Genomic DNA, 57,671 nt, shown 5'->3' with positions numbered 1-57,671 from the left:
GAAACAGCAATTACTCATCAACCAATTACAATAAAAGGAAAAAGAAATAATGCTGTTTTAGTTTCTGAAGAAGACTGGAATGCTATTTCTGAAACGCTATACCTATCATCAGTACCTAATATGAGAGAGTCTATACAAAATGGGCTTAAAGAAAGTATTGAGTCATGTTCTAAGGAACTTGACTGGTGAGTTGGGAGCTAAGATATACAAAACAAGCACAAAAAGATGCTAAAAAACTTTCATCTTCTGGCTTAAAAGCTAAAGCTGAGTTAATTTTGTATATAGTTAAAGAAAATCCATATCAAAATCCACCACCTTATGAAAAATTAGTTGGTGATTTAAATGGAGCTTATTCAAGAAGAATTAATATTCAACATAGGCTTGTTTATCAAGTCTATAAAAATGAGCATATTATTAAAGTACTTAGTCTTTGGACTCACTATGAATAAAAACATACACCAGGTAATATCTAATTTTTCTCCCGCCTTTACCCACATGCAGATCCACACAGAGCGCTTCTCTCGCGCAATAAAATCAATTGCGCCATCCGCGCATTGGCTACGACATCGTACCACCCCCTATGTCTAAGCTCGAACCCTGATTGATAGCCACCAGATCGTCTTGACACATAAGCAGTTGCCCAACTAATATATTCAAACAATAAGTCCACCGCATGTTAAGCAGAAACCCTCCAGATAAGAGCGCAAACTGTCACCACACTGCCTTGCCAGAGTTCATCGGACACCAGGCGTTATCAGTCAATATAACAAGGCTTAGACATCAAAACTCAATAACACCCGAAAGCACTGGCAGTGCTATATTTGCTAAATTTTCAGGCTTTATAAAATATGCATTCCCTAACATAAAGCACCTTATGAATACTCCCCTATAGTTATTTATCAAAACACTAATTTGATAAATACGTGTAAACTATTGCCAATAGACAGCATTAATCGCCCCTACAAGCAAATGAAAGAACATACTATAGATACCCGAATTTCTCCCGCAGGTCATTTAGCCGTTTTGTCTCGTTCTGAAGTCAATAAATTATTAGATACCAGCCAAGGCGGTTTATACGGACTACTACATAATTGCGCTCTTGCCGTTTTAAATTGCGGCAGTGATTCAGATGATGGCAAAGAACTACTGGAGCGTTACAGCGACTTTGCTATTAAGGTTATTCAAGAAGAACGTGGCATTAAACTAGAGCTCACTTCAGCTCCAGCCATTGCTTTTGTCGATGGCGAAATGATTAAGGGTATTCGAGAGCACTTGTTTGCTGTATTACGTGATATTGTCTACGTTAGTGATGAGATAAATGACAACCCAAAATTTAATCTGCAAAGTTCAGAAGGCATCACCAATGCGGTATTTCATATTTTACGCAATGCCAATATTATTCAACAAAGCACCGACCCTAAGCTCGTCGTTTGCTGGGGTGGGCACTCAATCTCTCGCGAAGAGTATGTCTATACCAAAAAAGTAGGCTATGAACTCGGTTTACGCGCTATGAATATTTGTACAGGATGCGGACCTGGAGCAATGAAAGGCCCGATGAAAGGTGCGACAATTGGTCATGCAAAACAACGCATTAGTGATGGATGTTATATAGGTATTACTGAGCCGGGCATTATCGCCGCCGAATCCCCCAATCCTATCGTTAATGACTTAGTTATTTTACCGGATATTGAAAAACGCCTCGAAGCCTTTGTACGCACTGGGCACGGCATTATCGTCTTTCCTGGTGGCGCGGGTACGGCTGAAGAAATCCTCTATCTATTGGGAATTTTATTGCATCCTGAAAATGCAGAAATGCCCTTTCCACTTATTTTCACTGGCCCTAGTAAAGCAGCTGATTATTTCAATCAGATCAATGAGTTTATCGGCAATACTTTAGGCTTCGAGGCTCAACAGCGTTATAAAATTATTATCAACGACCCTGCTAGAGTAGCCAGAGAAATGAAACTGGGAATTCGTCAAGTGCGTGAATTTCGTCGCAGTAAAACAGATGCTTATTATTTTAATTGGGGCTTAAAAATCGACGCTGAATTTCAACAACCCTTTCTACCTACTCATGAAAATATGGCAGGGCTCGCATTACATAAAAATCAAGAGAAACACCTATTAGCCGCCAATCTGCGCCGCGTATTTTCTGGCATCGTCGCCGGTAATGTTAAAGATGAAGGCATACGCGCTATTGAACAACACGGGCATTTTGAAATTAGTGGCGATAAAGAAGTGATCGCGCCGATTGATGACTTATTGACCGCTTTTGTCAGTCAACACCGGATGAAATTACCAGGTAAAACTTACGTACCTTGTTATAAAATTGTGTCATAAGTAGCGGCCAGTGAAATTATCCTTACCAACAAAACGATTAGCGCTTAGTTATTTTTTGTTAATGTTCTTCACGCCTATTTTAAGCGCCGCCGAAATCCCCGTGATTGCCGCAGCTAGTAATCTTAAATTTGCACTAGAAGAGATTACAATCGCTTTTCACCAAGAAACAGGAAAATCATTACGTATTAGCTATAGTTCATCAGGTAATCTTACGCGCCAAATTCAACAAGGAGGGCCATTTGAATTATTTTTATCTGCGAATGCTCACTATGTCGAACAGCTTTATCAACAACATAAAACGTTAGATCGGGGACAAGTTTTTGCACTAGGGCGTTTAGCTTTACTTACCTATATTGCTTCAAGCTTAAAACTTGATGTGCAGTTAAACGGACTTAAACAAGCACTACAGTCAAGGCAATTGCAGCGTATAGCCATCGCTAATCCTAAGCATGCTCCCTTTGGCATTGCTGCTCGTGAAGCATTGCAAAAACAACAACTTTGGCACTCTATTCTGCCCCATTTAATCTTAGGTGAAAATGTAGCGCAAGCGACTCAATTTGCCAGTTCTGGTGCTGCCCAAGTTGGCCTAGTCTCTTATTCTTTAGCGCTCGCACCTGCTTTGAAAAATCGCGTACGCTACCTATTAATACCTAGCTCACTACATCAACCACTACAACAAACCGCTGTACTATTAAATAATGCTGGCGATACAGCCAATTTATTTTTCCATTATCTACAACAAGAAAAAGCCCGTGGTATTTTAGCTCGCCATGGCTACACCCTACCCTGAACATTCCTATGGACTGGCAAGCATTAGCTTTATCGGTAAAATTGAGTTTTGTAACCTTACTATTTTTGCTGCCTATCGGCATTCTATTAGGCCGCTGGCTGGCATATCGGCAGTTTTGGGGGAAATCCTTATTGCAAACTTTATTGGCTTTACCCTTAGTACTCCCCCCTACCGTACTCGGCTATTACCTCTTAGTTGCTTTCAGCCCAAATCAAGGACTAGGACTTTGGCTGGTTAATACTTTTGGCACGACGCTGATTTTTAATTTCCAAGGCCTCGTATTTGCCTCTATTATTTTTAACCTACCTTTTGCCATTCATCCCATGCAGCGGGCTTTTGCAGCCATCCCGCGTGAAATCCGTGAAGCTGCTGCCTGCTGTGGTATGAGACCTAGCTTGGTGTTATGGAAAATTGAACTGCCTTTGGCTTGGCCAGGTATCGTTTCTGCCATGGTCATGTGTTTTGCACATACGCTAGGTGAATTCGGTATCGCCTTAATGGTCGGCGGCAACATACCTTTTGAAACACAAACCATCGCCATTGCTATTTATGACCGTGTACAATCTTTCGATGATCATGCTGCTGCCGTTATGTCCTTTAGCTTATTACTCTTCTCAATGCTGACTATTTCTTTCACTTATTGGCTATCGGCACGTAGCGAACGCACACATGACTGATTCAGCGATACAGATCACGCTACAACAAACAGCTCCCATTCCACTATCAGTACAATTAAATTGTAAATCGGGAGAATTGCTCGCCTTAGTCGGCCCTTCTGGTAGTGGTAAAACTACAGTTTTACGTGCTATTGCAGGTTTATATCAAGCACAGAATGCACAAATTATTTGTCAGGGTGAAACTTGGCAAAACAGTGCCCAGAATCTTTTTTTAGCCCCGCACCAACGCCATGTTGGATTGGTATTTCAAAATTACGCCTTGTTTCCACATATGACGGTATTGAAAAATATCCAACAAGCCATTACACATTTACCTAAACAACAGCGCCAAGCTCAAGCACTTGAACTACTTAAAAAAGTACACTTAGAGGGCCTGGAGCAACGTTATCCAAAAAACCTATCTGGCGGCCAGCAACAGCGTGTCGCAGTTGCTCGCGCCTTAGCTAGACAACCTAAAGTTTTATTACTAGATGAGCCATTCTCTGCTGTAGATCAAGTCACGCGCCGCAAACTATACCGCGAACTGCTAGCGCTAAGGGAATCACTGGCTATGCCAATGATTTTAGTCACCCATGACCTGGAAGAGTCAACCTTACTAGCCGACCGTATCGCACTACTACATAAAGGAGAAATCCTCCAAACCGGAGCCCCTGAGTGGGTCGCTGCTCACCCTAAAAGCGCAACCATCGCGCGTCTAATGGATCAGCAAAATTTATTCACCGCCCAAGTCGTCGCCCATGATCAAGAAAATCAAAAAACACACTTACGCTGGCGCGGTATGCTAATCGAAGCGGCTTATCAAGCACAATTCCCACTCAACAAACCAGTCTGCTGGATGATTCAATCGGCCAATATTTTATTGCATAGACGTAACCGTCCCTCTAATGGTAATAAGGAAAATCCCCTACAAGGACAAATCACTGAGTATATGGAAAGCAGCGGCTTAGCTCACTTACGAGTACAGATCGACAAGCAACTAGACACGACCATTAGTATTAATGTACCGCTACATGTCGCCAAGCGCAATGCACTGGGATTACATGAAAAAATTGGTATTTCCTTACTTAGTGAAGGAATACATTTAATGCCTTATCAGGCTTTACGCAGTGAAAGTTGATTTCTAACTTGGTAATATAACCTACATTCCGCACCCCAATCACCCATTGCCTAAATATAAATTTTCATAAGGAATGCACATTAAATAAAACCCGAAACTTTAGCTTATGAAGCACTGCCAGTCCTTCGAGGACTGGCAGTGCTTTCGGGTGTTATTGAATGTTGATTCCTAAGTACCTATATAAAATTAAACTAACACTTTAATAATACGCATTAGCTGAATGGTATACCCGTAGGTACAAATAAATTCGAACCTACAAAAAACGTTTTGTAATTATGCATAGGTACTTAGTTTTAAAATAAATCACTATGCGTTCCAAGTCTAGCTAGTTGAAGCTCAGAAGTACTTCTCTTATAGAATGGTAACTTTCTTGCTTTTTTAAAGTCTCTCTTAAACTGGCTTGAATATATGATTTCAAGCATTTTATAACTTCACTTCAAGCTCGTTAAATAGCTCTGAAGCACCTGTTGACCTATGCCCTTGACCTTCTTCTAATTCTTGCATGGCCTGTATGGTATTTTTATTTGGCTGCTTAGTCTTCAGCTCAAATGGGATGCCACCATAATTGATAACAGCTTTTGCAAATAATTTAATCGCTTGCGAAGGGCTTAAACCGATTTCCTCACATACATGAGTAAATTCAATTTTCATCCCAGGTTCAATTCGTGTGCTAATTATCTCTGTCTTCATAATAATGCTCTTTTGTACTACATAACGAATTAAATTGTAATACAATAAAATACATTTGTAACTAGATAGCTTCAAAACACACAAGTAACCTTAAGCTTATTCAATGCCCTCACTCAACAATAAATACCCTCGATTTTCTACTGTATCAAAAGTGCGCATTGCGCGAATCAATAGCTCAGATTTCACCCAAACCCAATCAGCTTTATTCGGCGTAACATCCATGATTAAAAATGAATCCGATACCTTATGATATGCACCTAAAGGAGAAAGGTGACCACCGCCAGGTTGATTTAACACTTTGCGCTTATAATTGATAATGACATAATCATCTGCCGTTGTTAAATTTTCTATTAACTCTGCTTTAATCTCTTGATCGCTCATACCTTGCTGAACAACGACTACTTTTGTACTTAATCCATGCGCAGTAAATAATTCCCCGAGTTGCCGTAACTGAAAGCCTCTATCTTTTTTCTCCTGACCATTACTTCCAATAAGCACAGCACCTTCTGTATCCTGTAATACTCTACCTAAAACGAAAGCTCTTGATTTAGGACTCTTTATAAAAATATTATTTTGCGTGTAACGCTGAAAAAGTGGGTTCCATTTATGACTAGCCGCAATAATTTTCTGATCTAACTCACTTAACAGGCTTTTATCTTCTGGCAAAATCATAGCACTATTACGCACACGCAAGGCATTAAGCACAATAGCCGCTGATGCTGGTCCGCAAAAGAGTTTATTATTTTGGCTTTCAAAGTGATTAGCCAACTTAAAAAAGTCAACTTTGTATTGAGATTCTTCCAAGCGCTTAATTCCTTCATCTGTTCCCCAACTGACAATAGCTGGGTCAGATATTTTCTGTGCAGTGCCAGTTGTAGCGCATGCGTTAAGCGTTACAGCTATTACGATATAAATAGTAACACTGATGTATTTTCTGAGAGAAATAGACATAATAAGTCATTAATAATGAAGTGGGATCAATATACTTTATTTAAAGCACACTGTAGTTGCCTACCAAAAAGTCCCTGCTAAACTCACTTTCTAAAAGACAAAAAAAAACCTATTACATGACTGTAACAGGTTTTTAAATATGGAGCTGGTGATGGGAATCGAACCCGCGACCTACTGATTACAAATCAGTTGCTCTACCGATTGAGCTACACCAGCTAAAGAGCGAGTATTATAAGATGTTATTTATATATTGCAAAGTATTTTTATCTTTTTTTATGTTTTTTATTAGGTACACGACGCTGATTATTTTCTGTACGTTGCGTTCTAAAATTTTTACCCTTATGTATAATCTTATCCCCCTTCCCCCCTTCTTTTGGCTGCCAGTTCGGAACAAGGTGTTGTTTTCCATTACCAATCAAATTTGCACGTCCCATATTCTTTAAGGCCTCACGTAATAAGGGCCAATTTTTTGGATCGTGATAACGAAGAAATGCTTTATGCAAACGGCGCTGCTTAATTGATTTCGGAATCGGCATATCGGATGCACTACGACTCACTTTGCTTAAAGTATCTTTACCTGAATGATACATGGCCGTGGCTATAGACATAGGCGATGGTAAAAATGCTTGTACTTGATCGGCCCTAAAGCCATTTCGCTTTAACCATAAAGCCAGGTTAAGCATATCGGTATCTTCTGTTCCCGGATGAGCGGCAATAAAGTAAGGAATTAAATATTGCTCTTTTCCTGCTTCTTTGGAATATTTTTCAAACATTTCCTTAAAACGATCATAGGTCCCCATACCTGGCTTCATCATCTTGGATAACGGAGCTTCTTCGGTATGTTCTGGAGCAATTTTCAAATAGCCACCAACGTGATGGGTCACTAGTTCTTTGACATATTCGGGGGATTCAACCGCAAGATCATAACGCAGGCCTGAAGCAATCAGAATCTTTTTAATGCCAGGTAAAGCACGCGCACGTCGATACAATTTAATCAGTGGCGCGTGGTCAGTGTTTAAATTTTCACAAATACCAGGAAATACACACGAAGGTCGGCGACAAGCCATTTCAATTTTTTCATCTTTACAAGCCAAGCGATACATATTGGCTGTTGGTCCACCTAAATCAGAAATATTACCAGTAAAATTAGGTGAGGTATCACGGATCGCTTCAATTTCTTTAATAATAGAATCTTCTGAACGACTTTGAATAATCCTTCCTTCATGCTCAGTAATCGAGCAAAATGAGCAACCGCCAAAACAGCCACGCATAATATTGACAGAATGCTGAATCATTTCAAAAGCTGGGATATTCGCCTTACCATATTCAGTATGCGGTACGCGCGAATAAGGCAAACCAAAAACACCGTCCATTTCACTCATAGTCAAAGGTACTGGCGGTGGATTAACCCATAAATAGCGTTGCATATGCTTTTGCAATAAAGGCCGCGCATTACCTGGGTTAGTCTCACCGTGCATAACGCGCGAAGCATGCGCATACTGGATAGGGTCATCTTTAACAGTCTCGAAGTCAGGTAATCGAATCACTGTTTTATTACGCTGATCATTACTAATGCGAGCATGCTTAGACTCAATTACTGAGCTATCAGGTTCATCTTTGGTTTTCTCAGCACAAACCGTCTCATCTTCCATTAGATAAGGGTTTTTCGGTTTAATGACCAAACCAGGCTGATCAATATCGGATGAGTCTTTTACTGTCCAGCCCGCTGGCACTTGCTTTACAAAATGCACCGTACCTCGAATACCTTTTAAATCAACAATAGACTCACCTGCTGCTAACCGTTGAGCAATCTCCGTAATCTGTCGCTCAGCATTACCGTAAACCAGTAAATCCGCTTTAGCATCTAATAATACTGATTTTTTAACTTTATCGGACCAATAATCATAATGCGCAATACGTCGCAAACTGGCTTCAATCCCGCCAATAATAATCGGTATATCTTTATACGCCTCACGACAACGATGTGAATAAACATTCACCGCTCTATCGGGGCGCTTGCCTCCTTCACCATTAGCCGTATAAGCATCATTAGAGCGGATTTTTTTATCCGACGTGTAACGATTAACCATAGAATCCATATTGCCTCCAGTTACGCCAAAAAACAAATTCGGTCGCCCTAAACGCTTAAAATCCTCTGCACTATGCCAGTCTGGCTGAGAGATAATACCCACACGAAAACCTTGCTCTTCTAACAATCGTCCGATCAACGCCATACCAAAGCTAGGATGGTCAATATAAGCATCCCCTGTCACTAAAATGACATCACAGCTATCCCAGCCCAGCTGATCCATTTCATCTCGACTCATCGGCAGCTCAGGAGCAACACCAAAACGGTGCGCCCAAAATTTTCGATACGAGAATATATTTTTGGCGTCTAAAATATTCATGCTGTTATTACCTTTTTTAACACACTGGCATTATTGCGCTTTAAATCTTTAATAAAATCTAAAAACTCAATTTGATATTGCTCTTCTAAATCTTTGGCTCGTTGGCGTAATTCTTTCATGGAAAACTTACTATGGCCTTCTGCAAATGCTAAGCCAATAACATTGCCACGGCCACGGACGGGTAGAAATAATATTTTCCAATTAAACGTTGTACCCATTTCCCAAGCAATTTGTTTAAATAATTCTTTTTCTGTCCCCCATAAGTTAATGACCAATAGTCCTTCATCAGTCAGCAACTCCTTACAGGCTGCAAACAAACTAACTCCCTGCATGGTATCCGCCATACCCACATGATCAAAAGCATCGATCATAATAAGGTCATGTTTTTCCGGTGTTTGTAAGCTTTGCTGTTTAATATGTAAAGCGCCATCAGCTATTTTTATTTTTAAGCGTGATTCTAGCGGCAAAGTAAAAAAACGACGGGCAATTTTTACCATTGCTTTACGGAATTCTATGGTATGAATTTGGCAATCAGGAAAATGATACAGTAGATATTTGGTTAATAAACCACCACCCAAGCCAACCATCAAAACATCATTGGGTTGCTCTTTAAATAGCAACCAAACCATCATAGATCGAGCATAAGCAGAATGTAATTCATTCGGCGCACTTATCATCATACTGCTTTGCCTAGGGCTAGTACCAAAATGTAAAGCACGCACACCCGCCGTCTCGACGATTTCAATGACACCTTGTTCATCATATTCTTGATGAACAAGTAAACCTTCATATTTGTACATAAGAAAATAAAAATAAAAAAAGAGAGGCTAGATCCTCCCCCTGAAATAAGCGATAAAATAATAAATTTATTAAGCGATTAAAAACACACTTATGATATTTTTTTAGTAACCTCTCATTTTAACGGGTATAAAGAGTGTCGTAGGATGTGCTAAGGAACGAAGCGCATCGTTTATGTGATGCGCTTCCTATCGTCAGCACATCCTACATGACCTTAATATCTCAAATACCTGTAGATAATAAGAAATTACATTTTTTATAGCACCAATTTAAGGGAGACGGTACATATCAAGCAGTAGAGTCATGACTAGTGACGCAATCGTATTTAGATTATAAAGCTTGATATTAGAAAAAAACAACAGGTCACTTAGCCTATTTTAATCCACGCTTGCCAAGTGATGTTTTTATAGAGGTTTCAAAGCCTAGAAATAAGCAATAATACTCATTTCTAGGCGACTGATAAAGAGAAGAAGGGTTGAACTTTGTTACGCAAAAGGATTGGTTAATACGATAGTTTCATTACGCTCTGGGCCGGTAGACAAAATAGCTATTTTCACCCCAACCAACTCTTCTAAGCGATTAATATAAGCGATTGCATTAGCTGGCAACTTATCCAGTTCAGTAATTCCTTTCGTTATTTCTGACCAACCAGGCATATACTCAATGACTGGCACACAAGCTTGATAATTTTCAGCGCCTAATGGTGCAACACTGACCTCTGTACCCGCTATATTATACGCTATGCAAATGCCAATCTTATCCAAACCATCTAAGACATCAAGCTTAGTCAAGCACATACCACTTAATGAATTTAATTTTGCTGACTTACGCATAGAAACTGCATCAAACCACCCTGTACGACGTTTTCTACCTGTTGTTGCACCAAATTCATGGCCTTTTATGCCTAAATGCTCACCATAAGCATCATCCAACTCTGTAGGGAATGGTCCATTACCCACACGCGTCGAATAAGCTTTAGTAATACCTAAAACATAATCAATATCTAAAGGGCCAACACCAGTGCCTGTTGCTGCACCACCTGCCGTTGTATTCGATGAAGTCACAAAGGGGTAAGTGCCATGATCAATATCTAATAATGCCCCTTGAGCCCCTTCAAACAACAAATTATCTCCATTATCTTGATAGGTATATAACTTTTCAGCCACATCAATCAACATAGGCCTAATTTGTTCAGCTAATTCTAAAGATTCAGCTAGCATAGTATCCAAATCAATGGCTGGAACTTTATAATATTCAGTTAGCATAAAGTTATGGTAAGCCGTTAATTCTTTAAGCTTTTCAGTAAACAGTTCAATATTTAAAAAATCCCCCGCACGGATTCCGCGACGCGCGACTTTATCTTCATAGGCTGGCCCGATTCCACGCCCTGTCGTACCAATGGCTTTCGCTCCTTTGGCTTTTTCTCGTGCTTGGTCAATCGCGACATGTACTGGCAAAATTAACGCACAAGCCTCACTAATTAATAGACGAGAACGTACAGGAATACCTGCTTTTTCTAAAATTTTAATTTCTTTTAATAAGGCTTCCGGCGACAACACTACGCCATTACCAATTAAACATTGTACATCTTCACGCAGTACGCCCGAGGGGACTAAATGTAAAACTGTCGTTTTGCCATCAATAACCAGTGTATGCCCTGCATTATGCCCGCCTTGAAAGCGCACCACCGCCGCTACTTGGTCCGTTAACAAATCAACTAATTTACCTTTTCCTTCATCGCCCCATTGTGTACCGATGACTACAACATTTTTACCCATAATAGTTCCAGATTAATTTAACGTGACAAGAACCCAGTTCCCATCATTTTTTTCTAATATTTGCTTACAGCCCAATTCCTGTGCACTGACCTGCTGACCCGATAAAGCCTTGATAACAATGCGACCCTTAGCACGAAGGTCTCGTACTTTTTCATCTAAAGCTAAATCACCTTGTGCCATAGGCGCAAGAATTTTAACAATATCTTCAGTAGATTTATCCACTTTAGTTAACGCAGCCAGTATTTTTAAATCCGCACTAAAGCCAGTTGCTGGTCTTGCACGTCCAAAAATTTGGCCAATATTATCATAACGACCACCGCGCGCAATTTCCTTACCCATTTCGGGCACAAAAGCAGAAAAAACGACCCCAGTATGATAATAATAACCGCGTAATTCAGCTAAATCGAAACTGATCGTTAACTCAGGATAATAAGCATGCATTAAGTCAGCTAATTTAATTAATTCGGCCAAAGCAGCTTTTACCGTTACATCTGCAGATGTAAAAACTGTTTGTGCAGTTGCTAAAATAGATTGATCGCCATTTAATTTAGGTAAGCTTAAAAAGATAGCCTGTAATTCTTCAGGTATGGCATAACGATCTAACCAACTACTGAGTTCACTATTTGATTTACGCTGTAAAATATCAAATAACTCCAATTCTTGCTCTTCAGTTAACTTAGCTTGCGCGACTAACCCACGATAAATAGCAACATGGCCCAAGTCCAAATGCACATTTTTCACTCCCGCCACTGCCAATACTTCAAGCATTAATTGCACGATTTCAGCATCACTATCAATACCCGCATGACCAAACAATTCCGCACCAATTTGCATAGGAATACGCGTTTTATCTAAGGCACCACCTCGCGTATGTAAAGTCGTTCCTACATAACACAGTCGTGATGGCTGTTGATGGCTTAAACTATGCGCATCAATTCTTGCCACTTGTGGCGTCATATCAGCACGAATACCAAGAACTTCACCACTTAATTGGTCCGTTAATTTAAATGTTTGCAGGTTCAGATCGTGTGCCGACCCCGTTAACAACGAATCCAGGTAATCAATAAAAGGTGGAATCACCTTTTCATAGCCCCAACACTCAAAAACATCCAGCAATTGACGACGTAAAACCTCTAAATGTCGAGCATCTTCAGGTAATACCTCTTCAACACCTTCTGGCAATAACCAAGGGTCTCTCTGCAACATAATAATTTTCCAATTTACACAAAAACGCCCTGCATAAGCAGAGCGTTTAATTGTTCAATTCAAATAAATACTTAAATTATTTCATTTTCTTGAAATATTTAAAGAAATCAGAGTCTGGCTCCATCACCATAATATTTGCTGAATTTTTAGTGAAGGTTTTTTTATAAGCAGCCATACTACGATAAAAGGCATAAAACTCAGTATCTTGGCCATAAGCTTTTGCATAAATATCAGAAGCAGTAGCATCCCCTTGTCCTTTAATGACTTCAGCATCACGAAAAGCATTCGCTAAAATAATCTCTTTTTGCTTATCTGCATTCGCACGTACACGCTCTGCCGCTTCCGATCCTTGCGACCTAAACTCACGCGCTACCCGCGCACGCTCTGCCTCCATACGGCGATAAACTGACTGGCTGACTTCACTGGGAAGGTCAATACGTTTTACTTGTACATCAATAATTTCAATCCCTAAAGTAGCAGCAATTTTTGTCGTATTAGCAATCAAAGCTTCACGTACTGCACTACGGTCAGTAGACACAAGCTGCTTAATATCACGCTTACTAAATTCACTACGGAATGCATCCTTAATAATTTGATCTAAACGTACATTAGCTTGATAAATATCACCTGCAACTGAGGTGTAAAATGTATTGACATCACCAATGCGCCATTTAACAAACGAGTCAACAATAACGTTTTTCTTTTCCGCTGTTAAAAATCGCTCAGGTGAAGAATCCAAGGTTAAAAGCCGTGCATCAAACTTCTTAACATTATTAATAAAAGGCATCTTGAAATGCAAGCCAGGCTTATAATCTGACTCAACAATTTCTCCAAATTTGAATTTAATAGCTTTTTCTGTTTCTGATACAGTAAAAACACTCATCATACCTAGTGATAATACAGCGGCAAGACCCACTAAAATTTTATTTGATAACATTTTAGCGACCTCTCACTGTACGACCGCGACTTGAAGTCCGGGTATGATTAATAGAACGTGACGGCGTTACAGTAGAATTAGGCGCATTAAAATGGCTGGTATTATTACCCACTGCCGCAGCAGATTTGGCAGCTAATTTATCTAACGGCAAATACATTAAATTATTACCACCCTTAACATCTACCATAACAGTATTTGTAGCACTCATAACACTTTCCATCGTTTCTAAGTAAATACGTTTACGTGTAATTTCAGGTGCTTTTTTATATTCCTTTAAAATTTGCGTAAAACGACTCACTTCCCCTTCCGCTGCTGAAATAATACGTGATTTATACCCTTCTGATTCTTGAGTAAGTCGTGCTGCTCCACCTCGCGCTTTAGGGACAACATCATTTGCATACGCTTCTGCTTCATTAATAAGTCGCTGTTTATCTTCACGCGCTTTAATAGCATCCTCAAAAGCACTCTGCACTTGCTCAGGTGGCTGTGCATCTTGTAAATTTACACTGGTTATTATAATACCTGAATCATAAGCATCCATAACTTGCTGGATGTCTTTTTTAATATCAATAACGACTTGACTACGCCCTTCAGTTAATACAAAGTCCATTGTATTACCACCAATAACACCCCGCTCTGCACTTTCTGTGACCTGTTTTAATGTTGCTGTCTGGTTTAATATATTAAATAAATACTTCTTAGCATCATTAACTTGATATTGAACAGCTAAACGCACATCAACAATATTTTCATCTTTAGTTAACATCAAGGCTTCTTTTGCAACCGAACCTTGACCAGAAGTACCACGTGCACCGCCTGAACGATATCCAACTTCTAAAAACCGTTGCTGAGAAATATTAACAAGTTCCACCGTTTCAATCGGAGCAGGTAAATGCCAATTTAAACCTGGTTGTGTTGTTGTAATGTACTTACCAAAACGTAACTCAACACCTCGGTTTCCTTCATCAACAACATAAAACCCACTTGCCCCCCAAAGAGCAACAGCACCGAGCGCTAAAAAGCCAAGCCCCTTTAAAGAAGGTGGAGATGCTTCATCATTACCATTACCACCACCGCTATTGCCACCAAATAAGCCACCTAATTTATCTTGCAGCGAACGAATCGCCTCATCTAAATCGGGAGGACCATTTTCCTCGTTACGCCCACTCCAAGGGTCTTTCTTCTTATCACCGCCTGGTTCATTCCAAGACATTCGCTAACTCCACCTTTTGTACAGCAAAAAAATTAATGAGAATTTATAAAAATATGTAATTCTTATGATTTTACTCGGTAATTATCCTAAAAAATACATAATTACACAATTTCTTCTATTTCAACTTCTCGTAAAATACCTAAATACTGCTGATCAATTTCCACCAATAAATCCCAACCACCTTCATCAGTGCAATCTTCTTGCAAAATATTAGCGACTGAGAACAATTGTGAACGCACACCACCTTGACTAGATAATAAATGGCATAATCTTCTTACTCTTGTTGCGGAAAAAATCTCCTCCAACGCCTGCAAAAGTAAATCCATTCCAGCCCCTGTTTGTGCAGACAACCATACCCGTACAGGCCTTCCTTGATCATTTCTATCTATTCGCGGTGCAAAATCATCTAATAAATCAATTTTATTGAAGACTTCTAACTGAGGACTTTTATCCGCACCGATGTCTTTCAAAACACGGTTTACCTCATAAATCGTTTCCTTACGATACTCATCACTGGCATCAATTACATGCAACAATAAGTCAGCATCTGTTGCTTCTTGTAATGTCGACTTAAATGCTGCAACTAATTCATGTGGCAAATGACGAATAAAACCTACAGTATCAGCTAAAACTACTTCTGAATTGTTTGCCAGACGACAACGACGCATAGTTGGATCTAGTGTAGCAAACAATTGATTTGCCACATAAATATCCGAACCAGTTAAGCGATTAAATAAAGTTGACTTACCCGCATTAGTATACCCAACCAATGACACTCCAGGCGTATCGGAACGCTTACGTCTAACCCGTCCTTGATGGCGCTGTTTTACCACCTTCTCTAAACGGCTTTCGACTAACTTAATTCGCTGACTTACCAGGCGCCGATCAGACTCTAATTGAGTCTCCCCTGTGCCACGCATACCAATCCCGCCCTTCTGGCGATCTAAATGCGACCAACCTCCCGTTAAACGCGAAGAAAGATGATTTAGCTGCGCTAATTCTACTTGCAATTTACCATCATAAGTCTTTGCTCTTAAAGCAAAAATATCCAAAATAAGACCATTACGATCAACTACCCTAAACTCTAATTCGGCTTCTAGGTTACGTTCTTGGCTAGGCGTTAAAACATGATTAAATAGTACAAGGTCTGCTTCTGTTTCTTCTATTATCGCTTTTAATTCTTCTAGTTTTCCAGAACCTATAAAATACCTTGGATCTGGGTGGCGTCTAGAACCAGTAAGAACATGAACAACCTCAGCACCCGCTGAGCTTGCCAATTCTTTTAATTCATTTAAATCTTCTTGTCCGTCATGCAAAGTAATATGCACTAGAACAGCTCTTTCTCCGGACTCAGGACGATCAAACAATAGCAATCTCCCTAGTCGATATTTTTAACTCACTCAATGTTACTCTCTTTATTAATCATAGTGACTGGTTTTCCAGGCACAATAGTAGAAATTGCATGTTTATACACCATCTGTGACATAGTATTTTTTAGCATAATGACATATTGGTCAAATGAATCAACACGACCTTGCAGCTTAATGCCATTGACTAAAAAAATGGATACTGGTGTGTGCTCTTTTCTTAGCGCATTCAAAAAAGTATCCTGCAGGTTTTGGCTTTTTGACATACATCTCTCCCTATTATTTTTATTTTTCTGCAATCAGCTCAAAGCATACCTGAATACCTTACCGATAATTAAACTGATTTACAAGATATAGGTGCGCAAAGGTCCAAAATCAAGTCCTATTCAGGTTTTAATAATCTAATTTGATGACTTACTATTGCTAGTGCACCCAAGACTCCAAGCATTGACGCACCGACAATTAAGCTCATTGATTCCGTAAAATTCATAAAATGCAGTTGAAATTGGCTCTGGTACAGCATAGATAAATGAGTAATGGGAGAACTGAGCATAAATAGCATTAAGCTAATAATGCACCAAGCACAACAACCCGCTATAAAACCAAACCAAAAACCACTATAAAGAAAAGGTAAACATATAAATATATTAGTTGCCCCTACTAGTTTTTCTACTACGACCTCATCTCTGCGTGTTTGTAACTCTAAGCGTATGGTATTTCCAGTGATAAAGACCACGGCAACGGCTAATAATCCAGATATCAACATAACTAATTGGTTAGCTATTTGCATCATTGTCTGCAAACGTACCACCCAATCCATATCAATTTGGGCAAAATCAACTTCTTGTTCATTTTTTGCTTGCTCTAATAATTTCGTTAGTTGATACGCTTCACTTATCTCTTGTGTAGGAAAAACCTGAATGACCGCTGGCAAAGGATTGCTTTCTAGAGCATTCAGTGCAGCACCAAAGCCACTATATTGCTGAAATTCTGCTAAGGCTTGCTGCTTAGAAATCAGTACAACATTAGCCACCCCTTCATAATCCTGTAATCGCTGTGCTAATTTTGCAGCTTGCTTATCAGAAATATATTCATGTAAAAACAAGGAAAACTGCTTGCCTGTCTGTAAATTATCTACTAATTGCTGAGCATTATTCACTAAAACATAAAAACTACCCGCCAAAGACAAGGCAATAGCCATAACAATAATAGCCATAGCTGAAGTAAAGGGAGTTAACAATAGTCGACGAAAACTAGTACCTAATGCCTCTCTATGCAACAGCAAATTAATACTTAACCAGCCTGTGGACTTACGCTTATGCTGCCCAACTTGCCGTGGGGTCTCTATAGGGCTTTTTCTAACTGACTTCATAAAGGATGTTTAATAAGTGTGCCATGATCTAACTGCAAAACTCTATGATCTAACTTTGTCACTAATTCAATATCATGCGTGGCAACTAATACCGTAACACCCACTTGTTTAAACTGCTCAAACAAACGCATAATTTCTGCTGATAGTTGCGGATCTAAATTACCTGTCGGCTCGTCAGCCAAGATTAACGCTGGCTTATTGACAACCGCACGCGCAATACCGATACGCTGTTGCTCACCGCCCGATAAAGCCAAAGGATACTTGTTTTCTTTGCCCAACAAACCTACCTTATCAAGTGCGGCACGAACCCGCCTAGCCACTTCATGCCGCCCAACACCCGCGACGATTAAAGGTAAAGCTATATTATCAAAAACAGTGCGATCAAAAAGCAACTTATAGTCTTGAAAAATCAAGCCTAACTTACGTCGTAGAAAAGGAACTTGCCTATCATGCATGCGACAAATATTTTGCCCATCGACCAATATCTGCCCGCGAGTGCAGCGTTCAATAATCGCCACCAATTTAAGCAAAGTACTTTTCCCAGCGCCCGAGTGCCCCGTTAAAAAAGCCATTTCACCTTTATCAAGATGAAAACTAAGATCACTTAAAGTATCCCCTGCGTCAGCGTAACGCTTAAAAACATGATCAAAGCTTAACATGGCAGATTAATCTTTATCTTGCTTAAATAAAGCATCAATAAAATCTCGAGCATTAAAATCCTGTAAATCATTAATTCCTTCACCTACTCCCAGAAAACGGATAGGCACACCCGCTTTTTTTGCCAAAGCGAAAATAATGCCTCCTTTCGCAGTACCATCTAGTTTAGTGAGGGCAATCCCTGTTAACTCAACCGCTTTATTAAAATGTTCAGCCTGCGACAGTGCATTTTGCCCTGTCCCCGCATCCAAAACTAATAAGACTTCATGAGGCGCAGTATCATCTAGTTTACTCATAATACGTTTGATTTTTTTCAACTCATCCATTAAATTTGACTTCGTATGCAAACGGCCCGCTGTATCAGCGATCAACACATCAATCCCTTTTGCTTGTGCCGACTGCACTGCATCAAAAATAACCGACGCTGAATCCGCTCCTGTATGCTGTGCCACAACATGAATTTCGTTGCGCTCTCCCCAAACTTGTAACTGTTCAACGGCTGCTGCTCTAAAAGTATCTCCAGCGGCCAACATCACACTATACCCTTGTTGCTGTAATCTTTGCGCTAGCTTGCCAATAGTTGTTGTTTTACCAGCACCATTAACACCCACAACTAAAATCACATAAGGACCTTGTTTCTCAGGTATGACCAAAGGCTGGCTTACAGGCTCCAATAGTTCCAATAACTGCTGTTTTAAAAGTTCAGATAAAGCATTAACATCTTCTAATTGGTGTTTTTCAACACTTTCTTCTAGCTTAGCAATAATGTCCGTGGTTACATCCATACCCACATCAGCCATTAATAAACTGGTCTCTATCTCTTCCAACAAATCTTGATCAATCTTACGATTCGCAAAGCTTACTACCGATAGTACAGCACCTAGACCTGTGCGCGTTTTTCCAAGCTGTGACTTTAAACGCAAATATAAAGACTCTGGCTCAACTAGCTCAGATGTTGGTATTTGTACTTTATCGTCAACAACATGAGTATCTCTTTCCTTTAAGCTAGCAGAATTTTCCCTTGGTAAAGTAACTTGGATATCACCTGGCAACTTATATTTTGCATGAAACCTAATAAGTAACAAAGGTAACATCAAAATCATAGCTGTAAGACTATGTACTACGCCTATCCACACAGGCATAGATAACTTAACTAACGCGATTCCCGCAGCAAACTGAATCAACAATAATAAACTTATTGTGACACCAGCCCAACGTACTGATTTAATACGACTACTAGTAGCTGATAGCATCACCCACGTTAGGCTAATAAAAACAATAATTGAAAAAATACGGTGCAGCCAATGCACAGCAATTTTCGCATCAAAGGATAATGGCGCTAAAAAGTTAAACGCATTGATATAATCGGCTTGTGGCCACCATGAATTTAAACACTGCGGAAACCCACCACACACTAAACCCGCATGGTTTGCTGTGAGCCAAGCACCCAATAACAACTGCAAACCTAGAACAACAATAGCACTAGAAACAAGCCACGATTTAGTGCCATCATTACGCTTAACGTAGCCTGTTTTACTGTGCAAATAAATATGCACAAGCACATACAAGGTAAACGCATTCAACAGATAGTGAGCCAGCTGATTAAGTGCCTGAGTACCCAACCAATGCGCATGCATCCCTAAAGGGATTTGCACACCTACTAAACCAGCTAAAATTAGCGTATAAACAAACAGTTTTAAGCGTGCATTTTTTAGCCAAAGGCTACTCAAGGTCAGCATGGCTAACAGCACAACAATAGCAAAAGCACTGACTGAGTGGATCAAAGCAATGAGTTCATGATTTGCTATATTTTCTTGACCAAATATTTTCACTACCTGTGTATAACAAGTTAAAAACTCATTACATGTCAGAACTTCAACAGGAACTAAATGCTGATATGCACCCGTACCTGCAAGCAACAAAATAAAAAAACCGACTAAAATAGTTAAAACTCTAAACATACCTACTTACCCAATTTGAGAGATTCTAAGTAATTTTTTCAAATCACTTTTAACAGCATAAGGATCAAAGCCTGCTTTATATTGCATCATCAAATTACCTAATGGGTCCATTAATATTAACATTCCACTAGTAAGCTCTGGCGTTACCTTTTGCTTAATTTCTTTCAGCAATGCAGGGCTAGGTTTAACCTTTAATAAGCGATCATCGGCATCCCACCATGGCTGAAAGCTTTTTTCTTGAATGCCCTGTACCAGAATGACAGCACGCCTAACACGCGGCAAGTCTTTATTAAGCATTAAGCGTAACTGCTTAGTTGCATGAATTGCATCAATACAAACCTGATTACATTCCTTATCTGGAATAATATTTAAAATAACCCAATGCCCTGCAAGCTCTTTAATATTTTCCACAGAAAAATCATCCACTCCGAGTAAGTCACTCCTTTCTGTCGTAACCACAGGAACAATTAGCTCGCCTTTATTTGTGGACATAGGCTGAAAATTAGGATCTTTTGTTAAATACCATGCAATTGAGAAAGGGATGGCGGTCATTAACGCTAAAATAATAATCGTGCGTTGATTTTTTCTTTGTTGATTAATCATCTTTATATTTTTTACAACTTATCCAAAGTATTAATAATGTTAATGTAAGCGCCAAAGCAAACCATTGCACTGCATAAGCAATATGTTTTTCCGGCGGCATACGAGTGTTTGTCTGCCAATCCCTTATATAACCATTCGGCTGATCAGGCAATAATTGCACCTGAAAATCAAAAATAGGCTGATTAAGCTTTTGGGTGATTTTGGCAGCGTTGATTATTTGCACAACCGAAGGCCAAGAATCACTCGGCTCATCAGCTCCCGCCAAAACTAGGCCTACCCTAGGAAAGTGATTGAGCATACCGTTCACCACTAACTCACCAGAAGGCGGGGTAAAATCAATATTAGGTAATTGTTTCCTGTTTTTACTCATAGCTACCCAACCACGATTAACCAAAACAATTTTACTATTCCCTGTTAGCATAAAAGGGGTCAAAACAAAACCTCCCACTTTACCACCTATAATTTGATTATCGACTAAAAATTGATGCGCTACATCATAGTGCCCGCGTAATTGTACTTGTCTATACCGCCATCCATCGCTAGTAACCAATAAATCAGTCAGTGCTACCGGTGCGAGCAACATTTTTTCTTGTTGCGCAGCTATATGCGCTCGCTTAACATCCGCTCTATCCAACTGCCAAAAACCCAAGCGTAATAACAGAACCAGTACAGCAATAAAAACAATAAACGGGATAAGGTTAATTTTCCAGGTATAGTTTAAAAAACTCAGTTTCATCGGGGATACCTAAAATAAAGCTAATAGCATCATCATTACTTAATTAAAATCTTGACTAGGCTTATAATTATCAACTGCCTAGAAAACTCATCCACTCATTAATAGACTATATTACCACTATGCTAAAAATTCTTATCATTCTTGTCTTCTTAACCATTCTTGCCAGCCTTGGTACAGCTCTCTATCACTTAATAAGACATAAAGAGTCTTCTACAAAAACAGTCAAAGCACTGACTTATCGCATCGGAATTTCTCTCGTTTTATTTATCCTATTAGCCATTGCTTTTATGACTGGCTTAATTCAACCTACTGGTATTGGCAGGAATATACAAATGCAGATGCAGAAAGATGCACAACAGCAACAAAACAACTTAAGATAAAAAGACTGCCTTTTAAACAGCGGACTAAAGTCCAGCCCTATTGTGGTTCAGACAAAAAAAAAGCACTACCCATACAGGTAGTGCTTTTCTCAGCCCAATGGAATTACTTACATCATATAGACAAAAATAAATAAACCCAACCAGACAACATCAACAAAATGCCAATACCAAGCAGCGGCTTCGAAAGCAAAATGATTTTCAGGTGTAAAATGCCCCTTTGAACTACGGAATAAAACCACAGTCAAAATAATCGCTCCGACACAAACGTGAAAACCATGAAAACCTGTTAGCATAAAGAAAGTTGAACCATAGATACCAGATCCTAAAGTTAAACCCATTTCATGATAAGCTTCTTGATACTCGATTGCTTGAAAAGCAACAAAAATAAAGCCCAAAATCACCGTTGCCGCCAAACCTTTGATTAATTGACTACGATTTTTTTCAATTAGACCATGATGCGCCCAAGTACAAGTCACACCACTGGTTAATAGAATTAAAGTATTCAATAAAGGCAAGCCAAATGCCCCCATAGGCTCATACTCACCACCAACATTTCCAGGCCCATTTGTTGGCCATACAGACTCAAAAGAAGGCCATAACATACCAGAAGAACGCCCTGGACCGTCACCAACACTTGCTAACCAGTCTACAGATAAATTACGCGTATACCAAAGCGTACCGAAAAATACGGCAAAAAACATAATTTCAGAAAAAATAAACCACATCATTGCCATGCGATAGGAAATACCTACGCCTTTATTATACATGCCAGTTTCACTTTCTGTTGCCTGTAAAGTGAACCAACCGCCAATCATAATAATAAAAATTGACAAGCCGATCAGCATAAAAGTAGAGCCTGCCGCATTGCCATTTAAGTAGTTTGCAAAACCTGCCAATAAAGTCATCAAACCAATAGTCGCAGCTATTGGCCATGTTGCCTTATGTGGAATGTAATATGCGCCTTGTGTAGACATCATAATCCCCTATTTAGTTAGTAGTATCAAAAAAGTAAGTCCGAATGTTAGCCTTTTATATCGCTCAGGTAAGGCAGGATTAATCACTATCTGCACCTTTAAGTGCTTAGTTTCACCCGCCTCAAAAACCTGAGTATCGAAACAAAAACACTCAGTATTTTTAACGTAGCTTACCGAAGGCCCTGGAGTAACGCTCGGGACTGCCTTTGCAGTCATACGCTGATCGGTTTTATTGCTCGCTGTAAACCCCATACTAATCACCTCACCAGGATGCACTTTAAGCTCGTATTTATCAGCCTTAAAAGCCAAGTTCGTACCGGCACCCAGCGAAGTAATAAACTCCACAATTATCTCTCTTTGTGTATCAATCGTATAATTTAAAACCGCAGAATCTTGCTTAGTTTTACCATTAATACCTGTTATTTCACACAAAATATCGTACAAAGGTATTAAAGCAACAGCAAATAAAAACATCATAAGCACTAGAAAAACTAAGGCTCGAACTGTTTTTTTATTCTTCCGTTCTAAATCTGCATTCACTAAGAGGTAACCCTTATTACAGCAAAAATATAAATTGAAATTGCAACAACCGCCAATGCGACTGCAGTCAAAATATTTTTTGTTTTAGTAGTCATTATTTTGCTATCACTTTGCTCATATAAACAGCATATGAGCAAAGGATACACACTCCTTAGAAATGTTCAGTTGGAATTTTTTCTGGTGGAGTAGCAAAAGTATGATATGGCACGGGTGAAGGTAAAGTCCACTCTAAACCATGCTTGTGCGCATCTTCCCAAACCTCATCAGATACTTTCTCGCCAGTGCCGCCTTTAATTGTTTTAATCACAATATAAAGAAACAATAACTGGCTAAAGCCAAAGATAAAGGCACCAATACTAGACACCATATTCCAATCAGCAAATTGTACTGCATAATCAGGGATACGACGTGGCATACCTGCTAAACCTAAGAAATGCTGCGGAAAAAATAAAATATTAACTGAAATAGCTGATAACCAGAAATGGAATTTAGCTAATTTTTCATCATACATATTCCCCGTCCATTTAGGCAACCAGAAATAACCACCTGCCATCAGAATAAAGATAGAAGCCGGTACTAAGGTGTAATGAAAATGCGCCACAATAAAATAGGTATCGTGATACTGGAAATCAACCGGAGCCAACGCCATCATTAAACCAGTAAACCCGCCTAATGTGAATAACACCACGAATGCAATTGAAAACAACATAGGTGTTTCAAAAGTCATAGACCCTTGCCACATCGTTGCTGTCCAGTTAAAAATCTTAACTCCCGTTGGAATCGCAATGAGCATAGTGGCGTACATAAAGTACAACTCACCAGCAATAGGCATACCCACTGTAAACATATGGTGCGCCCAAACGATAAATGATAAGAATGCAATTGCAGCTGTCGCATAAACCATAGAGCTGTAACCAAATAAAGGCTTACGCGCAAACACGGGGATAATAGTTGAAGCTACACCAAACGTTGGCAGAATCATGACATACACTTCTGGATGTCCAAAAAACCAGAAAATATGCTGATAAAGTACAGGGTCACCACCACCTGCGGCATTAAAGAAGCTAGTATCGAAGAAACGATCCGTTAATAGCATCGTTACTGCACCTGCAAAAACCGGCATAATCGCAATCAATAAGAATGCCGTGATTAACCAAGTCCAAACGAACAAAGGCATTTTCATCAAGGTCATTTTTGGTGCACGCATATTAAAAATAGTTGCGATGATATTAATCGCCCCCATAATCGATGAGATACCTAACATATGCACAGCAAAAATTGCAAAAGGCAACGCAGCCCCAGTCTGCAATACTAAAGGCGGATACAGAGTCCAACCTGAAGCAGGTGCGCCACCCTCCATGAACAGGGTACTTGCTAATAGCAATATACCACCAACTAACATCCAAAAACTCATGTTATTCATACGAGGTAACGCCATATCAGGCGCACCAATCATTAATGGAATTTGCCAATTAGCAAAACCAACAAATGCAGGCATTACTGCACCAAATACCATTACCAATGCATGCATTGTCGTCATCGAGTTAAAAAACTGCGGACTAACAAACTGCATACCTGGCTCAAATAACTCGGCACGAATAACCAGTGCCATTGCACCACCGACAAAAAACATCGCTAACGCAAATAATAAATAAAGCGTACCAATATCTTTATGGTTGGTGGTAATTATCCATCTTAAAAGACCTTTCTCAGGCCCGTGATCATGATGTTCATCATGTTCATGTTCAGCTGTTACAGCAGACATAATAATACCTCGTTTAATACTTAAAAAGATTTTGCTTCAAACACACGAACGAATGTTATTCGTCATCATCGTCATAAACGACTTCTGGAATCGCTGCTTGTAAAGATTTGATAGCGGCTGGCTGAATTGAATCACCCACTGCATTACCCAAACCATTACGTATAAATGTTGCTACTGCTGCAAAATCAACAGGATCTAACATTTGCCCAAAGGCAGGCATCATACCTTTACCATTTAGCATTAATTCTACTTGCGCATTCATATCCCCTAATACTACTGGGCTATTTGAAACTGCTGGGAAAGTACCCGCTATACCAGCACCATCTGCCATATGACAAGATGCACAATTATTAGCGTAAACCTTCTCACCTTGCGCAATTAAATCTTCTTGAGTCCAATCTTTTTCTGCAGCACTTGCTGCTTCAACTGCCGCACTTTTTTGCTCTGCAACCCATGCTGCGTAATCTGCTTTTTCCATGGCGATCACTACAATCGGCATAAAACCATGATCTTTACCACATAGCTCAGTACATTGACCGCGATATGTGCCTGCTTTTTCAACAGAAGTCCATGCCTCATTGATAAAACCAGGAATCGTATCTTTTTTCCAACCTAGATCAGGAACCCACCAAGAGTGAATTACATCAGCCGCTGTAAATAAGAAACGAATCTTAGTATTAATAGGTACCACTAAAGGCTTATCAACGTTCAACAAATAATTGGGTACAGTTCGTGGATCAATACCAGAATTAAGTTGTCTTGCTTTATTACTCGCCTCATCTAAGCTACTAAAAAAGCGGATGCCGCTATCTAAGTATTCATATTCCCACTTCCACTGCCATCCCGTGACTTTAATGGTCATTTCTGAGTCTTGAACATCATCCATTTCCAGCATCACTTTAGTAGCAGGAATCGCTAATAAAATTAAAATAACCGTTGGAATAATTGTCCAGAGTATTTCCACTTTCGTACTTTCATGGAAATTTGATGCTTGGTATCCTCTTGACTTACGGTGAAAGTAAATGGAGTAAAACATAGCACCGAATACAACGATACCTATGAATACACACACCCACAACACCAGCATATGTAGGCCATAAACATCTTTACTAATCGATGTTACCCCCTCCATTAAGTTAAGAGTGTAGTCCGCCTGAGCTGTCCCTAGGCCATAAGCCATAAGGAGCAGACTGGCGAATAATTGCTTTGTTTTCATCACGGAGTAGCCTCCCCTAAAAGTTAGAAACTGATTGAATGCATTATTATAGTGATTGTAGTTCCAGATTTATTCCCTTACTAGATCTATCCTTTTTATTCTTACTACAAACAAACTTTTCAATTTTACCGTATGCGCTCTTGCTAAGCTAGATAATCCCGCTGTGTTTTTATAAAAAACTTTTTTACGCGCATAAAAAAGGCCTGCAAAGTTTGACCTCACAAGCCTTTCTATCTTTTATTAAGATTACATTTTAGCTATTGAGCGTGCTCTCATAGGCCCGGTCAAAGGTAGGAATATGACTATCTAGCCAATTTTTAACTAACGCACCTGTATCTTCGGTTACATCAGCCTCACCTTTACCAAACTTTTCTTGTAAATCAGCACAAATACCCACTAAAGCATCATGTTCTGCCTTATGTGCAGCATAGCCAGAAAAATTCTTCGCCTGCATTTCTTTTTCTTCATGAGCAAAATGCTCAACCACGTAAGCAATCAAGTCATCCAATGCTTGACCAACTTCATTACGCTCAGCACCGCCAGTTGCTAAATCGTATAATTTATTTAACTTACCAAATAATATTTTATGTTCATCATCAGCAAAAGCAACTTTGGTCTCATGTTGTTCAGCATTCCAAGTAATTAAAGCCATTCTTATCTCCGATTTATTATTATAGGAAAAGCCATTATACATAAACACTTTATGGTTGTAAGGTTTTATCAATTTTTTCTGCGAACTTGTTTACATCTAGCTTATCTGTATTGGAAAACACCGCCAGCAACGGCATACCAGTTGCCTCCCGAAGTGTCTGAATATTTTCATCAAGCACCAGCATATCTTGCTCCACACAGGATGCAATCCACCCCTTACAAACTATACCTTTTTGCTTTATTGCTGCAAACGTCAACTTAGCTTGATTAATACAACCCAAACGCATACCAACTACCACAATTAGCGGCAGTCCTAAAGCTTGCGCCAAATCAGAGACATCTTGCTGCGCATTAAGAGGAACCAGCCAACCACCGACACCTTCGACCAACACAATATCCGCTTTTTTTTCAAGTTGCTGATATTTTTTAACAATACTTGCTATATTTATTTCAACACCCGCTTGCTTAGCCGCAATATGCGGAGAAACTGGCAATGCAAATGTATAAGGATTAATCTCTTGGTAAGGCACCGTTACCGATGCATGCTCTTGCAATAACAAAGCATCTTCATTGTATAATTGCCCATCCAACTCATGACAGCCGGAAGCAATAGGCTTCATACCTAGAACACTCTTACCCTGATTTTTGAAATACTGCATTAGCGCAGCTGTCGTCCAAGTTTTACCAATCCCCGTATCTGTACCAGTAACAAAATAACCTTGTGCCATACCTACCCCTTATTCCTTACTTGAACATAAATTATTTCAAAACTAGCTGTTATCTGACCATCCTCATCGACAGGATAAGCCGCACACATCGCCTGAATTTTACCTTTACCTGTCAAAGCTTTATTACGTTGATAACTAACATTATGCGCACCAATCCCCTTTAACTCACGCATCAACTCAATAACACTCGCATATTTTCGGTAATAAGTCTGCTTTTCTAGCTGTACATCCGCAAACCCTGCGGTCTGCAACTTTGCACCAATCTCAGCCAAAGAACAAAACTCATTAACATGTGGATAATCATCCACGACTGCCCACGCTGCTTTTAATTCATGCAAAGCGCTGGCACCAAAAGTAGAAAACACAAACTGACCATTAGCCCCCAAAACTCGCTTAACATCAGCAAACATAAGCTCTAAATTGGTGCACCATTGCAAGGCTAAATTAGACACTACACCAGAGATACTGTTATCAATAAAAGGTAATTGCTCCGCATCAGCACAAATCTTGCCACATTCAATTCGTTGTCGTGTCTTTAACAACATAGGCAAAGCGATATCTAAGGCCAAGATATTTTCTAAACAGGCGACTTCATGTAATTGCTGTGTAAAAAAACCCGTTCCACAACCTACATCTAAAACCAGAGCATCATTAGCCAATGAAACCTTATTGATCAGTTCACGCCCCACTTGGCGTTGCAAAGTCGCCATGCCATCATAGCTCTGCGAAGCCTGACCAAAAGATTGGCGCATTTGCTTTTTATCCACGACAGAAACAACCATCAAGCTTCACTCCGAAGCAAAAAATTATGCACTAATAGCAAAACTTGTTGTGGATGAGAGATAAAAGGAACATGCCCTGCTTCTGCGACAATATGCACTTCAATTTGTGGCATTAAAGACTTGCATTGTCCACTTACCGACATTGGCACTAGACTATCATAACCACCAAAAATCATTTGCACCGGTAATGCTAGAGCAGATAATGCACTTCTTAAATCTGCCGTTTGCAATATCTGCAATCCACTCATTAAAACCTCTAACTCAGGCACGGCACACTCATGTAATGCCTCTTTAATCTGCTTTAAGCATGCTTTCATCTCCGGTACTCCTTTTACTTGCAAGCTCATAAAGCGCAACAAAGTCACCACAGCGTTTTTTTGTATATTGTTAGCAAATTCAGTCAATATATTGGGCGCTACACCCAGCCATTCGTGCGTACTTAAAAAATGTGGGTTACTGGCAATTAAGACTAAGGATTTAACTTTATGCGGGTATTTTTCAGCTAAACGTAAAGCGATAGCCCCTCCTAAAGACCAGCCCACTAGGTGACAAGAGCATTCAGGCAAAGCCAAAGCCAACTTATCAACTAAAAGCTCTAATGTATAAGGCTGAACAATTTCACTTCGGCCATGTCCTGGTAAATCAAGACAGATCACTTGCCGCCCGACCGCTAACTGCTTAGCAAAAATACGCCATACACCACTATGCATCGCCCAGCCATGCAACATCACAACAGGTTCACCCTGCCCATAAACTTCTTGATGTATATAAGTCATATAGCCACTGCATCTAAAGCACTTAATAATTGATCTACATGCGCAATATCATGCATCGCCGAAAAAGTAATACGCAATCGAGCGCTACCTTGTGCAACAGTTGGCGGACGGATGGCACTGACCCATATTCCTTGCTTTAATAAAGCCGCACTGGCTTGCATGGCCTTTTGGCTTTTACCTAAGATAATAGGCTGAATAGCCGATTCAGAAGGCATTAACTCCAAACCCAGCTGCTCAGCGCCACGCCTAAAATGCATAATCAACTGATTTAGTTTATCTCGACGCCAACCATCTACTTGCAGCAACCTCAAACTTGTTCGCGTTGCTGCCGCAACCGCAGGCGGTAATGCTGTAGTATAAATATAAGTACGCGACTTTTGAATCAAGGTTTCAATGAAAGCTTCAGAACCAGCAACAAAAGCCCCGCTCGTTCCAAATGCCTTACCAAAAGTCCCTATCAATAAAGGCACTTGCGCCTGAGTTAACTGATACTGCTCAACAATACCACCGCCTGATCGCCCCAAGACACCGAAACCATGTGCATCATCAACCAATAACATTGCACTTTGCTGCTCGGCTAATGCAGATAAACCGAGTAAGCAAGCAACATCACCATCCATACTAAACACGCCATCAGTGACAATCATGGCATTTTGCCCAGCTTCTTGCCCTTGCATTTTTAATTGCAAATTATGCAAATCATTATGCAAATAACGTTTAAATTTAGCACCCGATAGCAAACCACCATCCAGTAAAGAGGCATGATTTAATTTATCTTCATAAATCGTATCACCTTTAACCATCAGCCCCGCTATCACGCCTAAATTAGCCATATAGCCCGTAGAAAACAATAATGCCCGATCGCGCCCTGTAAAATCGGCCAATTCTTCTTCTAAAGCATGATGTTCAAGGCCGTGCCCACAGACTAGATGCGCCGAACCACTACCGACACCATAGCGATCAGCCGCCTCTTTAAAAGACTGAATTACTTCCGGGTGATTCGCTAAACCCAAATAATCATTACTACAAAAATTTAAAACTTGCCGCCCATCAAGCTGTAAGTAAATCCCTTGCGCAGAGTCTATGACACGTCTTGAACGATATAAATCGGCTTGTTTTAACTCCTCTAGCGCTTGCTGTAATTGCTTATCTTTTTCTATCATGCGCTTACGCGTAGCTTGACCCAGCTGAACGCACACCTAAACGCTCAAATAACGCCAAATCACTATTAGTCATAGGATTATCAGTGGTTAGCAACTTATCACCATAAAAAATAGAATTCGCACCTGTAAAGAAACACATCGCTTGCATTTCATCGGACATATCATTACGACCTGCCGATAATCTAACACGTGAATGTGGCATTAAAATACGCGCTACCGCAATCATACGAATAAACATCAAAGGATCTAATGATTCAGAGCCCATTAATGGCGTACCTTCCACTTGTACCAACATATTAATAGGTACACTTTCAGGATGCTTAGGTAAATTAGCTAATTCAATTAATAATTTAGACCGGTCAGTTTCATTTTCGCCCATTCCTACAATACCACCGCAGCAAACATTAATTCCAGCATCACGCACACGACCTAGAGTATCTAAACGATCTTGATAAGTACGTGTAGTAATGACTTCAGAATAATAATCTTCTGAAGTATCTAAATTATGATTGTAATAATCCAATCCGCCTTCTTTCAGAGTTTTAGTTTGCTCATCAGTCAACATTCCTAAAGTCACACAGGTTTCCATGCCCATGGCTTTCACACCTTTGACCATTTCCACCACACGATCAACATCTTTATCTTTAGGGCTACGCCATGCCGCCCCCATGCAAAAGCGTGATGCGCCTTGATCTTTAGCATTTTGCGCCGCCTTTAAAACCTCATCCATAGGCATTAGCGCCTCAGGCGTTAAATCAGAATCATAACGCGCACTTTGTGGACAATAACCACAATCTTCAGAGCAAGAACCCGTTTTAATACTTAACAAGCTGCTAATCTGCACTTCATTCGGATCGAAATTAGCCCGATGGACTGTATGTGCTTGAAAAAGTAAATCATTAAATGGCTGAGTAAATAAAGCATTCACTTCATCTAATTGCCAATCATGGCGCAATACGGCATTATTATTCATTGAATCTGCTGACATTCTGTTAATCTCCAAGGTCTGAGCTATAGTTAGATGATGACGACTTAATATTGGTCAACCTAACATAATGAAAATGGTAAACAACTGGTTCGATATTATACAATATAGTTTGCTTTCGACTAGCTGTATCTTATGTAACAAGCCTGGAATGAAGCACATGGATTTGTGTGTAGCTTGTTATAATGCGCTGGAAAAAATGGAAAACCAGTGTTATTGCTGCGCCAACCCCTTCGCGATTCATAGTTCAGCGCCCCGCCTGTGCGGAAAATGTCAAAAGAATCTCCCCGCTTTTAACAAAACCTACAGTCCGTTTATCCATCAAGGCGCTATACGCTACTTAATTAACCAGCTAAAATTTAATGGTGCATATAAAAACTCACGGCTACTCGGCTTATTACTTGCCAACTATCTCGAAAAAAATGCCGAACTACCCGAGCTGATTATTCCCGTTCCCTTACATAGCAATAGATACAAACAAAGAGGCTTTAATCAAACACATGAAATAGCAAAGACTATCGCTAAAGAACTCAACGTAGCTATCAACATATCCTGTTGCCAGCGAATAAAAAACACACCTCACCAAATATCACTAACCGCCAAGCAAAGACTTAAAAATATTAAAAACGCATTCCTAATAACAAAGCTACCAAGTGTAAATCATATTGCCATTTTAGATGACGTAATGACCACCGGTGCTACTGCCAATGAGCTTGCTAGGTTATTAAAATTGGCTGGAATTAATCGGGTAGATGTGTGGCTTTGTGCGCGCGCAAAAATGGATCGATAAGTGCAATAGTTCGATCAACTGCCCCATTATTTTTCGCTACAAAGTCCTGGGCATTACTGATTAAATGGCACTTCTCTTGAGGGTCTTCGATCATTAGCGTAATAGCCCGCACTATATCCGCCTCAGTTATACATTGAATCGCACCTTGCGCATCAAGCAACTGTTTGGCTAGTAATTCAACATTTTTCATATGCGGGCCAAACATCACAGGCACACCTAATAAAATAGGTTCAAAAATATTATGTCCGCCGACAGGCACCATACTTCCAGCAACAAAACTAAAATCAGCCAGCGCATACATCAGCTTTAACTCACCCAGTGTATCCACTAAATAGACATCAGTTACTGAATCACAAGGCTTGTGTTCTGTCCGCGCCAGTACATTAAGCTTATTTTTTGCGCATAACTGTTTTATTTCAGATGTACGCTTAGGCTGACGCGGCACTAATACTAACAAAAGGTCCGTAAATTTTGGCTTTAAACGTTGATAAGCCTGTAAAAAAATCTCATCCTCGCCTGCATGAGTACTACCCACAACAAAGACTTGGCGATTCGGAAATAACTCCTGTTTTACTTGTGCCATATTATCTCTAAGCGCTTCAGCAATAGGCATATCAAGCTTAATATTACCTGAGACAGTAATTTTTTCAGCTAACACACCAATCTCTTGATAACGACGCGCATCCACTTCGGTTTGCACTGCAACACCAGAAATCCCTGCAAAAATTTTAGCCAAAAAACTCTTTAATTTAAGATAGCCCTTACTCGACTTTTCTGTTAACCGCGCATTAACAATAAATAAAGGAACTTCATGCTGCTTACATTTAGCAAATAAAACAGGCCAAATTTCAGTCTCCATAATAATGGCAATCTTAGGCTGAAAATGTTTAATAAATCGCTCTACAGTCCTCGGCATATCATAGGGTAAATAAACATGCTCCACCTGATCACCCTGTAACGCACGCACGCGATCATAACCAGGCTCTGTACCTGTGGTGACTAAAACTTTATAAGGATAATTTTTGCGTAAATATTCGATTAATACATGGGCGGCTTCCACCTCACCTAATGAGGCTGCATGCAACCAAATAACTTGTTGCGCATGCTTTTGCTTATAAAAACCCAAGGCTTCGTTATAACGTGCATTAAAATTCTGCCACTTTAGGCCTTTAAAATAGCGAAACACTAATAACAAGGGTAATAGTAGATAAAATAAAGCAACATAAAAATAATACATAACTCGACTATCCACAAGTAGTGACTAATTAAAATACTAAAGAATTTGTCGCAACGAGCGACAAGGGAACAGTATAATCAGAACGACATACTGAAAAGAGAGAAGCAATAAAACCGCATTAAGCTACGAAAAACTGATAATTTATTGGCACAGCTATCATCAAATTCAATGGCCTCTGTCAGGTATACGATGAACTCTGACAACACATTGAACTATAATATAAATAACCTTTGACAACAAACTACGCTACCAGTGGTCGACTCGAATTTTTTGTTAGCCTTTTTGGATATAGTGATACCGACATGCTATTACCGTAATATGTGTATCAGTTACTGCATATATAAACCTGTGTGTGTCATCGATTCTGCGAGACCAAAAACCTGATAAATTTTCTTTCAAAAGCTCAGGCTTACCAAGCCCCTCGAATGGTGTTCGTTTAATATTTGAAAGTAACTTATTAATTCGTTTTAGTGTTTTTCTATCTTGCCCTTGCCAATACACATAATCAGACCAAGCTTCATCTGTCCAAGCTAAACACCTATTCACTCAATGGCTCTCTCTCTTGAACGGCTCCTTGATGAAATTGTTCAATTGATTTTCTGAGGTGCTCTGCATTTGCAGGGGACTTTAATAAATATACTGTTTCCATCAAACTACTATAGTACTCAAATGACATCACCACAGCATCTTCGCTATCACGTCTAGTTATTACAGTACAATCAGCATCCTTAACTACGCGGTCTAAAACACCTTTAAGTCCATTTCTAGCATCAGTAAATGAAATAATTCGCATTTTCTACCTCACTTATTTAAGTTACCGAAAGTATAACTCTAATCTCTAAATTGTACAACATCCTGAACATGTCCTGCTGTAGACTAACAATAGCTATTGCACCAGAATAATACCCGAAAGCACTGCCAGCCCTTTAAGGACTGACAGTGCCACATTGGCTAAACTTTCGAGGGTTTAGAGTATTTCTTAAAACCTAATGACTTAAGCTTCAGCGACAACCTGCACATTAACTGTTGCTATTACGTCAGCATGAAGATTCACATCGATATCGTAGTCACCCACTTGGCGAATAATACCTGTAGGTAAACGCACTTCACTTTTATTCACTGCTGCGCCGGCTGCCGTCATTGCATCAGCAATATCATGCGTACCAACAGAGCCAAATAATTTACCTTCGTCGCCCGCTTTATGAGCAATAATAACTTCAATTTTACCTAAAGCAACTGCTCTAGCTTGAGCAGCAGCTAGTTTTTCCGCAGCTACTTTTTCAAGCTCTGCTCTACGTACTTCAAATTCAGCAATTTTCTTTGCTGTTGCCATAACAGCTTTCATTTGTGGAATAAGGAAATTTCTAGCATATCCAGATTTCACATTTACTTTATCACCTAGATCACCTAAGTTTACAACTTTCTCAAGAAGGATAACTTCCATCTTATAATCCTCATAGTTATCGGTATACCGATTCCACCGTATATTTAAATATTCGATGGGGGTTTTATGTTTTTTCGTAAATTCAACCAAGTATCACTGAGACCAATAATTGCGACCGGCACAACTAAGTGCGGCACAACAAATATCAGCATATAAAAAATCGGTAACAAAAAGCGCTTTGCTTTTGTTGCTGATAATAACGCATGGGCAATAGCCGTGCCAATAAAGGCATACAACATAAATAGAATAATACCTATGTTCCAAGCTACCTCAGAAATAACACCACCAGCTACTACAGCGACTATAAATACACAAACTGTCGTTATAGTGAATCGTGAAGGCATGCGTAAAGAAAGGTATTCTACACCAAAGCCACCTGGATTATATAAGTTTGCTTGCCACCAACGCGCTAACAACAAACCTAATAACAAACCAGTCACTGACCCTGTTGCAAGAATACCGGTCATATATTTCGCGAGCATGGTAATTGTTTGCTTAACTTGCTCTATAGGTACGTCTGATGCCTGCATCATAGGCTCAATCATTATGCTCAAAATTGCCTGCCAATAAGCAGCAGGATCTTGAGCAAACAAGTAAAAACCTATAATAACTAATGCACCCAATACTGAAGATATTTCTATTGCCAAAGACAAATGACGCCCTTCACGTAATACAATAGAAAGTAACCAAACAGGCAACCACAAAATAAGCGCATAACCAAAGGCAAATTGATAATTACCTAAAACTATAATACCTAAAATCGCAGCTGCTACACACGCACTTAATAAAACTAATAAACCTTCATACCATCCACGACGCAATGTCACCAATGCTACTGTAGCTGAACTTACAATACTGATAGGCGGCATAAGCAAGGATAGCAGCGCTAAAGAAGATGCAACAGCCATGGCCTGCATTCTTCCTTTCATAATATAACTGGCTAAAAAATTCACTAATGCCGACCTTAATTTAATTATTCGTGCGCATCACAAAAAGGCACCAAAGCAATATAACGTGCGCGTTTAATTGCGTTTGTTATTTGTCTTTGATGTTTTGCACTTGTGCCAGTAATACGGCTGGGTACAATTTTACCTGTTTCAGTTACGAATTCATTTAGCATCTCGATATTTTTATAATCGATTGCATTTGCTTCACCTGGTGTGCCAAAAGCAAAGTGCTTTTTGCGTCTCATTTGACGTGCCATGAGCTATCCTCTATGTATTTATTAAATTATTCAGAATCAGATTTAGCAACAGAAACAACTTCTTCTTTTACTACTACGACTTCTGCTACCACTGGTTTCTCTACAGATGTGTTTTGCTCAGCAGTCTCAGCTGCAATAACCGATGCTTCTGTAATTGCCGCTTTTCTTGCTATAGTCATGCTACGTAACACAGCATCATTAAAACGGAAACTACTTTCTAGCTCAGCAAGAGTTGCTTGGTCACACTCAATGTTCATTAATACGTAGTGTGCTTTTTGAAGCTTTTTAATTGGGTAGGCAAGATGTCTACGCCCCCAATCTTCAAGACGGTGAATAGCACCTGACGCGCCTTCAATAGTTGCACGATAACGGTCTATCATCGCAGGAACTTGAGAGCTTTGGTCAGGATGAACTAAAAAGACAATTTCATAATGTCGCATAATTTTCCTTTCGGGTTACAGCCTTCTATCAGAATTTGACAGTAAGACAAGGAGGGTGATTAAACCCCATTAAAAAGCCGATCATTATATTGTATATTTAACTGATTGAAAAGTAGTTTCTTTACCATAAAAAGACTAAAAAACACAAAAACAACCTTAGAAGTCAAATTTCGAACATGCCTGAAAGCGCCGCTAGCCTGCAAATAACTAGCCATACTAGATGACATGAAATTTCGAATTTTATAAAATGTACATTCATTATTTCTGCATAATAACGAATACAACACTACCTAAATTTGTGATATAAAAAAAACGAAATAACTTCTTGTTTTTCAAATTATTGCTGATCTCATCATTTCATAGCTATTGTACTAGACTATTTTGTGAGCAAGCTATCGGGTAGAATAACGATAATGATTATCTTTTGAAATTTTCTTGTAGATGAAAAAAATAGAACTCTTATCTCCTGCAGGCACATTAAAAAATATGCGCTATGCTTTCGCTTATGGTGCTGATGCCGTTTATGCGGGGCAACCACGCTATAGTCTACGCGTGCGCAACAATGACTTTCTTGATGAAAACCTCGCCAAAGGCATTAGCGAGGCTCATGCACTAGGAAAAAAATTCTTTTTAGCTACTAATGTTATTCCTCATAATACCAAAGTTAAATCCTTTATAAAAGATATTAGCCCTATTGTTGCTATGCAACCAGATGCACTTATTATGGCTGACCCCGGTTTAATTATGATGGCTAGAGAACACTGGCCAGATATGCCAATACATTTATCAGTGCAAGCAAATACCGTTAATTTCGCTACTGTTAAATTCTGGCAAAAAATGGGCGTAGAGCGCATCATTCTATCCCGTGAACTATCTTTAGATGAAATTGCCGAAATACGCCAAGAATGCCCTGATATGGAACTCGAAGTATTTGTTCATGGCGCACTATGTATCGCTTACTCCGGTCGTTGCCTATTATCTGGCTATTTTAACCACCGCGACCCTAACCAAGGGACTTGTACTAACTCCTGCCGCTGGAAATATGATACTAAACCTGCTTATGAAAATGCTGAAGGTGACTTTATATTAGAGGGTAACGCTCTTTCTATGAACGACCTAAATTCTACCACCGCTAGCTGTGGAGGTGCGGAACGTCACCCTCTAGCTGACGAAGTCTACTTCTTAGAAGAAGAAGGTCGCCCTGGCGAACTGATGCCTGTTATGGAGGATGAACACGGCACCTATATAATGAATTCTAAAGACTTACGCGCGATAGAACATGTACAACGACTTGTTGAAATTGGCGTTGATAGCCTAAAGATTGAAGGCCGCACCAAATCACATTATTATGTAGCGAGAACTGCGCAAACCTACAAACAAGCCATTAATGATGCCCTAGCCGGTAAGTCCTTTCAACCTCAGCTTATTGGTGTTTTAGAAAATCTAGCTAATCGCGGCTATACCGATGGCTTTTACCAACGTCACCATACTCATGAACAGCAAAATTACATGACTGGCTACTCAAAAAGCCATAAACAGCAGTTCTGTGGTGAAATAAAACACTACGACGAAAACACCGGTATGGCTGAAATTTTAGTTAAAAACAAATTCTCAATTGGTGATAAGCTTGAGCTTATACACCCCGATGGGAATCATGATATTATCGTAGAACGTATGGAAGATATGCGCGGAAATGAAATGCATGAAGCATCAGGTGGTGGCTATGAGGTAAAAATCCCTTTACCCTCCTGCACTAGCAAACTCGGCCTATTAGCCCGCTATTTTTAAATAAAGAGGAAATCTTATGAAACCAAATGTCGGCGGAATTGATAAAATCATTAGAATTATTGCTGGCCTTAGCATTATGGCTGTCGGCGCTTATCTTCAATCCTGGTGGGGAGCTGTAGGTATCATACCTCTTATAACCGCTTTAATTAATTGGTGCCCTGCTTACCTACCTTTTGGCTGGTCAACTTGCAAAACCAAAGAAGCCGAATAAACTTACTACCCCCCAAAAACCGATCATCCACTAATCTAGGTAACTTCTGAACATAGAGAAAACAAAGCTGCTATACGGCCTCTATGCTGAACATATAAAACCTCCTAGACTGTGACAAAAAAATCAAATGCCTTAACAAGAACTAAAAATTATGAAAATTGAACTCGCTAACCCTCGTGGATTTTGTGCTGGCGTAGACCGCGCTATTGAAATAGTAGACCGTGCCATTGAAGCCTTTGGTGCGCCTATTTATGTACGCCATGAAGTAGTACATAACCGGACTGTGGTTGAAGGCCTAAGAGACAAAGGGGCTATTTTTATTGAAGAATTAAGTGATGTCCCTGAAGGCTCTTATCTTATTTTCAGCGCCCACGGTGTCTCTAAAAAAGTACAAAAAGAAGCCGTAGAAAGAAAATTAACCGTGTTCGACGCGACCTGCCCTTTAGTAACCAAGGTTCACATTCAGGTTGCTAAACACGCCAAAGCAGATCGTGAAGTCTTCCTTATTGGTCATGCTGGCCACCCCGAAGTTGAAGGCACTATGGGGCAATACGAAAAGTGCACAGAAAATGGCGCAATTTATCTGGTAGAAACGCCTGAAGATGTCAAAACAGTTAAAGTTAATAATCCTAAGAATTTAGCTTATGTAACGCAAACAACACTTTCCATGACCGATACTCAAGTCATGGTTGATGCATTACATGAACATTTCCCATCAATTCAAGAACAGAAAAAAGACGATATTTGCTATGCTACGCAAAACCGTCAAGATGCAGTACATGACCTTGCCGAAACTTCAGATATTATTTTAGTTGTTGGCTCAACTAATAGCTCCAACTCAAACCGCTTAAGAGAAATTGCTGAACAATTAGGCAAACCCGCGTATCTAATTGATACCGCTCAAGATATGCAGGAAGAATGGTTTTCTGGTGCTGATGTGGTAGGCGTAACAGCTGGAGCATCCGCACCAGAAATATTAGTCCAAGAAGTCATTAAACAACTGCAAGCTTGGGGCGGTGAAACAGCCGTAGAAAACTCAGGTATTGAAGAAAAAGTGGTCTTTACCTTACCCAAAGAACTCAAGCTACATATGGACAAGCACTAGTTAAATCTTAAGAAAAGCGCTACATTTCATCCGTAGCGCTTCCCCACTTAACTATCCCTGATTAATTTAAGAAATTCCGTTTCAGAAATAATATCTTTATTGCTCTCAACTCTATCCAAATAGACTAGTCCATCCAAATGGTCGTATTCATGCTGAAAAACACGCGCGACAAACCCCTCTAGGACCTGAATCACAGCATCGCCACTTGCATTAATATAAGTTACTTTAATATGCGTATACCTAGGCACTTTCGCTCGGATACCCGGAATACTTAAACAACCTTCCCAATCTTTCTCTCGCACACCATCCAAAGACTCAAAACTAGGGTTAATCATCAGAGTCGGTTCCATTTCTGGCGCATACGGATAACGTACAGATGGCCTTGACGCTATCACTATCATTCGCCAGGAAGCTGAAATCTGCGGAGCTGCCAGGCCTACGCCATTTGTACTCGCTAGAGTAACAAATAAATCACCGATAATTTCTTGTATATCAGAGGCATAAATATCTTGCACACGCTGTGCATGTATTCGTAAAACATCGGCACCTAACTGGACAATTTCACGCACTTCACTCATGCAGAAAACTCCACTTCATAGCCAGTAAATTTACGAATATTGATCACCCCAGTATCCAATAGTAAGTATTGACCTTTAATTCCCTGCAAAACCCCCTCTACATTCGCTACTTTATCAAAATTAAAAGATTTCACTTTTTCTGGGTATTGCATAACTGGATATTGAATATCCACAACTTGTTCTTCAAGTAATAATTCAAACGCTTGCTCACCAAATCTTGCTGTTATTTCCGCTAACGGCTCTTGGCATAATAACAGTAGCTCATCGCGTTTGCTCCATAAATCTACCGGCTGTTGTAAATCCTTTAACATTCGCTGCCAACTGGTTTTATCGCTGACATGCTCAGCAATAGCAACTTCTGCCAGCCCCGAAATATATCGAGACTGAGCTTTTAAAATAGGCATAGCCTGAACCGCCCCCTGATCTATCCAACGCGTTGGTACTTGCGTATGTCTAGTAATACCTACTTTAACGCCTGATGAATTGGCCAAATACACATAATGCGGTTGAAAACAAAACTCTTCCCCCCACGATGACTCTCGGCAAGTCCCCTCTGCATAGTGACAAGTTTCTGGTTTCATAATACACATATCGCATTGCGCCAACGAAATAAAACAGGGGTAACAAAACCCCTGGTTAAACGTTTTTTTAATAGAGCGCTGGCAATGCACGCACGCAATATTACCTGTATAGCTCAACTTTATATTTTTACCGATAAAGGGGTTTAATTCGATTAACTGCTCACCTAGCGGCAACTGATATTTAACCGGCGACTGCAATTCAGTGGTCATTTTTCGCAACGTACCTAGCACTTCAACTCTCCAAAACTTCAATAATTTCACAACATTTAGCGCTCAAAGTATAAAGAATATGGGTATAATTACATAGTTATTAATTCTTCAACATAAGAGAAATCGCATGTCATTTACAAATGTTAACCCAGGCAAAGATGTCCCTAGCGACATCAATGTTATTATTGAAATCCCTGCTTACAGCGATCCCGTTAAATATGAAGTCGATAAAGAGACAGGCGCTTTAACTGTAGACCGCTTTATGGGTACAGCGATGCAGTACCCAGCAAACTATGGCTATGTGCCACATACTTTATCGGATGATGGTGACCCAGTTGATGTCTTAGTTATCACGCCACACCCAATTTTAAGTGGTAGTGTTATTCGCTGTCGCCCAATTGGTGTTTTAAAAATGTCTGACGAAGCAGGCGAAGATGCAAAAATCTTAGCAGTACCGGTACAAAAGCTAACCCAGTACTATAATAAAATTGAAACTTACTTAGACTTTCCTGAAGCGGATTTAGATAAAATTGCGCATTTCTTCGAACATTACAAAGATTTAGAAAAAGGTAAGTGGGTTAAAGTTGAAGGCTGGGAAGGTATTGAGTCTGCTGAAGCTGAAATAATCTCAAGTATTGAGCGTTATAATAATACGGCTAAAAAGCCTGCATTCTAAGGCCTAATACAACTACTTTAGCCTCGATTAGACTTAAACTAAGCGCGGCTAAAGCTTTTCCTACAAATAACCATCAGTATTCTTCGCAACCCAGCGACTTTGATCGTCTGCTAATATCTCTTTCTTCCAGAAAGGCACTTTAGACTTCAAAGTTTCCATAATAAAGCGGCTCGCATCAAAAGCCCCCCCCCTGTGCCCTGACCAAACAACCACTAAGACTAAAACATCATCCGGAAAAACATCGCCAACACGATGAATCACCAAAACATCCAATATAGACCACTGCCGTTCAGCCTCTTGCACCACTGCCAGCAATTGCTTTTCTGTCATGCCAGGGTAATGCTCGAGGGTCATACCTTTTACTCGTTCACCCTCATTAAAATCACGCATAGTGCCAATGAAAATATTGGTCGCGCCATATTTCCCTGATAAGGCTTGCTGCTGTTTTTGATAAGCCTGTACTTCAGCAAAGGGGTCAAATTCCTCAGATATAATTTTAATCATATTACCCGCCTGTCACCGGTGGAAAAAAAGCCACCTCATCACCATCCGCAACGATACAAGCTAAATCCACATACTCCATGTTAAGCGCGGCTAAAGTATTATCCGGCATCACTTTTGCTTCCGTCGCCTGCCGCCAAACATCTGCAACACTTAGTACTTGTTCAAACTCCAACATATCTTCAGATCGCCCTAATAATTCTTTTAAACTCGCAAAATAACGTACTTTTATCGACACAGTCATTCACTCAATCAGTAAAACAATAGATAATATAGAAACTTTTTTATATATCTTTCTATATCATGACAACACTCACACATTTCAATCAATCCGGCGAAGCTCATATGGTTGACGTTGGTCAAAAAGCCACCACCCAACGTACGGCTGTCACAAGCGGCTATATCGAAATGCTACCTAATACCTTAGCATTAATTCAAAGTGGCGAACATAAAAAAGGTGACGTACTCTCTATCGCACGTATTGCCGGCATTATGGCCAGTAAAAAAACCGCAGATCTCATTCCGCTTTGCCATCCACTCCCTATTACCCATCTCGAAATCACTTTTAATATTGATTCAGAAAACAATCGAGTTTACTGCCGTACAACCGTAAAAACCAACGGGCAGACAGGCGTAGAAATGGAAGCTCTCACTGCTACGCAAATCGCTTTACTGACTATTTATGATATGTGCAAAGCCGTAGACCGCGGTATGTGCATTCAAAGTATACGCTTAGAAGAGAAATCAGGCGGTAAATCTGGACTATGGCAACGCGGCACAAGCACATAACCCGGTGAATTATTTTTCTGATGCAGCATTGGGGGCTATACAGCTTTTATTGGAGTTCAACCCTGAAGTGTACTTGATTGTTTGGACTTCGCTTAAAATAGCGCTAATAGCTACAACACTCGCAGCCATATTAGCTATTCCTACGGGCATTTATATTGCTATTAACGAATTTATTGGCAAGCGCTTATTATTACAGTTGCTCAATACACTGATGGCCATGCCGACCGTGATGATCGGTTTGATTTTTTATGGTCTACTCAGCCGTCGTGGAATATTAGGCGATTATGGCCTTTTATACACGGAATCAGCCGTTATATTAGGAGAAGCTAGCCTGATTTTACCTATTATTATCAATATGACATTCGTTGCCGTGCAGTCCGCTGATAATCGACTTCTGCCTACGCTAAAGTCCCTAGGAGCCAAGCAATCACAATTAGTGTTGCCGTTATTAACTGAGCTACGCTTTATCATTCTTGCTGCAATTATCACCGGTTTTGGCCGCGCCATCGGTGAAGTAGGTGCCGCAATGATGCTAGGGGGTAATATTCATGGAGTGACACGCACTATGACCACCGCAATTGCACTAGAAACAAGCAAAGGTGACTTTGTGCTTGGCCTAGCACTCGGTATCGTCTTATTAAGCGTAGCCTTTAGTGTTAATTTTATACTACAACAACTCACGCCAGAAAATAACCACTAAGTCGCCGCTCTTATTCAATTTTTTATAACGCCCAAACCTGAAATTAATATGTCTAACTCTAAAACCTATCTCACCGTTCCTTATGCAGAAAAAGATGCCGCAAAAGCGCTGGGCGCGAAATGGGATGCTACAAAAAAGAAATGGTATGTTCCGACAGGTGTTGATTTAAGTCACTTTTCTAAATGGCAAACAGACAGTGCAAGCCGCTCGCTTAAAACCGAAAAACCGAAGACAAACTCCTCGGTCAATGACACGTTAAATGGCGTAGTAACAGTGGCAAAAAATAAAGCATTTATTGCCTATAACGGCGACCAGCCACCCTGGATTTAAGACGAGACTTTAAAAACAAGTATGCATACACTAAAATACTTAAACGGCTATCCTGCCCCAGTAAAAGAACAGGTACAAACACTTATCAGCAATCATACGCTTGCTGGTTTTTTACTAAAAAAATACCCTATTGCCCATGAAATAAGGAGTAATAAGGCGCTTTATAACTATGTTATGGGCCTAAAAAATCAATTTATTCGCAAATCTGAGCCACTAAGTAAAGTGATTTACGATGATAAACTCGATGTATTACATCAAGCATTAGGCTTGCATTCCTTTGTTGCTAGAGTTCAAGGCGGTAAATTAAAAACAAAAAATGAAATTCGTATAGGCTCGGTCTTTAAAAAAGTACCTATAGAATTTTTAAAAATGATCACCGTCCATGAGTTAGCCCATATAAAAGAAAAGCAGCACAATAAAGCTTTCTATCAATTATGTCAGCATATGGAATCTGATTATCACCAACTGGAATTTGATATGCGCCTGTACCTAACTCACTTAGATATTACAGGAAAACTTTATTAAAATAATAGTCCTGTCTATTAAAGCGTTAATTTGGCAACACCTTCTTATGTGTATGAATGGACATCAAAATACCAAAACCTGCCAGCAAGGTAACCATTGACGTCCCACCATAGCTAATCAAAGGTAAAGGCACTCCGACCACCGGCAAAATTCCGATAACCATCCCAATATTGACAAACACATACACAAAAAACGTACAGACTAAACTACCTGCAAGCAAACGGCTATAAGTATCCTGCGCTTGCACAGCAATATACAAACCGCGGGCAATAATAAATAAATAGATAGCAAGTAGCCCTAGACAACCTACCAAACCAAATTCTTCCGCAAAAACAGCAAAAATAAAATCGGTTGAACTTTCGGGTAAAAAATCTAATTGGGACTGCGTATTACCCTGCCATCCCTTTCCATAAGGACCACCCGAGCCTATAGCAATCTTAGATTGAATAATATGATAGCCCTTTCCCATAGGGTCAGCTTCTGGATTCAAAAAGGTCAATACACGATCTTTCTGGTACTCACGCATAAAAAACTGCCAATAAAGAGGCGCTAACGCACTTAAACCTAAAATTGTCACCAGTAAAAACCGCCAAGAAAGTCCGGCAAAATACAAAACAGAAGCACCTGAACTCGCCACTAATAGAGATGTCCCTAAATCCGGCTGACGTACAATTAATAGCGTAGGAATTAAAATAAAAAGCGTAGCTACGCCTATGTGCCGCCATTTTGGCGGTATATCATGCCCAGCTAAATACCACGCGACCATCATTGGCGTAGTAATCTTAATCATTTCTGAGGGCTGGAAACGAAATAAACCCAAGTCCAGCCAACGCTGCGCCCCCTTACCCACATCACCGACCAGTAAAACAGCGAGCAATAAAACCACACCTAAGCTATACAATGGTATTGAATAACGCTGAAATTGGCGTGGATTAACATGCGCTAACACAATCATTAGAATCCCAGCAATCCCCATACGCGCAGCTTGGCGTATCAGCAAAGCAGTTTCTTTATTACCTGTGCTATACAGCATCATAAAACTCATAAGTAACAACAAGAATAAACCAATTAATAGAGGAATGTCTACATGTAACTGACGCAACAAACCGCCAATTAAAGAATGCTCTTTAAACTGTTCAGCTCTTAATTCCACTTTCATTGTTTATTTTCCATACCTAAATACTCTTTGATTACCTTGGCCGCAATAGGTGCAGCAATAGAACTACCGTGACTACCATGCTCAGCTATCACCGCCACAGCAATTTTAGGGTTATCTGCGGGGGCAAAAGCAATAAATAAAGCATGATCACGCATATTGAATTTAATCTCTGCCTCATCATATTCCTCATCTTGCTTAACGGTGTAAACTTGTGCTGTTCCTGTTTTACCTGCAATCTGATAATCAATGCCTTTTGCTATTCGCTTTGCTGTCCCTCTAGGCGAGTGCACTACATGCACCATAGCATTAATAATATCCTGAACATTTCCGAACTTTAATTCAATCTGCTTTTGTATAGGATGCTCCACCTCAGCTGCACGATTTTCATAGATAATTCGTTCGGCTAAGTAAGGTGTAATAATATTCCCTTGCTTAGCTAAAGTTCCTGTTGCACGTGCTAATTGTAAAGGAGTCACTTGCGTAAATCCTTGCCCAATCCCAGTAATTAATGTCTCACCTGGATACCATACCTGCTCTCGATGAATACGTTTCCACTCCCTTGAAGGCAATAAGCCTGATTTTTCACCTTTCAAATCAATACCCGTTTTTTGCCCGAAACCAAATTTATGCAAAAAAGTAGATATTTTATCGATCCCTAAAGCAAGCGACAAATCATAAAAGTACACATCACAGGATTGCGTAATAGCATCATCTAAATTGACTTTACCATGCCCCCATTTTTTCCAATCGCGATATTTATGGTCTTTGTTCGGTAATCGGTAATACCCAGGACAAAATAAAGTTTGCTGCATACTTGCAACACCATACTCCAAGCCTGCCAAACCAATAAATGGTTTTAATGTTGAACCGGGTGGATATTGCCCTCGTAAGACACGATCAAAGAGTGGTTTATTCTTAGAATTATTCAGCCTATCATAATCTTTATAACTAATACCCGTGACAAATAAATTGGGATCAAAACTCGCCTTACTTACCTGAACTAAAACACCTCCGGTATCCAAATCAAGCGCCACGACAGCACCATTATAGTCAGCTAACGCATCATAAGCCGTGCGTTGTAAGTCCATGTCTATCGTTAAATAAATATCTGCACCGGGTATAGAATCAATTCTGCCTAGCTCACTAATAGGCTTACCTTGAGCATTTGTTTCTAACTCAGCATAACCAGCATGCCCGCGCAAAACATCTTCATAAGCGCGCTCTATACCTGTTTTGCCAATGGTATGCATAGCACGATATTCTGCCTCAGGTAATGTTTTTAGCTCTCTTTCGTTAATACGCCCAACATAACCCACAAGGTGCGCTGTTAATTCAGCATAAGGGTAATGACGCAGTAAGCGAGCATGAATATCAACCCCTGGAAAGGTATGCCGCAAAACTGCAAATTTAGCCACTTCGGTCTTATCAAGCTGCAACAGCAAAGGAATACTATCAAAGTGCTTATAGTGCTTCCTCTGCTTGTTAAAGGCCGCAATTTTTTCCGGTGGAATACTCAAAGCCAACTGTAAACGCTGCAAGGTCTCTTCCATATCAGTGACTTGATCTGGAATGAGTTCTAAACTATAAGAGGCTAAGTTTTCCGCAAGAATACGCCCATGCTTATCATAAATAATCCCTCGAGTAGGCGGTATTGAGGTTACTTTAATCCGATTATTCGTTGCCATATTATGATAACGCTTATGACCTAGCACTTGTAAATAAACTAGGCGACTCACTAAACCTGCAACTAACAGCAACATAAAGGCAAAGAGAATGACTGTACGACTTAAGAAAATGCGATTTTCTAAGAATCGATCTTTAATGACCTGATAACGGCGCATAATAATTAAATACCTTAGGAGCGGGGTTAATAATACCCGAAAGTAGGCGTATAGCGCGCTATACAACTGATTTTCTAGCGTGCCTGAGAAGCCCGGCTAGGGTATTATTCATTGTTATTGATGTAAGAATAGGACAGCTCTGTACACTTTAACCGTGCTATGCACTAAATTTCTTAGACAATGCGTATGTTACGCAATAATAGACTGACAACAGGCCAGACGACAGCCCCCGTTAAAACCGGCAACCAGAAATTTATGGGCACCGGTTGATGATTAATATTTTCAATCCAAAAAATCAATACTCGGGCAAACAACAAGAGCATAAAAACAACCAAGCTCTGTTGAATAATAAGGTAGTGCCTTATACGCTTATGCTGTTTGACACTAAGAAAAATGCTCGCAGCATAAGCTAATGCATACTGCCCCAGTAATTGCCCAGTCAGCACATCGACTAATAAGCCAACTATCCATGCCTTACCAACACTCGCTGTCTCTGGTGCGGCAAGTGCCCAATAAATCAAAATTAAAAGCACCCAATCAGGGGATGCCATCAAAAAAGCCCCCTTCCATGGAGTAATATTCAATGCCATAGCAACAACAACGGTGAGCCAATAAGCAATCAATAGCGGTAATTTAATCTTGGCCATGCACTTGCTCACTAAGCGGATTATTTAAAGGAATAACCTGACTATTACTCCAAACAATCAATAATTCACGACTCGTGTTCAATGCCGCCGTTGGTCTCGCTTGTATAACCGCAAAAGGTTTATCAGGTTGCTCAACAAAAGACTCAACAACCGCAACAGGGTAACCTTGAGGAAAAATACCGCCTAAGCCAGAAGTAATTAATAAATCACCGGGAACTATATCTGCATTATTAGGCAAAAAAGGTAAATTCAATTTATTTAACTGACCACTACCAATAGCAATAGTATGTAGACCATTACGATTAACCTGTACAGGAATCGCATGATTTGGATCGGTAATTAAAATAATCTCCGAACTCAAAGGTAAGGCTTTAAGTACTTGTCCAACAATACCATTTGCATCTAACACCGGCTGCCCTACATGAACACCAAATCGACTGCCTTTATTGACCACGACGACATGCTCATAAGGAGCAAGATTAACCGATAATAATTCAGCAATCAAAACCTGTTCACCCAGTTTAAAAGAGCTATCCAATAAAGAACGTAAACGAATATTTTCTTTTTCTAGGGCCGAAAATTTCAATAACCTTGCACTATTAATCAATTGTTGCTGCTTTAAAACTTTATTTTCACTTAATAGCTGCTCATAACCCTCAACAGAATTAATCACGTTATTAAATAAGCGTGTAGGCGCATCAACAATGTATTGAATCGGATAAACAAAGACCGAAAGAATATGACGTAAAGGCTTTAATTTATCACTATACTGCTCAGTGACCAGAAAAAAAACAGACAATAAGACCACAATTAAAAAACGTGTATTAATTGAGGGACCAGTGGCAAATAAAAGTTTTATAGTGTTTACCCTAGCAAAACTGAAGCATTAAAAACAAAATAATGGTATTGAGCTGTTTATAATAACGACTAACTCACGGCCACTCAATTTAGAAGTGTATCAATTCAAAGCGATGCGCTCCGTTCCTCAGCTCATCCTACACCCATTAAAAATGAAAAGTGGCCTTAAAATTCAAAAGCTGGATTAATAAGCGATATCATTCTACTCTAAAGAAAAAGCAGACAAGCCTTTTTCATCCAACATTTCCAATACCATGCCACCACCGCGTGCAACACAAGTTAATGGATCATCAGCAATATAACAAGGCAAGCCGGTTTCTTCAGAAATAAGACGGTCTATATCTTTTAGTAAGGCCCCACCCCCCGTTAAAACGATACCTCTTGTTGCAACATCCGCACCAAGCTCAGGTGGAGTTTGCTCTAAAGCAACTTTAACTGCACCAACGATACCAGATAATGGCTCTTGTAAGGCTTCTAAAATTTCATTGCTATTTAAAGTAAAACCGCGCGGCACACCTTCTGCTAAATTACGCCCTTTCACCTCAATTTCCATAATCTCACTGCCCGGATAGGCGGTTCCTATTTCTTTTTTAATACGCTCAGCCGTTGCATCACCAATTAAAGTACCGTAATTTCTGCGCACATAATTAATGATTGCCTCATCAAAACGGTCACCACCAATACGTACGGAAGCCGAATACACAATCCCATTTAAAGAAATAACGGCAACTTCAGAAGTCCCTCCCCCTATATCTAAAACCATAGAACCATGCGCTTCATCAACCGGCATACCCGCACCGATTGCTGCTGACATAGGTTCTTCAATCAAATAAACTTCACGCGCACCCGCCATTGCCGCCGACTCACGAATAGCTCGCCGCTCAACTTGAGTAGAACCACAAGGTACACAAATTAAAATACGCGGACTAGGCCGGAAAAATTTATTCTCATGCACTTTTTTGATAAATTCACGCAACATACGTTCTGTTACTGCAAAATCAGCAATCACGCCATCTTTCAAAGGACGAATAGCGGTTATATTCCCCGGTGTGCGACCCAGCATTAGCTTAGCTTCTGTGCCTACCGCAGCAATCATTTTAGATCCACGAATCCGATCTTCTTTGATAGCGACTACTGAAGGTTCGTTTAAGACTATTCCTTGCCCCGGCATATAAATAAGTGTATTAGCTGTCCCTAAGTCAATTGACAAATCATTTGAAAATAGGCCACGAAGTTTATTAAACATTAATTCTTGTTCCTGAACACGTAGAAAATTCCACTACTTTATCAATCAATAAGGTATTTGGGCAAGATATAAAGTATCATATTGCGCTATTCGTCTTTATAGAAGCTTAAAACAAAGCCTATATAAGGCGCTTAAACTACCTAAGAACCCCACCGAGTAATGGAGTTAAAATGTCGTTAACAGTAGATGATGTTAATAAAATTGCGTATTTAGCGCGCTTGGGCATTGATGCTCAGGACACCGAATCTTATGCCCAAGATCTCTCCGGCATGTTAGACCTGGTTGCTCAAATGAGCGCAGTTAATACTGATGATGTCACACCTATGGCACACCCCCTTGATCAGGCACAACGTTTACGCCCTGACCAAGTTATTGAAACTAATAACCGGGAAGCCTTCCAGGCCATTGCTCCGCAAGTTGAAGCAGGCTTATATCTTGTGCCCAAAGTCATAGAATAAGGTAAAACATATGCATACTAAAACCCTTGCCCAAATCGCTCAAGGCTTACGCGCAGGCGATTATTCTAGTCAAGAGCTCACTGAATCCTATCTTGCACGTATTAAACAACACCAAGACCTGAACAGTTTTATTACAGTAACTGAACATCAGGCTATCGCTGCCGCCAAGCAAGCCGACGCGATGCTCGCTGCCGGTGATGCGCCCTTCTTAACTGGCGTACCTATGGCACATAAAGATATTTTTTGCACCCTTGGTGTCAAAACTAGCTGCGGTTCCAAAATGCTAGATAACTTTATCTCGCCTTATAATGCGACTGTAGTAGAAAAATTCAATGCCGCTGGTGCTGTTTCCCTAGGTAAACTCAATATGGATGAGTTTGCTATGGGCTCCTCCAATGAAACCAGCTTTTATGGCACGGTCAAAAACCCTTGGGCAACCCACTGTGTACCCGGTGGTTCATCGGGTGGCTCAGCAGCAGCCGTTGCTGCGCGTTTAATCCCCGGCGCAACAGGTACCGATACAGGTGGCTCTATTCGCCAACCTGCAGCGCTGTGCGGCATTACTGGCTTAAAACCCACTTATGGCCGAGTCTCACGTTACGGCATGATTGCTTATGCCTCCAGCTTAGATCAAGGTGGCCCTATGGCGCAAACAGCGGAAGATACAGCGCTTATGCTCCAAGTCATGGCCGGATTTGACTCTCAAGATTCCACTAGCGTGGATTGTGCCGTGCCAGATTACAGTGCCGACTTGAATAACTCTCTAACTGGCTTAAAAATTGGTCTTCCTAAAGAATTTTTTGATGAAGCCTTAAACAGCGAGATGGCAGCGAGCATTGACACGGCAATCAATGAATACAGAAAAATGGGCGCAGAAATTGTCGAAGTGTCTATGCCTAATTTAAAACTCGCAATTCCTTCTTATTATGTCATTGCCCCTGCGGAATGCTCGGCTAACCTTTCGCGACTTGATGGTGTGCGTTATGGTTATCGCTGTGAAAACCCTACGGACTTAAATGATTTATATATTCGTTCACGTGGTGAAGCTTTTGGCACGGAAGTCAAACGCCGTATTTTAGTTGGTACTTATGCCCTATCTGAAGGTTATTACGATGCTTACTATATTAAAGCGCAAAAAATCCGCCGTTTAATCAGTGATGATTTCAAACAAGCTTTAGAACAAGTCGATGTCATTATGGGCCCCGTATCCCCTACCCCTGCTTTTGGCATAGGCGAAAAAACTGATGACCCTATCGAAATGTACTTAGCTGATATTTACACAATAGCGATTAATCTAGCTGGCCTACCTGCCATGTCAGTTCCCGCTGGTTTTATCGATAATAAACCCGTAGGCTTACAGATTATTGGTAACTACTTTGACGAAGCAAAACTGCTTAATGTCGCCCACCAATATCAACAAGTTACTGACTGGCACCAACAAACACCGAAAGGTTTCGAGTAAGGAGATCACTATGCAATGGGAAACTGTTATTGGGTTAGAAATTCACACCCAACTCGCAACAAAATCAAAAATCTTTTCTGGTGCCGCGACCGCTTATGGCGCAGAACCTAACACCCAAGCCTGTGCAGTTGATTTAGGTCTACCAGGGGTATTACCGGTACTCAATGAAGAGGTCGTGCGCATGGCGGTTAAATTTGGGTTTGCTATTGATGCTGAAGTCGCTGATGTCTCAGTCTTTGCTAGGAAAAATTATTTCTATCCAGATTCACCTAAAGGCTATCAAATCAGTCAAATGGACCACCCTATTGTCGGTATAGGTCATATGGATATTGAAGTGGATGGCATCACTAAACGCATCGGCGTTACCCGCGCCCATTTAGAAGAAGATGCAGGTAAATCTTTACATGAAGATTTTCATGGCTTAACCGGAATTGATTTAAACCGCGCCGGCACACCTTTGCTAGAAATCGTTTCTGAGCCAGATATGCGCTCGGCAAAAGAAGCGATTGCCTATATGCGTAAAATTCACGAACTCGTGCAATATTTAGAAATTAGCGACGGCAATATGCAAGAAGGCTCATTCCGTTGCGATGCTAACGTATCGATACGCCCAAAAGGCCAAGAAGAATATGGCACGCGCACCGAATTAAAAAACATTAATTCATTCAAGTTCGTCGAAAAAGCAATCAATATCGAAGTCGAACGGCAAATTGAAATTATTGAAAACGGAGGCAAAATCACTCAGGAAACCCGCCTGTATGATGCTGATAAAAATGAAACTCGCTCTATGCGTAGCAAGGAAGAAGCGAATGATTACCGCTACTTTCCTGACCCTGATTTATTACCTGTTATTATCAGTGATGAATTACGCACACAAGTTAGGGCCGATTTACCTGAATTACCTCAAATAAAAAGGCAGCGCTTTATTGCCGAATATCAATTAGATGCAGAAACAGCAGGCATTTTATCGAGTACCAAACAGTTAGCACATTATTTTGAAGCCTTAGTTAAATCCTCTGGCTGTGACGCAAAAACCTGTAGTAATTGGGTAACGGGAGACTTATTAGGTGTACTAAATAAGCAAAGCTTAGATATTGCTCAGTCCCCTATCTCTTATGAACGCTTAGCCGGACTATTACAACGTATTGCAGATAATACGATCTCCGGAAAAATCGCCAAACAAGTGTTTGAAGCCATGCTTAATAGCGAAGATGATGCGGATGCAATTATTGAATCCCAAGGTCTAAAGCAAATTACTGATAGCGGCGCTATCGAAGCGATTATTGACAAAATCATCGCTGACAACCCCGCCCAAGTGGAGCAATACTTAAACGGTAAAGATAAAGTCTTTGGTTTCTTTGTGGGGCAGACCATGAAAGCTTCCCAAGGAAAAGCTAACCCTGGCGAAGTCAATAAGATTTTACAAGGTAAGTTGAAACGCTAATTTTCAAATACATACGCTGTCAGCCCATCTAGGGCTGACAGCGTATGAAAAAATTCTACTCAAACCTTATAGTTTTCCTCAAGCAAGTTCTTTTCACCAGCACGGCTCAAACGCGGAAAATAAACTAAACCCAATAGTATTAAGGTAAAAATGGCAAAATATGGGCGGCTATCAGACAAAACTTGCTGTTGTTTAGCAAACATTGGAATTTGCAATGCCTTACTCAATTGCTCGCTGGTTTCCAGACGATGATAAACCCAGTCAACTTCTTTACTAAGCTGCTGTAAATAAGGTTCATACAAGCGAGTTAAATGCTGGTCTCCAGTGACTTTAGCACTGCCAAAAGGCGCATTACGCGCGTTGTACCCTTCTACGGGAACAGATGAAGTAGGAGCCATGCCAAATGTTGAGCGGTGCGGAACATCACCTTGTTGATAAAACCCTTGTTGCTGACCTTGCTTGTTATATTTAGGGATGGGGACATTTTGCAAGCCCCCTACCCCGACTAATAGCCCTTTTAGCTTACCTTTTAAGTCACTAAAGTCTGTTTTATAGCGCGGATTCACAGGAGGTGCTTCTTGTCCATCGGTTAAAAAAACAATGTGGCTACCACGGTTCTGTAATTGAGTAATAGTATTCGCAAGCCCTTTACCAATACGGCTATCAGCAGCCCATGCCATCCGCCAGTCAATAGTATCAATCACACTGTCAATTTCTGCATAAGATGAGCAGACTTCGATAGGCTCAAATAATAAGGTGGATTTTCTTTCCGTAAAAATCCCTAGCCCCAGCTTAGATTGACAGGGAAGTGTTAATACTAGGTCACGTAATGCCTGTTTAACAAAGTGTAGCCGGCTGACTGCTTCATCCTTTAGCTGATAATCCTTAGCATTCATACTGCGTGTTATATCAACAATCACGGTAAAGTTATAAACAGCCTGGCGTTTGATTACTTGAGGATTAATAAACAATGCTAACATAGCCAGCAATGCGAGACTTAAGCCATAAAACCGGTAATCTTTCAGGTTTTTTAATAAATGTTGTAACAACATAATATTAAGGCAAACCACGTGGAAAGCCTGGCACGGTAGCCCAGAGTTTGGCTTTTTTCTCAGGGATAGGATCATCCTTTTCCATGGTGATTCGATCCATTTCTGGCAATAAACGCATCGCAACTTCTAAATTATATTTTGCATCCCAATAATGGCTGTCTAATACTAAAGCTTGCCGATAAGCTTGTTTTGCCAATGCAGCTAGTGCGCTTGCTTCATTTATTTGCATAGATTCTGCCAGCTCAACGGCCTCAGTTAAATAAGTGTTACCCAAATTATAGCGAGTAATGGCTTGCATTTTCTGACTGCCCTGATTAATAATTTGACTCAAACTAGCTTGTGCTTCTTTATACCGATGTTTCTTCTTCAGATAGGTAGCACGCGCCAACTTTACCTCAGGCACATTACCTTTCAACTGCTCAGACTTTAACTCTTTACCTTGATTTAACTGAGTGATTAATTGATTACTATTGGCTATTTGGTAGAAAGAATACATACTTTGCAGAGCTATTGCTAAAGCAGCTAGTAATGCTAGCCAGACTGTATAATGACGAATGGCTTTTATCATGGTCTTGCCTCGGCCAATTTAAATATCCATAGCAGGCTAATAAATAACATCGCTAACTGGTAGCACTGGTTTGACAAGTCTTGTTTCGGTATTTTTTCTACATAATGTAAGGGCATGTTTTCTAATTGGTTAATGTCATTAATGGCCTCTTGTACAGCATCAGGATTTTCTGCCTGATAAGCTTTATAAGGAATACCTAAGCTGGTAAAAAACAAATGCAAATAACGTTCGGGCATCGCGCCTGCATTATCATCGCGCGGGTCTTCGGGTTTTTCATATAAGCCAGGACTGTTTTCGCTGCGCATAAAAATCCAATACAGTCGGATATTCAGTTGTTTAGCCCAGCGTCTTATTTTTGCCTCACTGTCCGGGTCAATCACTGCGGCACCATCTGAAACCAAGAGAATAATCCGTGAACCCGTTTGTGAACTTTGTTGTTGAAAATAAGATAAGCCCATTGCCAGCCCTTTGCTGATATTGGTATAGGCGAGTGCTGGTAAATCAGTAGCAGAAACAGCGGCAAGTGCCGCTTGTTTGTTTTCTGTCAATGGCATAAAAAATAACGCTGAGGTACTATATCCGGCAACCCCGATTCGGTCATGCTTGCGTTGCTTAATAAATTCACTTAATAATCGTTTGGCGGCACTGGCTTTGGATTCTTCACTGCCATCGGGTGCCTTACCTGCATAGGTATAATCCATACTTTTACTCCTATCCAGCAATAATACAATATGTGCGCCATAACCAATGCGCTCTCTGCTTTGTTCACCTCGATTCAAGCCAGCCAGAGCCAGCACGAGAAAGGTAATAGCAGCAACTGCAATAAGCTTTATCAATACTGAGATAAAGCTTGATAATCCATCGTTAGGTATTATTTCTATAGAGGGATAAGGAACCTGAGTGACACCATTATTAAATAAGGGAAATAAGCTCATCAGTAAAGCTAACAATACCCAAGGATAATCGACAGCAAGATTCATCGCTTGCCTCGTTCTATCTGAAGACAGTGCTGGCACAATGCTTTAATTTTTTCACTCTCGTCTTTGTTAGCTCTACTGGCTGAACTAAAAAAGTGCTGATTAGAACAATTAAAAAACCAAGTCAGTTTTTCGTGCAACGGTTGATAATTTGGGAAACGTTGATAAAAACCTGCCAATTGATGTTGAAACAAGGGCTTGCCATTCAACTGGTTTAACGCTTTATGCATAATATTCAAGCTAGCAGTCAAGTCATCAGCCGATAATTTAGCTAATTTCCGTAAAGGACTTTTGAATATCTGATATTTTGGTAAAAAAGTTAATAAGCCATAGAGCCAAGCCAGATAAGCCGCCAATATCAAAGCACTAAGCAAGCTTACTATCAGGCGATTAAGCTGGCGGGTGTTATCTAAGAAAGGCGCTGGCGTATCTGGGCGCATATATTCTTTACCATCGTCTTTCCGAATAGCCAATTCACGCAGGGGCGCAGCAGTAAAATGCCAACTGGGAACCTTTTTTTCTATGGTATTGCCAAATTGCCTGAACTGTAAGGTAAATCCAGGTAATTCAAGCATTTTAACAGCTAAAGGTGCATAAAAAATTTGATAAGTTAGGTCAATTTGATAATGAAACCCTTGTTGAGTTTTGGTTTTCTCAATGTTGATCATATTCAAATTAAGCCAGCGATTAACCTCCCCTATACTGGGCATACTGCTAGCTTGCAAAGCCAAACCATCTCTAGCGTCTATAATAATGCGCTGCTTTATTTCATCGCCCATCACATAACCAAAAGGGCGAGGTGTTTGTACTTCAAAGAATGTAATCGGTTGATTGATTGAGCCAGAACAGCTACTCAATAATAAGCCGATAAAAAAAATAAAAAGACTGTTAAACCACATCTTAGTCAACCTGCGAGTTGTAAAAAATATTGATTCACTGACTCAGCCCGATAACCTTGCTCCATAAATAACGGCTCACAGCCAAAACTTCTAAAGCAATGCTGTAATTGCTGTTTTCTCTGTGCAAATGCACCTTGGATTTTCTTTTTTAGTGCTGGCCGCATCCATAACGTCCGTGTTGTACCCTGCTCCAGATCAGCCAGCTTTATCATTCCCCAACGTGGCAAATCACGACTTTCTTTTTTATCCCATAACACCAGGGGGATAACGGTGTCCGCAACAATACATAAGATGGTAGACATACATCAAATCTATGGGTGATAATAAGTTTCCTAAGGTGTAAAAACCAACTTTTACGGAATTCAATTGCACGAAAAAGTGGCGCTCAGA

At 40.1% G+C, this 57,671-nt stretch carries 65 protein-coding genes and 1 tRNA gene (1 of these 66 running past the window's edge); 19 read left to right on the top strand and 47 right to left on the bottom strand.

The genetic code is table 11. The features are described 5' to 3' along the window. The 6 genes from BQ7314_RS10935 to BQ7314_RS10910 all read left to right on the top strand — a co-directional run. Window positions 1-189, top strand: the 3' portion of a protein-coding gene (locus BQ7314_RS10935; protein WP_174483728.1) for a type II toxin-antitoxin system Phd/YefM family antitoxin. It extends 54 nt beyond the left edge of the window; the window shows 189 of its 243 coding nt (coding positions 55-243); its start codon lies off the left edge, out of view; the stop codon is at window positions 187-189. Then, a complete protein-coding gene (locus BQ7314_RS10930) occupies window positions 186-449 on the top strand; it encodes a Txe/YoeB family addiction module toxin (RefSeq protein WP_174483727.1) in 264 nt (87 codons plus the stop codon). Before BQ7314_RS10935 ends, BQ7314_RS10930 begins: the two co-directional genes overlap by 4 nt. A 520-nt stretch (window positions 450-969) precedes the next feature. After that, complete coding sequence (ppnN, locus tag BQ7314_RS10925; RefSeq protein ID WP_280953884.1) at window positions 970-2,340, top strand: nucleotide 5'-monophosphate nucleosidase PpnN; 1,371 nt, start codon at window positions 970-972, stop codon at window positions 2,338-2,340. A gap of 10 nt (window positions 2,341-2,350) precedes the next feature. Then, window positions 2,351-3,130, top strand: a complete 780-nt coding sequence (modA, locus tag BQ7314_RS10920) for a molybdate ABC transporter substrate-binding protein (RefSeq protein ID WP_245394977.1) — start codon at window positions 2,351-2,353, stop codon at window positions 3,128-3,130. An 8-nt stretch (window positions 3,131-3,138) separates the two neighbouring features. After that, window positions 3,139-3,807: a molybdate ABC transporter permease subunit gene (gene modB, locus BQ7314_RS10915; RefSeq protein ID WP_174483726.1), complete on the top strand. Its 669-nt coding sequence runs from the start codon at window positions 3,139-3,141 to the stop codon at window positions 3,805-3,807. Beyond that, complete coding sequence (locus BQ7314_RS10910) at window positions 3,800-4,924, top strand: ABC transporter ATP-binding protein (protein ID WP_174483725.1); 1,125 nt, start codon at window positions 3,800-3,802, stop codon at window positions 4,922-4,924. Before modB ends, BQ7314_RS10910 begins: the two co-directional genes overlap by 8 nt. Window positions 4,925-5,347: 423 nt before the next feature. Here the strand turns inward: BQ7314_RS10910 and BQ7314_RS10905 are convergent, their stop codons facing one another. The 16 genes from BQ7314_RS10905 to BQ7314_RS10830 all read right to left on the bottom strand — a co-directional run bounded on the left by BQ7314_RS10905 (window position 5,348) and on the right by BQ7314_RS10830 (window position 21,601). Further along, complete coding sequence (locus tag BQ7314_RS10905; protein ID WP_174483724.1) at window positions 5,348-5,614, bottom strand: type II toxin-antitoxin system RelB/DinJ family antitoxin; 267 nt, start codon at window positions 5,612-5,614, stop codon at window positions 5,348-5,350. Window positions 5,615-5,710: 96 nt separating this feature from the next. Beyond that, a complete protein-coding gene (locus tag BQ7314_RS10900) occupies window positions 5,711-6,565 on the bottom strand; it encodes a phytochelatin synthase family protein (protein ID WP_174483723.1) in 855 nt (284 codons plus the stop codon). A gap of 140 nt (window positions 6,566-6,705) precedes the next feature. Continuing rightward, window positions 6,706-6,781 (bottom strand) — tRNA-Thr (locus tag BQ7314_RS10895). A gap of 47 nt (window positions 6,782-6,828) precedes the next feature. Continuing rightward, a complete protein-coding gene (locus BQ7314_RS10890; protein WP_174483722.1) occupies window positions 6,829-8,973 on the bottom strand; it encodes a YgiQ family radical SAM protein in 2,145 nt (714 codons plus the stop codon). Then, window positions 8,970-9,773 (bottom strand): spermine/spermidine synthase domain-containing protein, encoded by an 804-nt coding sequence (locus BQ7314_RS10885; RefSeq protein WP_174483721.1) that lies wholly within the window; start codon window positions 9,771-9,773, stop codon window positions 8,970-8,972. The genes BQ7314_RS10890 and BQ7314_RS10885 overlap by 4 nt, the downstream gene beginning before the upstream one ends. 483 nt (window positions 9,774-10,256) lie before the next feature. Beyond that, window positions 10,257-11,549, bottom strand: coding sequence for an adenylosuccinate synthase (locus BQ7314_RS10880; RefSeq protein ID WP_174483720.1), 1,293 nt, complete (start codon window positions 11,547-11,549; stop codon window positions 10,257-10,259). Window positions 11,550-11,561: 12 nt separating this feature from the next. Continuing rightward, window positions 11,562-12,755: an ATP phosphoribosyltransferase regulatory subunit gene (locus tag BQ7314_RS10875; protein WP_174483719.1), complete on the bottom strand. Its 1,194-nt coding sequence runs from the start codon at window positions 12,753-12,755 to the stop codon at window positions 11,562-11,564. Between the two features lie 76 nt (window positions 12,756-12,831). Continuing rightward, entirely contained in the window at window positions 12,832-13,692 is an 861-nt protein-coding gene (hflC, locus tag BQ7314_RS10870) for a protease modulator HflC (protein ID WP_174483718.1), read from the bottom strand. 1 nt (window position 13,693) lies between these two features. Continuing rightward, the gene (gene hflK / locus BQ7314_RS10865) at window positions 13,694-14,905 is read right to left on the bottom strand and encodes an FtsH protease activity modulator HflK (protein ID WP_174483717.1); all 1,212 of its coding nucleotides are present in this window, start codon (window positions 14,903-14,905) and stop codon (window positions 13,694-13,696) included. Window positions 14,906-15,006: 101 nt separating this feature from the next. Next, window positions 15,007-16,272, bottom strand: a complete 1,266-nt coding sequence (gene hflX, locus BQ7314_RS10860; protein WP_174483716.1) for a ribosome rescue GTPase HflX — start codon at window positions 16,270-16,272, stop codon at window positions 15,007-15,009. Window positions 16,273-16,301: 29 nt separating this feature from the next. Beyond that, on the bottom strand, window positions 16,302-16,538 hold the full coding sequence (gene hfq / locus BQ7314_RS10855; RefSeq protein ID WP_174483715.1) for an RNA chaperone Hfq: 237 nt from the start codon (window positions 16,536-16,538) through the stop codon (window positions 16,302-16,304). A gap of 116 nt (window positions 16,539-16,654) precedes the next feature. Further along, complete coding sequence (gene ftsX / locus BQ7314_RS10850) at window positions 16,655-17,644, bottom strand: permease-like cell division protein FtsX (protein ID WP_174483714.1); 990 nt, start codon at window positions 17,642-17,644, stop codon at window positions 16,655-16,657. Then, window positions 17,641-18,303: a cell division ATP-binding protein FtsE gene (gene ftsE / locus BQ7314_RS10845; protein WP_174483713.1), complete on the bottom strand. Its 663-nt coding sequence runs from the start codon at window positions 18,301-18,303 to the stop codon at window positions 17,641-17,643. The genes ftsX and ftsE overlap by 4 nt, the downstream gene beginning before the upstream one ends. A gap of 6 nt (window positions 18,304-18,309) precedes the next feature. Beyond that, window positions 18,310-20,262 (bottom strand): signal recognition particle-docking protein FtsY, encoded by a 1,953-nt coding sequence (gene ftsY / locus BQ7314_RS10840; protein ID WP_174483712.1) that lies wholly within the window; start codon window positions 20,260-20,262, stop codon window positions 18,310-18,312. Between the two features lie 6 nt (window positions 20,263-20,268). Beyond that, a complete protein-coding gene (locus BQ7314_RS10835) occupies window positions 20,269-20,865 on the bottom strand; it encodes a hypothetical protein (protein ID WP_174483711.1) in 597 nt (198 codons plus the stop codon). Further along, window positions 20,858-21,601 carry an SURF1 family protein gene (locus tag BQ7314_RS10830; RefSeq protein WP_174483710.1) on the bottom strand — a complete coding sequence of 248 codons (744 nt, stop codon included), beginning with the start codon at window positions 21,599-21,601 and terminating at the stop codon, window positions 20,858-20,860. Before BQ7314_RS10830 ends, BQ7314_RS10835 begins: the two co-directional genes overlap by 8 nt. Before the next feature lie 119 nt (window positions 21,602-21,720). Here BQ7314_RS10830 and BQ7314_RS10825 point away from each other — a divergent pair, with 119 nt between their 5' ends. After that, complete coding sequence (locus tag BQ7314_RS10825) at window positions 21,721-21,981, top strand: twin transmembrane helix small protein (RefSeq protein WP_174483709.1); 261 nt, start codon at window positions 21,721-21,723, stop codon at window positions 21,979-21,981. Window positions 21,982-22,088: 107 nt separating this feature from the next. Here the strand turns inward: BQ7314_RS10825 and BQ7314_RS10820 are convergent, their stop codons facing one another. The 10 genes from BQ7314_RS10820 to bioB all read right to left on the bottom strand — a co-directional run bounded on the left by BQ7314_RS10820 (window position 22,089) and on the right by bioB (window position 31,564). Then, window positions 22,089-22,955 (bottom strand): cytochrome c oxidase subunit 3, encoded by an 867-nt coding sequence (locus BQ7314_RS10820; protein ID WP_174483708.1) that lies wholly within the window; start codon window positions 22,953-22,955, stop codon window positions 22,089-22,091. Between the two features lie 9 nt (window positions 22,956-22,964). Then, entirely contained in the window at window positions 22,965-23,495 is a 531-nt protein-coding gene (locus BQ7314_RS10815; RefSeq protein WP_174483707.1) for a cytochrome c oxidase assembly protein, read from the bottom strand. A gap of 151 nt (window positions 23,496-23,646) precedes the next feature. Beyond that, window positions 23,647-25,260 carry a cytochrome c oxidase subunit I gene (ctaD, locus tag BQ7314_RS10810; RefSeq protein WP_174483706.1) on the bottom strand — a complete coding sequence of 538 codons (1,614 nt, stop codon included), beginning with the start codon at window positions 25,258-25,260 and terminating at the stop codon, window positions 23,647-23,649. Window positions 25,261-25,315: 55 nt separating this feature from the next. Next, window positions 25,316-26,476, bottom strand: coding sequence for a cytochrome c oxidase subunit II (gene coxB / locus BQ7314_RS10805; RefSeq protein WP_425356648.1), 1,161 nt, complete (start codon window positions 26,474-26,476; stop codon window positions 25,316-25,318). Between the two features lie 253 nt (window positions 26,477-26,729). Beyond that, the gene (locus BQ7314_RS10800; RefSeq protein ID WP_174483704.1) at window positions 26,730-27,128 is read right to left on the bottom strand and encodes a bacteriohemerythrin; all 399 of its coding nucleotides are present in this window, start codon (window positions 27,126-27,128) and stop codon (window positions 26,730-26,732) included. 49 nt (window positions 27,129-27,177) lie between these two features. After that, the gene (gene bioD / locus BQ7314_RS10795) at window positions 27,178-27,855 is read right to left on the bottom strand and encodes a dethiobiotin synthase (RefSeq protein WP_174483703.1); all 678 of its coding nucleotides are present in this window, start codon (window positions 27,853-27,855) and stop codon (window positions 27,178-27,180) included. Window positions 27,856-27,857: 2 nt separating this feature from the next. After that, window positions 27,858-28,637, bottom strand: coding sequence for a malonyl-ACP O-methyltransferase BioC (gene bioC, locus BQ7314_RS10790; protein ID WP_174483753.1), 780 nt, complete (start codon window positions 28,635-28,637; stop codon window positions 27,858-27,860). Further along, window positions 28,637-29,413: a pimeloyl-ACP methyl ester esterase BioH gene (gene bioH / locus BQ7314_RS10785; RefSeq protein ID WP_174483702.1), complete on the bottom strand. Its 777-nt coding sequence runs from the start codon at window positions 29,411-29,413 to the stop codon at window positions 28,637-28,639. The genes bioC and bioH overlap by 1 nt, the downstream gene beginning before the upstream one ends. Further along, a complete protein-coding gene (bioF, locus tag BQ7314_RS10780) occupies window positions 29,410-30,576 on the bottom strand; it encodes an 8-amino-7-oxononanoate synthase (RefSeq protein WP_174483701.1) in 1,167 nt (388 codons plus the stop codon). Before bioF ends, bioH begins: the two co-directional genes overlap by 4 nt. A gap of 4 nt (window positions 30,577-30,580) precedes the next feature. Then, complete coding sequence (gene bioB / locus BQ7314_RS10775; RefSeq protein WP_174483700.1) at window positions 30,581-31,564, bottom strand: biotin synthase BioB; 984 nt, start codon at window positions 31,562-31,564, stop codon at window positions 30,581-30,583. Window positions 31,565-31,721: 157 nt separating this feature from the next. Between bioB and BQ7314_RS10770 the strand changes: the two genes are divergently transcribed. Beyond that, window positions 31,722-32,351, top strand: coding sequence for a ComF family protein (locus tag BQ7314_RS10770; protein WP_245394976.1), 630 nt, complete (start codon window positions 31,722-31,724; stop codon window positions 32,349-32,351). On the opposite strand, the gene waaA is transcribed toward BQ7314_RS10770, so the two are convergent. From waaA to rpsF, 7 genes are all read right to left on the bottom strand, one after another. Continuing rightward, window positions 32,302-33,603: a lipid IV(A) 3-deoxy-D-manno-octulosonic acid transferase gene (gene waaA, locus BQ7314_RS10765; protein ID WP_174483698.1), complete on the bottom strand. Its 1,302-nt coding sequence runs from the start codon at window positions 33,601-33,603 to the stop codon at window positions 32,302-32,304. The two genes, BQ7314_RS10770 and waaA, sit on opposite strands and share 50 nt — an antisense overlap. A gap of 258 nt (window positions 33,604-33,861) precedes the next feature. Beyond that, window positions 33,862-34,134, bottom strand: a complete 273-nt coding sequence (locus BQ7314_RS10760) for a Txe/YoeB family addiction module toxin (RefSeq protein ID WP_174483697.1) — start codon at window positions 34,132-34,134, stop codon at window positions 33,862-33,864. After that, a complete protein-coding gene (locus BQ7314_RS10755; RefSeq protein WP_174483696.1) occupies window positions 34,127-34,381 on the bottom strand; it encodes a type II toxin-antitoxin system Phd/YefM family antitoxin in 255 nt (84 codons plus the stop codon). Before BQ7314_RS10755 ends, BQ7314_RS10760 begins: the two co-directional genes overlap by 8 nt. Window positions 34,382-34,582: 201 nt before the next feature. Then, window positions 34,583-35,032, bottom strand: a complete 450-nt coding sequence (gene rplI, locus BQ7314_RS10750) for a 50S ribosomal protein L9 (RefSeq protein WP_174483695.1) — start codon at window positions 35,030-35,032, stop codon at window positions 34,583-34,585. A gap of 44 nt (window positions 35,033-35,076) precedes the next feature. Next, on the bottom strand, window positions 35,077-35,961 hold the full coding sequence (locus BQ7314_RS10745; protein WP_245394975.1) for a YybS family protein: 885 nt from the start codon (window positions 35,959-35,961) through the stop codon (window positions 35,077-35,079). Between the two features lie 44 nt (window positions 35,962-36,005). Beyond that, complete coding sequence (rpsR, locus tag BQ7314_RS10740; protein ID WP_174483693.1) at window positions 36,006-36,236, bottom strand: 30S ribosomal protein S18; 231 nt, start codon at window positions 36,234-36,236, stop codon at window positions 36,006-36,008. A 26-nt stretch (window positions 36,237-36,262) separates the two neighbouring features. Next, complete coding sequence (gene rpsF, locus BQ7314_RS10735; RefSeq protein ID WP_174483692.1) at window positions 36,263-36,676, bottom strand: 30S ribosomal protein S6; 414 nt, start codon at window positions 36,674-36,676, stop codon at window positions 36,263-36,265. A 441-nt stretch (window positions 36,677-37,117) separates the two neighbouring features. Here rpsF and trhP point away from each other — a divergent pair, with 441 nt between their 5' ends. The 3 genes from trhP (at window position 37,118) to ispH (ending at window position 39,780) form a co-directional block, all read left to right on the top strand. After that, window positions 37,118-38,464 carry a prephenate-dependent tRNA uridine(34) hydroxylase TrhP gene (trhP, locus tag BQ7314_RS10730; protein ID WP_174483691.1) on the top strand — a complete coding sequence of 449 codons (1,347 nt, stop codon included), beginning with the start codon at window positions 37,118-37,120 and terminating at the stop codon, window positions 38,462-38,464. 16 nt (window positions 38,465-38,480) lie between these two features. Beyond that, entirely contained in the window at window positions 38,481-38,675 is a 195-nt protein-coding gene (locus tag BQ7314_RS10725; protein WP_174483690.1) for a YgaP family membrane protein, read from the top strand. A 151-nt stretch (window positions 38,676-38,826) separates the two neighbouring features. Beyond that, window positions 38,827-39,780 (top strand): 4-hydroxy-3-methylbut-2-enyl diphosphate reductase, encoded by a 954-nt coding sequence (ispH, locus tag BQ7314_RS10720; RefSeq protein ID WP_174483689.1) that lies wholly within the window; start codon window positions 38,827-38,829, stop codon window positions 39,778-39,780. 47 nt (window positions 39,781-39,827) lie between these two features. On the opposite strand, the gene def is transcribed toward ispH, so the two are convergent. Continuing rightward, the gene (def, locus tag BQ7314_RS10715) at window positions 39,828-40,358 is read right to left on the bottom strand and encodes a peptide deformylase (protein WP_174483688.1); all 531 of its coding nucleotides are present in this window, start codon (window positions 40,356-40,358) and stop codon (window positions 39,828-39,830) included. Further along, a complete protein-coding gene (locus tag BQ7314_RS10710) occupies window positions 40,355-41,149 on the bottom strand; it encodes a DUF2797 domain-containing protein (protein WP_174483687.1) in 795 nt (264 codons plus the stop codon). The genes def and BQ7314_RS10710 overlap by 4 nt, the downstream gene beginning before the upstream one ends. A gap of 127 nt (window positions 41,150-41,276) precedes the next feature. Here BQ7314_RS10710 and ppa point away from each other — a divergent pair, with 127 nt between their 5' ends. Further along, entirely contained in the window at window positions 41,277-41,825 is a 549-nt protein-coding gene (ppa, locus tag BQ7314_RS10705) for an inorganic diphosphatase (RefSeq protein ID WP_174483686.1), read from the top strand. Between the two features lie 60 nt (window positions 41,826-41,885). On the opposite strand, the gene BQ7314_RS10700 is transcribed toward ppa, so the two are convergent. Both BQ7314_RS10700 and BQ7314_RS10695 read right to left on the bottom strand, forming a co-directional pair. Continuing rightward, window positions 41,886-42,329, bottom strand: coding sequence for a molybdenum cofactor biosynthesis protein MoaE (locus BQ7314_RS10700; RefSeq protein WP_174483685.1), 444 nt, complete (start codon window positions 42,327-42,329; stop codon window positions 41,886-41,888). Window position 42,330: 1 nt separating this feature from the next. Next, on the bottom strand, window positions 42,331-42,564 hold the full coding sequence (locus BQ7314_RS10695) for a MoaD/ThiS family protein (RefSeq protein ID WP_174483684.1): 234 nt from the start codon (window positions 42,562-42,564) through the stop codon (window positions 42,331-42,333). A gap of 65 nt (window positions 42,565-42,629) precedes the next feature. On the opposite strand from BQ7314_RS10695, the gene moaC reads away from it, so the two are divergent. Genes moaC through BQ7314_RS10675 form a run of 4 tightly spaced genes read left to right on the top strand, consistent with a single transcriptional unit; the run spans window position 42,630 to window position 44,670 of the window. After that, a complete protein-coding gene (gene moaC, locus BQ7314_RS10690) occupies window positions 42,630-43,115 on the top strand; it encodes a cyclic pyranopterin monophosphate synthase MoaC (RefSeq protein ID WP_174483683.1) in 486 nt (161 codons plus the stop codon). A 4-nt stretch (window positions 43,116-43,119) separates the two neighbouring features. Then, window positions 43,120-43,815 carry an ABC transporter permease gene (locus tag BQ7314_RS10685; RefSeq protein WP_174483682.1) on the top strand — a complete coding sequence of 232 codons (696 nt, stop codon included), beginning with the start codon at window positions 43,120-43,122 and terminating at the stop codon, window positions 43,813-43,815. Window positions 43,816-43,863: 48 nt separating this feature from the next. Then, window positions 43,864-44,145 carry a DUF5710 domain-containing protein gene (locus BQ7314_RS10680; protein WP_174483681.1) on the top strand — a complete coding sequence of 94 codons (282 nt, stop codon included), beginning with the start codon at window positions 43,864-43,866 and terminating at the stop codon, window positions 44,143-44,145. A 21-nt stretch (window positions 44,146-44,166) separates the two neighbouring features. Continuing rightward, window positions 44,167-44,670 (top strand): YgjP-like metallopeptidase domain-containing protein, encoded by a 504-nt coding sequence (locus BQ7314_RS10675; protein WP_174483680.1) that lies wholly within the window; start codon window positions 44,167-44,169, stop codon window positions 44,668-44,670. 25 nt (window positions 44,671-44,695) lie between these two features. Here the strand turns inward: BQ7314_RS10675 and rodA are convergent, their stop codons facing one another. From rodA to BQ7314_RS10650, 5 genes are all read right to left on the bottom strand, one after another. Next, window positions 44,696-45,829: a rod shape-determining protein RodA gene (rodA, locus tag BQ7314_RS10670; RefSeq protein ID WP_174483679.1), complete on the bottom strand. Its 1,134-nt coding sequence runs from the start codon at window positions 45,827-45,829 to the stop codon at window positions 44,696-44,698. Further along, on the bottom strand, window positions 45,826-47,670 hold the full coding sequence (mrdA, locus tag BQ7314_RS10665; protein WP_174483678.1) for a penicillin-binding protein 2: 1,845 nt from the start codon (window positions 47,668-47,670) through the stop codon (window positions 45,826-45,828). Before mrdA ends, rodA begins: the two co-directional genes overlap by 4 nt. Before the next feature lie 173 nt (window positions 47,671-47,843). After that, entirely contained in the window at window positions 47,844-48,317 is a 474-nt protein-coding gene (gene mreD / locus BQ7314_RS10660; RefSeq protein ID WP_174483677.1) for a rod shape-determining protein MreD, read from the bottom strand. After that, window positions 48,304-49,176 (bottom strand): rod shape-determining protein MreC, encoded by an 873-nt coding sequence (mreC, locus tag BQ7314_RS10655; RefSeq protein ID WP_174483752.1) that lies wholly within the window; start codon window positions 49,174-49,176, stop codon window positions 48,304-48,306. Before mreC ends, mreD begins: the two co-directional genes overlap by 14 nt. Window positions 49,177-49,377: 201 nt before the next feature. Continuing rightward, on the bottom strand, window positions 49,378-50,421 hold the full coding sequence (locus tag BQ7314_RS10650; RefSeq protein ID WP_090715689.1) for a rod shape-determining protein: 1,044 nt from the start codon (window positions 50,419-50,421) through the stop codon (window positions 49,378-49,380). A gap of 170 nt (window positions 50,422-50,591) precedes the next feature. Here BQ7314_RS10650 and gatC point away from each other — a divergent pair, with 170 nt between their 5' ends. Genes gatC through gatB form a run of 3 tightly spaced genes read left to right on the top strand, consistent with a single transcriptional unit; the run spans window position 50,592 to window position 53,785 of the window. Beyond that, on the top strand, window positions 50,592-50,879 hold the full coding sequence (gatC, locus tag BQ7314_RS10645) for an Asp-tRNA(Asn)/Glu-tRNA(Gln) amidotransferase subunit GatC (RefSeq protein WP_174483676.1): 288 nt from the start codon (window positions 50,592-50,594) through the stop codon (window positions 50,877-50,879). A gap of 10 nt (window positions 50,880-50,889) precedes the next feature. Beyond that, window positions 50,890-52,341, top strand: coding sequence for an Asp-tRNA(Asn)/Glu-tRNA(Gln) amidotransferase subunit GatA (gene gatA, locus BQ7314_RS10640; protein ID WP_174483675.1), 1,452 nt, complete (start codon window positions 50,890-50,892; stop codon window positions 52,339-52,341). Between the two features lie 10 nt (window positions 52,342-52,351). Further along, on the top strand, window positions 52,352-53,785 hold the full coding sequence (gene gatB / locus BQ7314_RS10635; protein WP_174483674.1) for an Asp-tRNA(Asn)/Glu-tRNA(Gln) amidotransferase subunit GatB: 1,434 nt from the start codon (window positions 52,352-52,354) through the stop codon (window positions 53,783-53,785). A 59-nt stretch (window positions 53,786-53,844) separates the two neighbouring features. On the opposite strand, the gene BQ7314_RS10630 is transcribed toward gatB, so the two are convergent. The 5 genes from BQ7314_RS10630 to BQ7314_RS10610 are packed head-to-tail and all read right to left on the bottom strand — an operon-like array spanning window position 53,845 to window position 57,583. Beyond that, window positions 53,845-54,837 carry a VWA domain-containing protein gene (locus tag BQ7314_RS10630; protein ID WP_174483673.1) on the bottom strand — a complete coding sequence of 331 codons (993 nt, stop codon included), beginning with the start codon at window positions 54,835-54,837 and terminating at the stop codon, window positions 53,845-53,847. A gap of 4 nt (window positions 54,838-54,841) precedes the next feature. Further along, the gene (locus tag BQ7314_RS10625) at window positions 54,842-55,405 is read right to left on the bottom strand and encodes an MxaK protein (protein WP_174483672.1); all 564 of its coding nucleotides are present in this window, start codon (window positions 55,403-55,405) and stop codon (window positions 54,842-54,844) included. Then, entirely contained in the window at window positions 55,402-56,421 is a 1,020-nt protein-coding gene (locus BQ7314_RS10620; protein WP_342590407.1) for a vWA domain-containing protein, read from the bottom strand. Before BQ7314_RS10620 ends, BQ7314_RS10625 begins: the two co-directional genes overlap by 4 nt. Next, window positions 56,382-57,281, bottom strand: a complete 900-nt coding sequence (locus BQ7314_RS10615) for a nonribosomal peptide synthetase MxaA (protein WP_174483671.1) — start codon at window positions 57,279-57,281, stop codon at window positions 56,382-56,384. The genes BQ7314_RS10620 and BQ7314_RS10615 overlap by 40 nt, the downstream gene beginning before the upstream one ends. A gap of 5 nt (window positions 57,282-57,286) precedes the next feature. After that, complete coding sequence (locus tag BQ7314_RS10610; protein WP_174483670.1) at window positions 57,287-57,583, bottom strand: hypothetical protein; 297 nt, start codon at window positions 57,581-57,583, stop codon at window positions 57,287-57,289. Window positions 57,584-57,671: the final 88 nt, after the last annotated feature.

Source organism: methanotrophic endosymbiont of Bathymodiolus puteoserpentis (Logatchev), from assembly GCF_900128525.1.
In the GTDB taxonomy this organism is placed as follows: Bacteria; Pseudomonadota; Gammaproteobacteria; order Methylococcales; family Methylomonadaceae; genus Methyloprofundus.
This window is presented reverse-complemented; position numbering and strand designations above follow the sequence as displayed.

Coding starts and splice junctions, on each gene's coding strand:
- BQ7314_RS10615 (WP_174483671.1), bottom strand. CDS start 57,281: ATGTGGTTTAACAGTCTTTTTATTTTTTTTATCGGCTTATTATTGAGT.
- BQ7314_RS10875 (WP_174483719.1), bottom strand. CDS start 12,755: ATGTTGCAGAGAGACCCTTGGTTATTGCCAGAAGGTGTTGAAGAGGTA.
- BQ7314_RS10825 (WP_174483709.1), top strand. CDS start 21,721: ATGCTAAAAATTCTTATCATTCTTGTCTTCTTAACCATTCTTGCCAGC.
- def (WP_174483688.1), bottom strand. CDS start 40,358: ATGAGTGAAGTGCGTGAAATTGTCCAGTTAGGTGCCGATGTTTTACGA.
- bioB (WP_174483700.1), bottom strand. CDS start 31,564: ATGTCAGCAGATTCAATGAATAATAATGCCGTATTGCGCCATGATTGG.
- BQ7314_RS10630 (WP_174483673.1), bottom strand. CDS start 54,837: ATGTTGTTACAACATTTATTAAAAAACCTGAAAGATTACCGGTTTTAT.
- bioF (WP_174483701.1), bottom strand. CDS start 30,576: ATGATAGAAAAAGATAAGCAATTACAGCAAGCGCTAGAGGAGTTAAAA.
- rplI (WP_174483695.1), bottom strand. CDS start 35,032: ATGGAAGTTATCCTTCTTGAGAAAGTTGTAAACTTAGGTGATCTAGGT.
- BQ7314_RS10700 (WP_174483685.1), bottom strand. CDS start 42,329: ATGATTAAAATTATATCTGAGGAATTTGACCCCTTTGCTGAAGTACAG.
- bioH (WP_174483702.1), bottom strand. CDS start 29,413: ATGACTTATATACATCAAGAAGTTTATGGGCAGGGTGAACCTGTTGTG.
- ftsX (WP_174483714.1), bottom strand. CDS start 17,644: ATGAAGTCAGTTAGAAAAAGCCCTATAGAGACCCCACGGCAAGTTGGG.
- ftsE (WP_174483713.1), bottom strand. CDS start 18,303: ATGTTAAGCTTTGATCATGTTTTTAAGCGTTACGCTGACGCAGGGGAT.
- BQ7314_RS10755 (WP_174483696.1), bottom strand. CDS start 34,381: ATGCGAATTATTTCATTTACTGATGCTAGAAATGGACTTAAAGGTGTT.
- rpsF (WP_174483692.1), bottom strand. CDS start 36,676: ATGCGACATTATGAAATTGTCTTTTTAGTTCATCCTGACCAAAGCTCT.
- gatB (WP_174483674.1), top strand. CDS start 52,352: ATGCAATGGGAAACTGTTATTGGGTTAGAAATTCACACCCAACTCGCA.
- ppnN (WP_280953884.1), top strand. CDS start 970: ATGAAAGAACATACTATAGATACCCGAATTTCTCCCGCAGGTCATTTA.
- bioC (WP_174483753.1), bottom strand. CDS start 28,637: ATGGTTGTTTCTGTCGTGGATAAAAAGCAAATGCGCCAATCTTTTGGT.
- BQ7314_RS10900 (WP_174483723.1), bottom strand. CDS start 6,565: ATGTCTATTTCTCTCAGAAAATACATCAGTGTTACTATTTATATCGTA.
- BQ7314_RS10835 (WP_174483711.1), bottom strand. CDS start 20,865: ATGATTAATCAACAAAGAAAAAATCAACGCACGATTATTATTTTAGCG.
- BQ7314_RS10830 (WP_174483710.1), bottom strand. CDS start 21,601: ATGAAACTGAGTTTTTTAAACTATACCTGGAAAATTAACCTTATCCCG.
- hflK (WP_174483717.1), bottom strand. CDS start 14,905: ATGTCTTGGAATGAACCAGGCGGTGATAAGAAGAAAGACCCTTGGAGT.
- BQ7314_RS10890 (WP_174483722.1), bottom strand. CDS start 8,973: ATGAATATTTTAGACGCCAAAAATATATTCTCGTATCGAAAATTTTGG.
- BQ7314_RS10650 (WP_090715689.1), bottom strand. CDS start 50,421: ATGTTTAATAAACTTCGTGGCCTATTTTCAAATGATTTGTCAATTGAC.
- BQ7314_RS10910 (WP_174483725.1), top strand. CDS start 3,800: ATGACTGATTCAGCGATACAGATCACGCTACAACAAACAGCTCCCATT.
- BQ7314_RS10725 (WP_174483690.1), top strand. CDS start 38,481: ATGAAACCAAATGTCGGCGGAATTGATAAAATCATTAGAATTATTGCT.
- BQ7314_RS10625 (WP_174483672.1), bottom strand. CDS start 55,405: ATGATAAAAGCCATTCGTCATTATACAGTCTGGCTAGCATTACTAGCT.
- BQ7314_RS10880 (WP_174483720.1), bottom strand. CDS start 11,549: ATGGGTAAAAATGTTGTAGTCATCGGTACACAATGGGGCGATGAAGGA.
- hflC (WP_174483718.1), bottom strand. CDS start 13,692: ATGTTATCAAATAAAATTTTAGTGGGTCTTGCCGCTGTATTATCACTA.
- BQ7314_RS10770 (WP_245394976.1), top strand. CDS start 31,722: ATGGATTTGTGTGTAGCTTGTTATAATGCGCTGGAAAAAATGGAAAAC.
- ppa (WP_174483686.1), top strand. CDS start 41,277: ATGTCATTTACAAATGTTAACCCAGGCAAAGATGTCCCTAGCGACATC.
- gatA (WP_174483675.1), top strand. CDS start 50,890: ATGCATACTAAAACCCTTGCCCAAATCGCTCAAGGCTTACGCGCAGGC.
- moaC (WP_174483683.1), top strand. CDS start 42,630: ATGACAACACTCACACATTTCAATCAATCCGGCGAAGCTCATATGGTT.
- BQ7314_RS10800 (WP_174483704.1), bottom strand. CDS start 27,128: ATGGCTTTAATTACTTGGAATGCTGAACAACATGAGACCAAAGTTGCT.
- modB (WP_174483726.1), top strand. CDS start 3,139: ATGGACTGGCAAGCATTAGCTTTATCGGTAAAATTGAGTTTTGTAACC.
- mrdA (WP_174483678.1), bottom strand. CDS start 47,670: ATGCGCCGTTATCAGGTCATTAAAGATCGATTCTTAGAAAATCGCATT.
- BQ7314_RS10675 (WP_174483680.1), top strand. CDS start 44,167: ATGCATACACTAAAATACTTAAACGGCTATCCTGCCCCAGTAAAAGAA.
- mreD (WP_174483677.1), bottom strand. CDS start 48,317: ATGGCCAAGATTAAATTACCGCTATTGATTGCTTATTGGCTCACCGTT.
- gatC (WP_174483676.1), top strand. CDS start 50,592: ATGTCGTTAACAGTAGATGATGTTAATAAAATTGCGTATTTAGCGCGC.
- BQ7314_RS10680 (WP_174483681.1), top strand. CDS start 43,864: ATGTCTAACTCTAAAACCTATCTCACCGTTCCTTATGCAGAAAAAGAT.
- ftsY (WP_174483712.1), bottom strand. CDS start 20,262: ATGTTTAGAGTTTTAACTATTTTAGTCGGTTTTTTTATTTTGTTGCTT.
- coxB (WP_425356648.1), bottom strand. CDS start 26,476: ATGAAAACAAAGCAATTATTCGCCAGTCTGCTCCTTATGGCTTATGGC.
- bioD (WP_174483703.1), bottom strand. CDS start 27,855: ATGGCACAAGGTTATTTTGTTACTGGTACAGATACGGGGATTGGTAAA.
- BQ7314_RS10710 (WP_174483687.1), bottom strand. CDS start 41,149: ATGACCACTGAATTGCAGTCGCCGGTTAAATATCAGTTGCCGCTAGGT.
- BQ7314_RS10905 (WP_174483724.1), bottom strand. CDS start 5,614: ATGAAGACAGAGATAATTAGCACACGAATTGAACCTGGGATGAAAATT.
- BQ7314_RS10745 (WP_245394975.1), bottom strand. CDS start 35,961: ATGAAAGGAAGAATGCAGGCCATGGCTGTTGCATCTTCTTTAGCGCTG.
- BQ7314_RS10820 (WP_174483708.1), bottom strand. CDS start 22,955: ATGTCTACACAAGGCGCATATTACATTCCACATAAGGCAACATGGCCA.
- trhP (WP_174483691.1), top strand. CDS start 37,118: ATGAAAAAAATAGAACTCTTATCTCCTGCAGGCACATTAAAAAATATG.
- hfq (WP_174483715.1), bottom strand. CDS start 16,538: ATGTCAAAAAGCCAAAACCTGCAGGATACTTTTTTGAATGCGCTAAGA.
- rpsR (WP_174483693.1), bottom strand. CDS start 36,236: ATGGCACGTCAAATGAGACGCAAAAAGCACTTTGCTTTTGGCACACCA.
- ispH (WP_174483689.1), top strand. CDS start 38,827: ATGAAAATTGAACTCGCTAACCCTCGTGGATTTTGTGCTGGCGTAGAC.
- BQ7314_RS10885 (WP_174483721.1), bottom strand. CDS start 9,773: ATGTACAAATATGAAGGTTTACTTGTTCATCAAGAATATGATGAACAA.
- rodA (WP_174483679.1), bottom strand. CDS start 45,829: ATGAAAGTGGAATTAAGAGCTGAACAGTTTAAAGAGCATTCTTTAATT.
- BQ7314_RS10610 (WP_174483670.1), bottom strand. CDS start 57,583: ATGTCTACCATCTTATGTATTGTTGCGGACACCGTTATCCCCCTGGTG.
- ctaD (WP_174483706.1), bottom strand. CDS start 25,260: ATGTCTGCTGTAACAGCTGAACATGAACATGATGAACATCATGATCAC.